This window comes from Clostridioides sp. ZZV15-6383 (assembly GCF_020657735.1).
GTDB classification, from domain to species: Bacteria; Bacillota; Clostridia; order Peptostreptococcales; family Peptostreptococcaceae; genus Clostridioides; species Clostridioides difficile_D.
Genome location: NZ_JAGWCV010000014.1, coordinates 1 through 57,671, shown reverse-complemented (window position 1 = coordinate 57,671; position 57,671 = coordinate 1). Strand labels below are relative to the sequence as shown.

The following is a 57,671-nucleotide window of genomic DNA, read 5'->3' as shown; positions in this document are numbered from 1 at the left end:
CTTTGTATGGCTCTGGTTTTCTCCAAGCTCTTATCTTAGCAGCATAGTTCCCTACTAATTGCTTGTCTATACCTTTTACTATTAACTCTGTTTGGTTTGGAGCTTCAACAGTTATTCCTTCTGGATCTTCCATCTCAACTGGATGAGAGAAACCTAAGTTCATAACTAATTTCTTTCCTTGTTTTTGAGCTCTATATCCAACACCTTTTAATTCTAATTTCTTTTCGAAACCAGTATTTACACCTACAACCATATTATCTAATAAAGTTCTAGTTAGTCCGTGTAAAGATCTATGTTTTTTATTATTAGTTGGTCTTTCAACCATTATTGTATTTTCTTCTTTTTTTATGTTTAACTCAGCACTTAATTGTTTAGTTAAAGTTCCTTTTGGACCTTTTACTGTAACTAAATTTCCTTCAGCTATAGCAACTTCAACACCTGCTGGTATTATTATTGGCTTAACACCTATTCTTGACATGGTCGCACCTCCTTACATTGTTCAAATTGATTACCAAACGTAGCAGATTACTTCTCCACCAACATTTGCTTTTCTAGCTTGCTTGTCAGTTAATATTCCTTTTGAAGTAGATATTACTGATATTCCTAATCCGTTTAATACTTTTGGTATCTCATGGTTAGCAGCGTAAACTCTCATACCAGGCTTAGATATTTTCTTAAGACCTGTTATAACTCTTTCGCCTTCTTGTCCGTACTTTAATTGTATTCTTATGATACCTTGTTTTCCATCTTCTATAACATCATAACCTCTTATGAAACCTTCTTCTAATAAGATTCTAGCTAACTCTTTCTTCATATTAGAAGCTGGAACATCTACAGTTTCATGCTTAACAACATTAGCATTTCTTATACGAGTAAGCATATCTGCAATTGGATCTGTCATTGTCATTTTGTTGCCCTCCTTCCATTCTAATCAAGCTTCTACCAGCTTGCTTTTCTAACACCAGGTATTTGACCTTTATAAGCTAATTCTCTAAAGCATATACGGCATATACCAAATTTTTTCAAAACTGAATGCGGTCTTCCGCATATAGTACATCTAGTGTATTCTCTAGTTGCGTACTTTTGCTTTCTTTGTTGTTTAACAACCATCGCTTTTCTAGCCACGGGAATCCCTCCTTTGCTTACTTAGAAAATGGCATTCCTAATAATTTTAATAATTCACGAGCTTCTTCGTCAGTTTTTGCTGTAGTAACAAATATTATATCCATTCCTCTTACTTTATCTATTTTATCATATTCTATTTCAGGGAATATTAATTGTTCTTTAACTCCTAAAGCATAGTTTCCTCTACCATCAAAAGCATTAGGGTTAACTCCTCTAAAGTCTCTAACTCTTGGTAAAGAAACTGAAACTAATTTGTCCATAAAGTAGAACATTTTGTCAGCTCTTAATGTAACTTTTGTTCCTATTGGCATTCCTTCTCTTAATTTGAAGTTAGCAACAGATTTTCTAGCTTTAGTTATAACAGGCTTTTGTCCTGATATTATTTCTAATTCTTCAACGCCTTTTTCTAATCCTTTTGGATTTTCTCTAGCATCACCTATACCCATGTTAATAACTATTTTATTTAACTTAGGTATCTCCATTACGTTTTTATATCCAAATTTCTCCATTAAAGCAGGAGCAACTTCTTTCATGTATTTTTCTTGTAATCTAGAAGCCATTTAAGGTCCCTCCTTTCAAGCAATATTTATTATAATTCTTTTCCGCTCTTTGCTGATACTCTTACTTTGTTCCCATCTTTTACTTCATATCTTACTCTAACGCCTTTTCCTGTTTCAGAATCAAATGGCATTACATTAGATATGTGTATTGGGGCTTCTTTATTTATTATTCCACCTTGTTGGTTCATAGCACTTGGTTTTTGATGTTTAGTTATTACATTTACACCTTCAACTAATACTTTATCAGCTTTAGGGTATACCTTTAAAACTGAACCTTTTTTACCTTTATCTTTACCTGCTATAACTACAACAGTGTCACCTTTTTTAACACGCATCATGTCCTATTGCACCTCCTTAATTATAGTACTTCTGGAGCAAGAGAAACTATTTTCATGAATTCATTATCTCTTAACTCTCTAGCAACAGGCCCGAATATACGAGTTCCTACTGGAGTTTTATCGTCCTTTATTATAACAGCAGCATTTTCATCAAAAGATATATAGCTTCCGTCATTACGTCTTACGCCTTGTTTGCTTCTTACTATAACAGCTTTAACAACCTTACCTTTTTTTACAACTCCACCAGGTGTTGCACTTTTAACAGTAGCAACTATAACGTCGCCTATGTTACCATATCTTCTTTTACTTCCGCCTAGAACACGTATACATAAAAGTTCTTTAGCTCCTGAGTTATCAGCAACTCTTAGACGTGATTCTTGTTGTATCATATCGTAATCCCTCCTTCTTCAAAAACTACTTAACTTTCTCAACAACTTCAACTAGTCTGAATCTCTTATCTTTAGATAATGGTCTAGTTTCCATTATTTTAACTCTATCTCCGATGTTACATATATTCTTTTCATCATGAGCCTTGAATTTCTTAGTTCTCTTAACACGTTTATTATATAGTGGATGACGTACGAATTCTTCAACAGCTACTACTATTGTTTTATCCATCTTATCACTAACAACACGGCCTATTCTAACTTTTCTTCTTCCTCTTTCCATGTTTAAAAAGCCTCCTTTCCAAATTAAGCTCTAGTTTCGTATAACTTTCTTTCAGCAAGAACAGTTTTAACTTTTGCTATATCCTTCTTAACAAACTTTATTCTAGCTGTATTTTCTAATTGACCAGTAGCTAATTGGAATCTTAAGCTAAATAATTCACTTTTGAAGTCGTTTAATTTGTTCATTAGCTCTTCGCTTGTTAAATCTCTTAATTCTTTAGCTTTCATCCTATTCACCACCCTTTACTTCTAAATCTTCTTTTTTAACAAATTTACATTTAATTGGTAATTTATGTGCAGCAAGTCTCATAGCTTCTCTTGCTTTATCTTCAGAAACACCTGCTAATTCAAACATAACTCTTCCTGGCTTAACTACAGCTACCCAATATTCTGGAGAACCTTTCCCTGCACCCATACGAGTCTCTGCTGGTTTTCTTGTTACTGGTTTATGAGGGAATATTTTTATCCAAACCTTTCCCCCTCTTTTTATATATCTAGTCATCGCGATTCTGGCAGCTTCTATTTGATTAGAAGTTATCCAAGAAGCTTCTAATGCTACTAATCCAAACTCACCATAAGTAACTTTATTACCCTTATGAGCTTGCCCAGCCATGCTTCCTCTATGAACTCTACGACGCTTTACTCTTTTTGGCATTAACATGAGTATTTTTCCTCCTTCCTTGAACCTAACTATTATTAATTTCCTTTGTTTTCAGTTCTTTGAGGTCTTGATCCACCTTGAGGTCTTTGTTGTCCTCTGTAGTTTCCTCTGTTATCATTTCCTCTTCTGTCATTTCCTCTTCTATCGTTTCTTCTATTATCTCTCTTGTTGTCTCTTCTATCGTTTTTTCTGCTTTCTTCTCTTGGATTTACACCGTCTCTAGTTGGTAAAACTTCACCATTACATACCCAAACTTTTATACCGATTTTTCCATAAGTTGTATCAGCTTCAGCGAAACCATAATCTATATCTGCTCTTAACGTTTGTAGTGGTACATTTCCTTCACTATAACCTTCAGTTCTAGCCATCTCAGCTCCACCTAATCTTCCTGAAGCAGAAACTTTTATCCCTTTAGCACCAGATTTCATTGCTCTTTGTATAGCTTGTTTCATTGCTCTTCTGAAAGCAACCCTTCTCTCTATAGCTAAAGCTATATTTTCAGCTACTAATTGAGCGTTTTTGTCTGTACTTCTTACTTCTACTATATTAACTATTATAGTTTTCTTTGTCATTTTTTCTAATTCAACTTTTAATGCTTCGATTCCTGCACCAGCTCTTCCTATAACTACACCCGGCTTAGCAACGTGTAAGTCCATTTTTATTTTGTTAGCTGATCTTTCTATTTCTATCTTAGCAACTCCAGCTGAGTATAATCTTTTCTTTAAGAATTTACGTATATTATGGTCTTCTAATAATAAGTTTCCGAACTCTTTTTTATCAGTAGCGAACCATCTTGAGTCCCAATCTTTTATAACACCGACCCTTAAGCCGTGTGGATTAACCTTTTGACCCATTACTTTCCCTCCTATCTATTAATTATTTCTTCTCTTTAACAACAACCTCTATATGAGAAGTTCTTTTTCTTATTGTAGTTGCACGACCCATAGCTCTAGGCATAAATCTCTTCATTGTTGGCCCTTGATTAGCAACTATTGATGCTATATATAATTTTTCAGTATCCATTTCGTGATTGTTTTCTGCGTTAGCTTTAGCTGATTTTACAACTTTAGCTATTATTGAAGCTGCTCCTCTTGGAGTAAACTTTAATATTGCTAATGCTTCATCAACATTCTTTCCTCTAACAAGGTCACATATTTGGCCTGCTTTTCTTGGTGATACACGTACGTATTTAGCAGTAGCTTTTGCTTCCATTGTTATTCCTCCTTTCTTAGTCATAATTTAATTATTTTCTCTTATTAGATTTTTCGTCATCCTTATGTCCTTTGAAAGTTCTAGTAGGAACGAACTCACCTAATTTATGTCCAACCATATCTTCTGTTATATATACTGGAACATGTTTTCTTCCATCATGAACAGCTATAGTATTTTCTACCATTTGTGGAAACACAGTTGAAGATCTTGACCAAGTTTTTATAACTTCTTTATTTCCACTAGCATTCATAGCTTCTATCTTCTTTAAAAGTCTTGCATGGACAAAAGGCCCTTTTTTAGTTGATCTTGACATTTATATTCCTCCTTTCCGAGCAAAAATAAATTTACTACTTAGTTCTTCTTGATACTATTAGTTTATTTGAAGCTTTATTTTTCTTTCTAGTTTTGTATCCAAGAGCTGGTTTACCCCATGGAGTAACAGGAGATGGTCTACCTATTGGAGATCTACCTTCCCCTCCACCGTGTGGATGGTCATTAGGGTTCATTACAGAACCTCTTACAGTAGGTCTTATTCCCATATGTCTTTTTCTACCTGCTTTACCAATAACTACGTTACCATGCTCTATATTTCCAACTTGTCCTATAGTAGCTTTACAGTTTATACTTACTAATCTCATCTCACCTGATGGTAATCTTAATAAAGCATTTTTTCCTTCTTTAGCCATTAATTGTGCAGAAACTCCAGCAGATCTAACTAATTGAGCTCCTTTTCCTGGCTTTAATTCTATATTATGAATGATAGTACCAACTGGCATATCTTTTAATGCTAAACAGTTTCCTGGTTTTATATCAGCACCTAATCCTGATAATATAGTATCTCCAACATTAATTCCAACTGGAGCTAATATATATCTTTTTTCTCCATCAGCATAGTTCAATAATGCGATATTTGCAGTTCTGTTTGGATCATATTCTATAGTAGCAACCTTAGCAGGTATACCATCTTTATCTCTTTTAAAATCTATTATTCTATATTTTCTTTTTTGTCCTCCACCTCTATGACGAACAGTTATTCTACCATGTACATTTCTACCAGCATTTTTCTTTAAATTAACTAAAAGAGATTTTTCTGGTTGATTACATGTTATTTCATCAGAAACTAAAACTGTCATTTGTCTTAAGGCAGGAGAAGTTGGTCTAAACTTTTTTATAGCCATCTGTTTTCCCTCCTTCGTTTGTTATAATACTACATTCCTTGGAAGAATTCTATTTCTTTACTATCAGCAGTTAATTTAACTACTGCTTTCTTAAAGCTTGCTGTTCTTCCTTGAGTTCTACCCATTCTTTTAACTTTTCCATCGTAATTTAAAGTATTTACTTTGTCAACACTAACTCCGAATACTTTTTCTACTGCTTTTTTTATTTCAGTTTTGTTCGCATCTTTAGCCACAACAAAAGTATATTTTTTTTCACCCATTTCAGCCATACTGTGCTCAGTTACAACTGGTCTTATTATTATATCATGTGGATTAGTCATTATGCGTACACCTCCTCCACTTTTTTAACAGCATCTGTAGTTATTATAAATGAATCATATTTTAATATATCATATACATTCATAGTATTAACTAATGCAGTTTGAACACCTTCTATATTTCTAGCTGATTTTATTACGTTATCATTCTTATCAGCTATAACTACTAAAGCTTTTTTAGCAGCATTTATATTATTTAATATTTGAGCAAATTCTTTAGTTTTAGGAGCATCCATGTTTAATGCATCTAATACTATAACTTCACTATTTTGAACTTTTGAAGATAAAGCACTCTTCATAGCTAATCTTCTTACCTTCTTAGGTAATGTATATTTGTAGCTTCTTGGTTTAGGTGCAAAAGCAACTCCTCCACCTACCCATTGTACAGATCTTGTAGAACCTTGTCTTGCTCTACCTGTTCCTTTTTGTTTCCAAGGTTTTCTTCCGCCACCTCTAACTTCTGCTCTAGTTTTAGCAGATTGAGTTCCTTGTCTCTTATTTGCTAATTGATTTTTTACAACTTCATATAAAACATGTCCATTAACTTCTACGCCAAATATAGAATCTGATAATTCTATTTCTCCAACGTTTTGTCCACTAACATTTAGTACATTTAATTTTGGCATTGTTATTCCTCCTTTCTTTAGGTTAGTCATTATTTAGAAACCTTTATAGCTTCTTTTATAGTTACTACTGAACCTTTAGCTCCTGGTATAGCTCCTTTAACTAATATAAGGTTCTTATCAGCATCTACTTTAACAACCTCTAAGTTTTGAACTGTTACCTTTACGCTTCCCATGTGTCCAGCTAATTTTTTATTTTTAAATACTCTACCTGGGTAAGAACAAGCTCCCATTGAACCTGGTCTTCTGTGGTATCTAGAACCGTGAGATTCAGGACCTCTACTTTGTCCATGTCTTTTTATTGGACCTTGGAATCCCTTACCTTTACTTATTCCAGTAACATCTATTTTTGTACCTGCGTCAAATACATCAGCTTTTATTTCTTGTCCTACTGTGTATCCTTCTACAGAATCTACTCTGAATTCTTTTAAATGCTTCTTTAAAACATTAGCAGCAGCTAAATGTCCTTTTTTAGGTTTGTTTAAAGCTTTTTCTTTAGCATCTTCAAAACCTATTTGTATAGCATTGTATCCATCTTTATCAACTGTTTTTATTTGAGTAACGACCATAGGTCCTGCTTCAACAGCTGTTACAGGTATAACTACACCTTTATCAGTGAATATTTGAGTCATACCAACTTTTTTGCCTAATATTCCTTTCATATTAGCACCTCCTATAATTCTTACAGCGGATTACATCTTTTAGAGTAATCATTCTAAGATAATCATCTATAGGATAATATCTTAGGGGTTCTTATAATTTTATTTCTATATCTACACCTGCTGGTAAGTCTAATCTCATTAATGAGTCAACTGTCTTAGGTGTTGGATTAGCTATGTCGATTAGTCTTTTATGAGTTCTTATTTCAAATTGTTCTCTAGAGTCTTTGTACTTATGTACAGCTCTTAATATAGTTACAACTTGTTTTTCTGTTGGTAGAGGCACAGGTCCTGAAACTTGTGATCCAGCCTTTTTAGCAGTTTCAACTATTTTCCCTGCTGAAAAATCTAATAATTTGTGATCATATGATTTTAATCTTATTCTTATTTTTTCATTCTTAGCCATTTTGTTTTCCCTCCTTTATCACGTGTTTAATTTTCAAGTTGCGTACAACCAATACCGATACACTGCTCCGGGTGTGTTGTAACTTTTAAATCGATACTAGTTCGTATTTCACTAGGACTTAATTTTCATTTTCTTAATCTCTCAAGCACACTATTATATTTTATATCATCTGTTACTTTTTTTCAAGTTTTTTTTATGTTTTTTTCAATTTTATTTTCTCTTACAACATCATAACCTTAAGCCTGATTGTTAATCTACCTCAAGGCACTAGTTTAGTATATATGCTTTAGCGCTACTTGTCAACAAAAAACAAAAAAGAGAGGTGTTACCCCCTCTTTTTTTATATTAAATCCATTAGTTTAGTAAAAGATTACTCTATTATTGTAGCAACAACTCCTGAAGCTACTGTTCTTCCACCTTCTCTTATTGAGAATCTTAATCCCTCTTCTACAACTATTGAGTTTATTAAGTCTACTTCCATTGTTACGTTATCTCCAGGCATTACCATCTCTATTCCTTCTGGTAACTTACAAGCTCCTGTTACGTCTGTTGTTCTAAAATAGAATTGTGGTCTATATCCATCAAAGAATGGTGTATGTCTTCCACCCTCTTCTTTTTTAAGTACATATACTTCTGCTGTAAACTTTGTGTGTGCCTTTACTGATCCAGTTTTTGCTAGTACTTGTCCTCTTTCTATTTCGTTTCTTTGTACTCCTCTTAATAATGCTCCTATATTATCCCCTGCTTGTGCTTGGTCTAATAATTTTCTGAACATCTCTACTCCTGTTACTACTACTTTTCTTGGAGCTTCTGTTAATCCTACTAACTCTACTTCGTCTTGTACTTTTAATACTCCTCTTTCCACTCTTCCTGTTGCAACTGTTCCTCTTCCTGTGATTGAGAATACGTCCTCTACTGGCATTAAGAATGGCTTATCTGTATCTCTCTCTGGTGCTGGTATATACTCATCTATTTGCTCGAATAATTCTACTATCTTATCTCCCCACTCACTCTTTGGATCTTCTAATGCCATTAATGCTGATCCTCTTACTATTGGAGTGTCATCTCCTGGGAAATCATATTCTGTTAATAAATCTCTTACTTCCATTTCTACTAACTCTAATAACTCTTCGTCATCTACCATGTCACATTTGTTTAAGAATACTACTATATATGGTACACCAACTTGTCTTGATAATAGTATATGCTCTCTTGTTTGTGGCATTGGTCCATCTGTTGCTGAACAAACTAATATTGCTCCGTCCATTTGTGCTGCTCCTGTTATCATGTTCTTAACGTAGTCAGCATGTCCTGGGCAGTCAACGTGTGCATAGTGTCTGTTTGGAGTTTCATACTCAACGTGTGCTGTTGATATTGTGATTCCTCTTTCTCTTTCTTCTGGAGCTTTATCTATGTTTGCAAAGTCTACTGCTTCTCCTAATTGGTATCTGTCATATAATGTTTTTGTTATTGCTGCTGTTAATGTAGTTTTACCGTGGTCAACGTGTCCTATTGTCCCTATATTAACATGAGGTTTTGTTCTTTCGTATTTAGCTTTAGCCATTTTGAATTTCCTCCCTTTATCTTGTACGAGATGAGATATATCTCATCTCGCTGATTATTTTTTATATTTATATTATTAATTATTTTTAAATTATTTTCCTTCAGCTATTTTCTTAGCAACTGAAGCTGGAACTTGCTCATAGTGATCGAATATCATAGTATAAGTTGCACGACCTTGAGTTGAAGATCTTAGGTCTGTTGAGTATCCAAACATTTCTGAAAGCGGAACGAATGCATTTATAACTTGTGCACCACTTCTAGCTTCCATACCTTGGATTAATCCTCTTCTTGAGTTTAAGTCACCCATAACATCTCCCATGTAATCTTCTGGAGTAACAACTTCAACTTTAAAGTAAGGCTCTAAAAGAACTGCATTACCTTTCTTCATAGCATCTTTAAATGCCATTGAACCAGCCATCTTGAACGCCATCTCAGAAGAGTCAACTTCATGGTAAGAACCATCATATAACTCAACAGCAACGTCTACAACTGGATATCCAGCAACTATACCAGATTGCATAGCTCCTTGTATACCCATATCAACTGGACCAACATATTCTTTTGGTACAGATCCACCAACAGTTTTGTTTGTGAACTTGTATCCTTCACCTGGCTCTTGAGGAGCAACTCTAATCTTAACGTGACCGTATTGTCCTCTACCACCTGATTGTTTAGAGTACTTGTATTCAACATCAACTGGTTGAGTTATAGTTTCTCTATATGCAACTTGTGGTGCACCAACTTTAGCTTCTACTTTAAATTCTCTCAATAATCTATCTACTATTATCTCTAAGTGTAACTCACCCATACCAGATATTATAGTTTGTCCTGTTTCTTGGTCAGTCTTAACTGTGAAAGTTGGGTCTTCTTCAGCTAGTTTTTGAAGAGCTATACCCATTTTTTCTTGGGCTGCTTTAGAGCTTGGCTCTATAGCAACAGATATAACTGGCTCTGGGAATTCCATAGATTCAAGTATTATTGGATTAGCAGGATCACATAATGTATCTCCAGTAGTAGTATCTTTTAATCCTACTGCTGCTGCTATATCTCCAGCATAAACTTTAGTTATTTCTTCTCTTGTATTGGCATGCATTTGTAATATACGACCAATTCTTTCTCTCTTATTCTTAGTTGCATTTAAAACATAAGAACCAGATTCTAATGTTCCAGAGTAAACTCTGAAGAACGCTAATTTTCCAACGAATGGGTCAGTCATTATTTTGAATGCTAATGCAGAGAATGGTTCTTCATCAGAAGAATGTCTTTCAGCTTCTTCTCCATCTGCTAATATACCTTTTATAGCTGGTATATCAGTTGGTGCTGGTAAGTAATCTAAAACTGCATCTATTACTAATTGAACACCTTTATTTCTATAAGCTGTACCACAGAAAACTGGGTTCATTTCACAAGCTATAGTAGCTTTTCTTATAGCAACTTTTAATTCATCTATAGTAAGTTCTTCACCTTCAAGGTATTTCATCATTAATTCTTCATCAGTTTCAGCTACTGATTCAACTAATTTTTCTCTCCATTCAGCAGCTAATTCTTTCATATCTTCTGGTATGTCTGTTTCTTCCATTTCAACACCTAAGTCGTCTTTGTATATAACAGCATCCATTTTTAATAAGTCTATTATACCTATAAATGAATCTTCTTTACCTATTGGTAATTGCATAGGAACTGCATTAGAATTTAATCTAGATTTCATCATGCTTACAACATTGTAGAAATCTGCACCTAATATATCCATTTTGTTTACAAAAGCTATTCTAGGTACTCCATAAGTTTCAGCTTGTCTCCATACATTCTCTGATTGAGGCTCAACCCCACCTTTTGCACAGAATACAGCAACTGAACCGTCAAGAACTCTTAAAGATCTTTCAACTTCAACTGTGAAGTCCACGTGTCCAGGAGTATCTATTATATTTATTCTATGGTCTTTCCATGAAGCAGTTGTAGCGGCAGAAGTTATTGTTATACCTCTTTCCTTTTCTTGCTCCATCCAGTCCATTTGAGAAGCTCCTTCATGAGTTTCTCCTATTTTATGAGTTTGCCCAGTATAAAACAAGATTCTTTCTGTAGTAGTAGTTTTTCCTGCATCTATATGAGCCATGATTCCTATATTCCTAGTTCTTTCCAAAGGAAACTTTCTAGCCATGGTTATCCTCCTTATGATATCCTCAATTTTATAAGATATCTATATATCCTACCATCTGTAATGAGCAAATGCTTTATTAGCTTCTGCCATTTTATGAGTATCTTCTTTTTTCTTAACTGAAGCTCCAGTGTTGTTAGCTGCATCCATTATTTCTTTAGCTAGCTTTTCAACCATTCCTTTTTCTCCACGAGCTCTAGTGTATTTCACTAGCCATCTTAAGCCTAATGTTTGTCTTCTTTCAGGTCTAACTTCGATTGGCACTTGGTAGTTTGCTCCACCAACTCTTCTTGCTTTTACTTCCAAAACAGGCATTATATTATCCATTGCTTTATTAAATACTTCTAAAGCTTCTTCTCCTGTTTTTTCAGCCACAATTGCGAAAGCATCATAAACTATTCTTTGAGACTTTCCTTTTTTTCCGTCTACCATTAAATTATTTATTAATTTAGTAACTACCTTACTCCCATACATAGGATCTGGTAAAACTTCTCTTTTTGGAACATTACCTTTTCTTGGCATTTCGCTTCCCTCCTTAATTATTTAACTTAAATCATAGGTACTCGACATAAATCATTTAATGCCGTGATGCCGTAAATATATATATATTTAAAGCACCGAACTATAATCAATCATTAATTGTTTTATTTTTTAGCTTCTTTAGGTCTCTTAGCACCGTATTTAGATCTTGATTGTCTTCTCTTATCAACACCTGCTGTATCTAGAGTACCTCTTAGTATATGGTATCTAACCCCTGGAAGGTCTTTTACTCTTCCGCCTCTTATAAGAACAACACTATGCTCTTGTAAGTTGTGTCCTTCTCCTGGTATATACGCAGAAACTTCTATACCATTAGTTAATCTAACTCTGGCAACTTTTCTTAAAGCTGAGTTAGGTTTCTTAGGAGTAACTGTTTTTACTGAAGTACAAACCCCTCTTTTTTGTGGGGCACTAGCGTCAGTTACTTTCTTATTTAAAGAGTTGTAACCTTTTTGTAATGCTGGAGCAGTAGATTTCTTCTCTATCGCTTTTCTACTTTTACGAACTAATTGGTTAATTGTTGGCATCATCTGCACCTCCTTCCAAATTTTCGATCTTATCAGTGACCGCCAACTACATCAATATGAATATTCATACTGACTGATTGTAACATTTGTTACTTACAATTTAATGTCTATAACACATAAGTATGTGATATTAGCATTTTTCTAGCTTGATGCTTTTTAGTTCTTATTTATTGCCATCTAAAAGTAACTAAGAGCTTATTCAAGCCCTTAGTGTACTTTTAAACAACACACTTTACTATTTTAACACCACAAATAATGGTTGTCAAGATTTCTTTACTCTATCTGCTATTAATCTTCAATTTTTTCAACAGCTATATTTCTATATTTCTTCATTCCTGTTCCTGCTGGTATTAACTTACCTAATATAACATTTTCTTTAAGTCCTATTAGGTGGTCTTCTTTACCTTTTATTGCTGCCTCAGTTAATACTCTTGTCGTCTCCTGGAACGAAGCTGCTGATAAGAATGAATCAGTTGCAAGAGATGCTTTAGTTATACCAAGTAAAACTCTTTTAGCAACTGCTGGTCTTAAACCTTTAGATATAGCATCTTTATTACATTCATTGAATGTTAATACATCTTCATATCCACCTGGTAATAAATCTGTATCTCCTGGGTCTTCAACTTTAACTTTAGATAGCATTTGTCTTACTATAACTTCTATATGCTTATCATTAACATCAACCCCTTGAAGCCTATACACTCTTTGAACTTCTTTAACTATATATTCCTGTACTCCCTTAACACCATTTACTCTCACTATATCATGAGGATTTATAAACCCTTGTGTTAAAGGGTCTCCAGCTTCTAACATTTGACCTTGCTTAACTTTTATTCTAGAACCATATGGTATCACATATGTTTGAGTTTCGCCTTCTTCTGGTATTACATTTACTTCTTTTCTCTTTCCAGTTTCGTCTATTTCAACTCTACCAGACACTTCAGTTATTACAGCTAATCCTTTTGGTTTTCTAGCCTCAAATAATTCTTCAACCCTTGGAAGACCTTGAGTTATATCGGCTCCTGCAACTCCTCCAGTATGGAATGTACGCATTGTAAGCTGAGTACCCGGCTCACCAATAGATTGAGCTGCTATTATACCAACTGCTTCACCTATATTAACTTCTTTTCCTGTAGCTAAGTTTCTACCATAGCACTTAGAACAAACTCCATGATTAGTTTTACAGTTAAGAACTGTTCTTATCCTAATTTTTTCAATTCCTAAAGCTACTATAGTTTCTGCTTCTTCTTCTTGTATCATAGCATCAGCTTCAACTATAACCTCACCAGTTTCAGGATTTAATATAGGGTCTATAGTATATCTTCCTACAATTCTATCATATATTTCTTCTATAACTTCATTTCCTTCTTTTATAGCATAAATTTCTGTAGTATCTTCTGTTCCACAATCTATTTCTCTTACAATAACATCTTGACTTACATCAACAAGTCTTCTTGTTAAGTATCCAGATTCAGCTGTACGTATAGCTGTATCGGCAAGACCTTTTCTGGCACCATGTGAAGATGTAAAGTATTCTAGTACTGATAAACCTTCACGGAAATTAGATTTAACTGGTATCTCAACTGTCTTACCAGATGCATTGGCCATAAGACCACGCATACCTGCTAACTGTCTAATTTGGTTTTTAGAACCTCTGGCTCCTGAATGTGCCATTATATATATATTATTTAATCTGTCTAGTCCACCCATAAGAGCATCAGTAACTTTATCAGTTGTTTCTGTCCATGTCTCTATAACTTTTTCATATCTCTCTTCATCAGATATTAGACCTCTTCTGTATGCTTTTTCATATTTATCAACTTTTGCTTCTGCCTCAGCTATAAATACTTTCTTTTCTTCTGGTACACTCATATCATCGACAGCAACTGTTATACCACCTAATGTAGAATACTTAAACCCTAGAGCTTTTATATAATCTAGTAATTCAGCTGTTTCTGTATTACCATGTTTTCTAAAGCATTTATCTATTATTTTACCAAGAGACTTTTTATCTGCTAAGAAATCAACTTCTAGTGCAAATGGGTTTTCTTTTCTATCTACAAAACCTAAATCTTGAGGTATACTTTCATTAAATATAAATCTACCAACAGTACTTTCAACTAATGAACTTCTTCCATCTTCAAGTGTTACCTTCAATTTTACTAAAGCATGTAGATGAACTGACTTATTGTAATAAGCAAGTAATAATTCATTAAAGTCTTTAAATACCATACCTGTTCCTTTAGCTCCATCTTGTGCTTCTATTGTTAGATAATAACAACCTAAAACCATATCCTGAGATGGAGTAGTTATAGGTGAACCATCTTTAGGAGCAAGTATATTATTTACAGAAAGCATTAAGAATCTTGCTTCTGCTTGTGCTTCTACTGATAAAGGTACATGAACCGCCATTTGGTCACCATCGAAGTCTGCATTGTAAGCTGTACATACAAGAGGATGTAGTTTTATAGCTTTACCTTCAACTAAGATTGGTTCAAATGCTTGTATACCTAATCTATGTAGAGTCGGTGCACGGTTAAGAAGAACTGGATGACTTTTTATAACATCCTCTAAAACATCCCAAACTTCTGGTTTAACTTTTTCTACTATAGATTTAGCACTTTTTATATTATGTGCATATCCTTCTTTAACTAACTTATCCATAACAAATGGCTTAAATAATTCTAATGCCATTTTCTTTGGAAGTCCACATTGATAGAATTTAAGTTCTGGTCCAACAACTATAACAGAACGTCCTGAGTAGTCAACACGCTTACCAAGTAAGTTTTGACGGAAACGACCTTGTTTACCTTTTAGCATATCTGATAGAGATTTAAGTGGTCTATTTCCAGGCCCTGTTACAGGTCTACCTCTTCTACCATTATCTATTAATGCATCAACAGCTTCTTGAAGCATTCTTTTTTCATTTCTTACAATTATATCTGGAGCTCCAAGCTCTAATAATCTTTTAAGTCTATTATTTCTATTTATTACTCTTCTATATAAGTCATTTAGGTCTGAAGTTGCAAATCTTCCACCATCAAGTTGTACCATTGGTCTTAAATCTGGTGGTATTACTGGTATTGCATCTAAAATCATCCATTCTGGTTTATTTCCAGACTTTTTAAATGCCTCTACAACTTCTAATCTTCTTATTGTTCTAACTTTCTTTTGTCCTGTACTATCTTTTAACTCCGCTCTTAGGTCCTTACTTTGTTGCTCTAAATCTATATTTTGTAGTAATGTCTTTACAGCTTCAGCACCCATTCCTACAGTAAAAGTATATCCATACTTTTCAAGAGCAGTTCTGTATTCTTTTTCTGTAAGTAATTGTTTTTCATTCAATCCAGTTTCACCTGGGTCAACTACTACATATGAAGCAAAGTATAATATTTTTTCTAATGATCTTGGTGACATATCAAGTAAAAGTCCCATTCTACTTGGTATACCTTTGAAATACCAGATGTGAGACATAGGAGCAGCTAGCTCTATATGTCCCATTCTCTCTCTTCTTACTTTTGATTTAGTTACTTCTACTCCACATCTATCACAAACTACACCTTTATATCTAACTCTTCTATATTTACCACAATGGCACTCCCAGTCTTTTTGTGGTCCAAATATTCTTTCACAGAAAAGACCATCTTTCTCTGGTTTTAAAGTACGGTAATTTATAGTTTCTGGCTTTTTAACTTCTCCTCTAGACCATTGTCTTATTTTTTCTGGAGAAGCCAATGCTATTTTTATCGACTCGAAATTGTTTAATTCAAACAAGGAGTTCTCTCCCTTCTATTTGAGATTTACATTAATTAAATTTAAATATCAAAGTCATCACCATCAAAATCTATTTCTTCTTCAAATAAATCCTCTTCAGTGAATTCTTCTAAATTCTCTATATCCTCATCTTCTGTGTTTTCTACAAAATCATCTTCAATTTCTTCTATTATATTACTTTCTTCAACTTCTCCCATGTGATTTACAACATCTAGCTCAAATTCACCTATTGTATCATCTTCATCCACAGATTCTCTTACTTCTATTTCTTGGTCTTCATCTGTTAATACTTTTACATCTAAGCATAAACTTTGAAGTTCTTTTATAAGAACCTTAAATGATTCTGGGATTCCTGGCTCAGGTATGTTTTCACCTTTAACTATAGCTTCATAAGTTCTAACACGACCTACAACATCATCAGACTTAACAGTAAGTATTTCTTGAAGTATATGAGCAGCTCCATATGCCTCTAGAGCCCAAACCTCCATCTCTCCAAATCTTTGTCCACCAAATTGAGCTTTACCACCTAGTGGCTGTTGAGTAACTAATGAGTATGGTCCAGTACTTCTTGCATGTAGTTTTTCATCTACTAAGTGATGTAGTTTTAAGTAATACATATATCCAACAGTTATTCTGTTATCAAAAGTCTCACCTGTTCTACCATCATATAGAGTCAATTTACCATCTCTAGGATACCCAGCTTCCTCAAGAGCATCCATTATGTCATACTCATTAGCACCATCGAATACTGATGTTGCTACATACCATCCCAATGTCTTAGCAGCAAGTCCTAAATGAACCTCTAGAACCTGACCGATGTTCATACGTGATGGTATACCTTGTGGGTTAAGTATGATATCTAAAGGAGTTCCATTTTCCATGAATGGCATATCTTCTTCTGGTAATACTCTTGAGATAACCCCTTTATTACCATGACGACCAGCCATTTTATCTCCAACTTTTATTTTTCTCTTTTTAGCTATATAACATCTTACTAACTCATTTACACCTGGAGATAAGTCATCTCCATTTTCTCTAGTAAATACTTTTACATCAACTATTATACCAGATTCACCATGAGGTACTTTAAGTGAAGTATCTCTAACTTCTCTAGCCTTTTCTCCAAATATTGCACGAAGTAATCTTTCCTCAGCAGTAAGTTCAGTTTCTCCTTTTGGAGTTACTTTACCAACTAGTATATCCCCTGAGTCCACTTCAGCACCTATTCTTATTATACCTCTGTCATCTAAGTTCTTGATTGCACTATCTCCAACATTAGGTATATCTCTAGTTATTTCCTCTGGTCCTAGTTTTGTATCTCTAGCTTCACATTCATATTCTTCTATATGAATTGTTGATAATCTATCTTCTTTAACTAATCTTTCATTTATTAGTATAGCATCCTCGTAGTTATAACCTTCCCAAGTCATGAATGCTATAAGGCAGTTTCTTCCAAGTGCAACTTCTCCTAAATCAGTTGCTGGACCATCTGCTATAACATCACCTTTCATTATCTGGTCACCTTTATTTATTATAGGTGTTTGATTTATACAAGTACCTGAGTTTGAACGTTTAAACTTAAGTAGATTATATCTATCTCTATTTCCATCTTCTCTTTTTATGATTATTTCATCTGCTGTTACTCTTTCTGCTATACCAGAATTTCTAGCAACAACAACTGCTCCAGAGTCTTTTGCAGCTCTGTATTCTATACCAGTTCCTATGATTGGTGCTTCTCTTCTAACTAGAGGCACTGCCTGACGTTGCATGTTCGCTCCCATAAGGGCACGGTTGGCATCATCATTTTCTAGGAAAGGTATCATAGCAGTGGCAACAGATACAACCTGCTTAGGAGATATATCCATATAATCTACTCTGCTTTCAGGAACCATTTCAACAGCACCATTTACAGTTCTACAAACAACTCTATGGTTTACGAATTTACCATCTTCTGTTAATGGCTCATTTGCCTGAGCTCTTACGAATAAATCTTCTTCGTCAGCAGTTAAATAATGTATCTCATCAGTAACTGTTGATGTTTCTTTGTCAAATTTTCTATATGGTGATTCTATAAATCCGAATTCATTTATCTTTGCATAAGTTCCTAAAGAGTTTATAAGACCGATATTTGGTCCTTCTGGAGTCTCTATTGGACACATTCTACCATAATGTGAATGGTGAACGTCACGCACTTCGAATCCAGCTCTTTCTCTTGAAAGACCTCCAGGCCCAAGGGCTGATAATCTTCTCTTATGTGTTAACTCAGATAGTGGATTTGTTTGATCCATGAACTGAGATAACTGAGAACTACCAAAGAATTCTTTTATTGCAGCTGAAACTGGTCTTATGTTAACTAACGCTTGAGGCGTTATAGCTTCCATATCTTGAACTGTCATTCTCTCTTTTATGACTCTTTCCATTCTTGAAAGACCAATTCTAACTTGATTTTGTAATAATTCACCTACAGATCTTATTCTTCTGTTTCCTAGGTGATCTATATCATCAATATTTCCTATATTATAGAATATATTGAACTCATAACTTATTGAAGCTATTATATCATCTAATAATATATGTTTTGGTATAAGTTCTTTAATTCTTGATTTTATAGCCTCTTTTATTTCTTCTTCATCACTATATCCATCTAAAATTTCTTTTAAAGTTGGATAATGTACTTTTTCTTTTATGTTTAAATCATCTATGTCAAAATCAATGTGAGACTTAATATCTACAAAATTATTCCCTATAACTCTAACTTTCTTATCATCATCCATTAATAGATTTACTACGTTTATACCTGCATTTTGTATGTCTTTAGCCAACTCATAACTTATTTTTTCTCCAGCTTTTACAAATACCTCACCAGTTTCTGGATTTATTATGTCTTCTGCTGAAATTTTATTCATTATTCTGTAACATAAAGCAAGTTTCTTATTAAATTTATATCTACCAACTTTTGCTAAGTCATATCTTTTTGGATCAAAGAATAAAGCATTTAGTAAAGATGATGCACTTTCTACAGTAGGAGGTTCACCTGGTCTTAATTTTTTGTATATCTCTACAAGACCTTCTTCTACTGTCTTAGTATTATCCTTTTCTAATGTAGCAGATAATCTCTCGTCTTCTCCTAAAAGGTCAATTATCTCTGCATCTGTTCCTATTCCTAAAGCTCTAAGTAAAACTGTAACTGGTTGTTTTCTTGTTCTATCAACTCTTACAGATATTACATCATTAGAATCTGTTTCATATTCTAACCATGCTCCTCTATTAGGAATTACAGTAGATGAAATCAATCTCTTACCTGTTTTATCTCTTTCTTCCGCATAGTAAACACCAGGAGATCTAACTAATTGACTTACTATAACTCTTTCTGCTCCATTTATAACGAAAGTTCCTCTTTCTGTCATTAAAGGGAAGTCACCCATAAATACTTCTTGTTCTTTTATCTCACCTGTTTCTTTATTTATAAGTCTTACCTTAACTTTTAGAGGTGCACAATATGTAGCATCTCTCTCTTTACACTCTTCTATATCGTACTTTGGTTTATCATCTAGAGAATAGTCGACAAATTCCAATATAAGATTACCAGTATAATCTTCTATTGGTGAAATATCATCAAACACTTCTTTTAAACCTTCTTTTAAAAACCACTCATAGGAATCTACTTGAATTTCTATAAGATTTGGCACATCAGCTATTTCCTTAATTTTAGAAAAGCTCATTCTAGTTCTTTTACCTATCGTGACAGGATGTGGCATTCACTTTTCACCTCTCAATAATTAAAAATAAAACAATAGTTCATTCTAACGCATCTAATAATTTTAGCATAATGTCAAGTATTTTTCAATATATTTTTTATCTTATATGTAAACTATGCATTATTTTTGATTTTTTGTAAATTATTTTAAGCATATATTATGTATTATGTACAACTTTCCAATATAAAATCCATTTTTTTCATTTATAGGTCTAATTTTCTATAGAAAATTATGTCCTAATAACATACCTATACTTAATTATAATTCCATAAGAAAATACTTGTAAACAATTAGATTTATACAAAAATCTACTAAATATACAAAATAAAGACCATAAATAAATTTAACTTGGAATTTTAAGTCTTAAACTTTTTCCAGTATAAATTATATCTATGGTCTTTATAAGATAAAATTTCTACTATAACTAATACATAAATTTTTATTACATATTAGGAATTTAATTATCTTAATATATTGTCTGCAAATTGTGGAGTAGGTAAACCAAATCCTCCTGCAACCTCAAGTAAATCTCCTGTTATAAATGATGAATCATCACTAGCATAGAATAAAACTGCTTTTGCTATATCATCTGGTTTTCCTATACGATTTAAAGGAACATGTTTTAGAAATTCTTTTATGAATTCTGGAGACATATTATCTAATGCAGCCTTAGTTGCAATAAGACCTGGAAGTACAGCATTACATCTAACATTATCTTTTGCATATTGTGTTGCTATGTTTTGAGTTAATGAATTAATTGCTGATTTTGACACACAGTAAGCTATTCTAGATAAATCAGGCAACACTGAACCTATACTCGATATATTTATTATACTTCCCTTTCCGTTCTTTATCATATGAGGAATTGCTGCTTTACATGGTAAGTACACACTCTTCAAATTAGTATTTACTGTGTCAAAAAAATTATCTGTATCACCAGTCAAAAGGTCTCTATCAAGAGAAGGGTTTGTTGAACCAAAATTGTTTACAAGTATATCTATCTTACCTTCTTTTTTAACTACCTCTTCTATCATTGAAGTAAAAGTTTCTTCTTCACGAGCATTAAAGTATACAAACTTAGCACAGCCACCTTCTGTACTTATTTTATTTATAACTTCATTAGCCAGTTCTTCTGAACGAGCTGCTAAATATACAATTGCTCCATTTTTTGCTAATATCTCTGCTGATGCTAATCCAATACCTTTTGTTGCTGCAGTAACTACTGCAATTTTTCCCTGTAATTTTTCCATTATTAATTCCTCCTTAAATATGTCCTTTAAAGTCTACAAATTTCGATTTTTCTAAATATCTAACTTATTTTAAAATTTATATTTGTTAATTAATTATTTATTACATTTTATTTTTAAAATACTCATGTAATTTTTTAAAACAATATGTAATTTTTTACAGTTCCACTTAATTATATACCTTATATACATACATTACAATAATTGTTTATATTTTAATTTAATAATAATATTAAATTAAAATATCATTACATACTATATGATACCCTTAATTTAATACTATTATAGAAATTTTTTTTATTTTATAAAAATATTTTCTTTATAACTCTAGATGTACTCTATAATTTGTTACAAATAAAAAAGATACCCATTGGGTATCTTTTTAAAGAAACTACTTAACTTCTACTTTAGCTCCAGCAGCTTCTAATTTTTCTTTTATTTGATCAGCTTCTTCTTTAGAAGCTCCTTCTTTAACTGTCTTAGGAGCATTGTCAACTACTTCTTTAGCTTCTTTTAATCCTAATCCTGTTATTTCTCTAACTGCTTTTATAACTCCAACTTTTGAAGAACCAACTTCAGCTAATACTACATCAAATTCAGTTTTTTCTTCAGCAGCTGGTCCACCAGCAGCTGCACCAGCTACCATTACTGGAGCTGAAGCTGATACACCGAATTTTTCTTCAGCAGCTTTAACTAATTCATTTAATTCTAAAACTTTCATATTTTCTATAGCTTCTAATATTTGTTCTATTGTCATTTTTAGCACCTCCGAATTTTATTTCAAATTAATATTTATAATTTTTTAGTTAAGCAATTAAGCTTCTTCTTGACCTTCTGCCTTTTTCGCTATTGCATCTATTAAATATGCGAAGTTTGATACTGGAGCTTTTAAGCTACCAAGTAATTTAGCGATAAGAACTTCTCTTGATGGTATGTTAGCCATTTCAACAATTTTAGATTCATCATAGAATGTACCTTCCACAATACCCATCTTTAATTTCATTTTTGGATGAGAATCCATGAATCCTTTTAATATTCTAGCTGGAGCAACTGGATCATCATATCCAAATGCTATAGCATTAGTTCCAACTAATAATTCATCATTGAATTGCTCTATACCAACTTCTTTAGCTGCTCTTCTAACCAAAGTATTTTTGTATACTTTGTAATCTACACCAGCTTCTCTCATTTGTTTTCTTAACTCAGTTACTTCTTCAACTGTTAATCCTTTGTAATCTACAACAACAGCAGCAGCAGATTTTTGTAACTTTTCAACTATCTCAGAAACAACTTCTGATTTAATTTCTATAGCTTTTCTCATATAGATGTGCACCTCCTTCACCAAATAGGCTTAGTATTTACCGCAACATTATAAAAAGCTTTTGTTGCCAAAAGTAGACATCAAAAGCTTTAGTAATATCAATTTATCTAAAACCTCGGTGGGATATTAAGCTTTCGCACCCACTATCTACGGCAAATCTATTCTTTTTTACATTGACAAATGATATGATAACATTTTTGTCAACCTGTGTCAACAGTTTTATTATTCAGCTGTTCTTGCTGGGTTTATTTTAACTCCAGGTCCCATTGAAGAAGCTACTGTTATACTTCTTAAATATTGCCCTTTAGCAGCAGCTGGCTTAGCTTTTATTATAGCATCCATTAATGCAGTAAAGTTTTCAGTTAATTTTTCTCCACCAAATGATACTTTTCCTACTGGAACGTGTATTATGTTAGTTTTGTCTAATCTATATTCAACTTTACCAGCTTTTATTTCATCTATAGCTTTAGCTACATCAAATGTAACTGTTCCTGATTTAGGGTTTGGCATTAAACCTTTAGGTCCTAATACTCTACCTAATCTACCTACTACACCCATCATGTCTGGAGTAGCAACTACTATATCAAAGTCAAACCAGTTCTCACCTTGTATTTTTTGAACTAATTCTTCAGCTCCTACAAAGTCAGCACCAGCTTGTTCAGCTTCTTTAGCTTTTTCACCTTTAGCAAAAACTAAAACTCTTTTAGTTTTACCAGTTCCATGAGGTAACACAACTGCACCTCTTACTTGTTGGTCAGCATGTCTTGAGTCAACACCTAATTTAATATGTGCTTCTACTGTCTCATCAAATTTAGCTCCAGCTATATCTGAAACTAATGTTAACGCTTCTGATGCATCATAGAATTTAGTTCTATCTACTTTTTGTAATGCACCTGCATATCTTTTACCTTTTTTAGCCATTTTATTTTCCTCCTCGTGGTTAATTTCGGCTTTTCGCCTCCCACTTTATAAAAAAAAGTGTATCTTTTAATTAGTCTTCTATTACAACACCCATGCTTCTAGCAGTACCAGCTATCATACTCATAGCAGCTTCTACTGATGCAGCATTTAAGTCAGGCATTTTTAATTCAGCTATTTCTCTCACTTGAGCTGAAGTCATTTTAGCAACTTTCTTTTTGTTTGGTTCTCCAGAACCTGATTTTAAGTTTAATGCTTTTTTAATTAAAACTGCAGCTGGTGGAGTTTTTGTTATGAAACTGAATGATCTATCTTGATATACAGTTATAACAACTGGTATTATCATTCCAGCTTGATCTGCAGTTTTAGCATTAAATTCTTTTGTGAATCCCATTATATTAACACCATGTTGTCCTAATGCTGGTCCAACTGGTGGCGCTGGAGTAGCCTTTCCTGCAGGTATTTGTAATTTTATTTGACCTATAACTTTTTTAGCCATTTTGAGCGCACCTCCTCAGATTTTTCTATAAAATAGTATTAGATTTTTTCTATACCTTCAAGCTCTATTACAAATAGAGTCCTTTTACCAAATGCATTTATGCATACTTTGACTTCTCTATTTTCTAAGTCAATTTCTTCTATGTTTCCTATTTGTCCACTAAATGGTCCTTGGGATACTTTTACTGTATCTCCTATTTCAAAATCAATATCACCATTTACTACTTTAGGGTCTTCTGTATCTATCCCCATAGCTTTGACTTCATCTTCACTTAATGGCACTGGTTTTGAACCAGGTCCAACGAAACCTGTAACTCCCTTAGTATTTCTTACTACATACCAAGATTCATCAGTTATTATCATTTTAACCAAGACATAACTTGGATAAACTTTACGTTGTCTAGTTTTTTCTTTTCCAGTTTTAGTAGTTTCCACTACTTCTTCTGTTGGAACAACTACTTGTCTTATGCAGTTTTCCATACCTCTTGTTTTAACTGCTTTCTCAATTGTAGCTTTAACTTTATTTTCATGTCCTGAATAGGTATGAACTACATACCAACTTGCTTCTTGTAATTCTGACATTTAACTTACCTCTTTTCGTCTATTTTAGTAATAACGCTAGTGCACCAGATAATATAGTGTCTATGCCCCATACTAATATAGTGCATGAAATAACTACAGTTAAAACTATACTTGTGTTTTTAAACAGTTCCTTTTTTGTCGGCCATGTAACTCTTTTTAATTCTTGTTTAGTTTCTTTTAAGTATCCAAATAAACTAAACCTTTTTTTAGTTTTTGCACCGTCATTTTTTTGGGCAGCCATTCCATACTCACATCCTTATAAAAAACTATTTTGTTTCTTTATGAGTTGTATGCTTTTTACAGAATCTACAATATTTTTGTAATTCTATTCTGTCTGGATTATTTTTCTTATTCTTAGTAGTGTTGTAGTTTCTTTGCTTACACTCTGTACATGCTAAAGTTACTTTAACTCTCATCTGATACACCTCCAACTTTGTAATACAATAATATATATTGCTAATATATGTGAATATAATATCTTTAAAATATGTATTTATTAAAAATCTACAGTATTCAAGATATTATTAACTTCCTATAATCATTACCTTGTATAAGTTATCACAAAATCCTATGCTGTGTCAATGTTTTTGTATTTCTATGTTAAAAAAAGAGGAGCCTAACCCCTCTTTTTGTTATTCTTTTTAATCCATCAGTTTAGTAATAAGAATTACTCTATTATTGTAGCAACAACTCCTGAAGCTACTGTTCTTCCACCTTCTCTTATTGAGAATCTTAATCCCTCTTCTACAACTATTGAGTTTATTAAGTCTACTTCCATTGTTACGTTATCTCCAGGCATTACCATCTCTATTCCTTCTGGTAACTTACAAGCTCCTGTTACGTCTGTTGTTCTAAAATAGAATTGTGGTCTATATCCATCAAAGAATGGTGTATGTCTTCCACCCTCTTCTTTTTTAAGTACATATACTTCTGCTGTAAACTTTGTGTGTGCCTTTACTGATCCAGTTTTTGCTAGTACTTGTCCTCTTTCTATTTCGTTTCTTTGTACTCCTCTTAATAATGCTCCTATATTATCCCCTGCTTGTGCTTGGTCTAATAATTTTCTGAACATCTCTACTCCTGTTACTACTACTTTTCTTGGAGCTTCTGTTAATCCTACTAACTCTACTTCGTCTTGTACTTTTAATACTCCTCTTTCCACTCTTCCTGTTGCAACTGTTCCTCTTCCTGTGATTGAGAATACGTCCTCTACTGGCATTAAGAATGGCTTATCTGTATCTCTCTCTGGTGCTGGTATATACTCATCTATTTGCTCGAATAATTCTACTATCTTATCTCCCCACTCACTCTTTGGATCTTCTAATGCCATTAATGCTGATCCTCTTACTATTGGAGTGTCATCTCCTGGGAAATCATATTCTGTTAATAAATCTCTTACTTCCATTTCTACTAACTCTAATAACTCTTCGTCATCTACCATGTCACATTTGTTTAAGAATACTACTATATATGGTACACCAACTTGTCTTGATAATAGTATATGCTCTCTTGTTTGTGGCATTGGTCCATCTGTTGCTGAACAAACTAATATTGCTCCGTCCATTTGTGCTGCTCCTGTTATCATGTTCTTAACGTAGTCAGCATGTCCTGGGCAGTCAACGTGTGCATAGTGTCTGTTTGGAGTTTCATACTCAACGTGTGCTGTTGATATTGTGATTCCTCTTTCTCTTTCTTCTGGAGCTTTATCTATGTTTGCAAAGTCTACTGCTTCTCCTAATTGGTATCTGTCATATAATGTTTTTGTTATTGCTGCTGTTAATGTAGTTTTACCGTGGTCAACGTGTCCTATTGTCCCTATATTAACATGAGGTTTTGTTCTTTCGTATTTAGCTTTAGCCATTTTGAATTTCCTCCCTTATCTTTCGATATAAATTAATTTTGCTCACAATAAGCTTATGGTAAGTATTTTACTATTAATCATTTCTGTTTTCAAGATGTTTTTCTAATTTTCTCTTAACCCTTTGTAAAGCGTTATCTATTGACTTTACATCTCTTTTAAGCTTGTCCGCTATAAACTGGTATGACTTTCCATTTAAATATAATTCTAGCACTTCTAATTCCAAGTCACTTAATAATTCGTTCATCTTGGATTCTATATTCCTTAACTCTTCTTTACTAATTATAAGCTCTTCTGGATCTGTTACTATACTTGTAGCTATAATATCTAAAAGTGTTCTGTCTGATTCTTCATCATATATTGGTTTATTCAAAGAAACATATGAATTTAAAGGTATATGTTTTTGTCTTGTTGCAGTTTTTATAGCAGTTATTATTTGTCTTGTTATACATATCTCCGCAAAACATTTAAATGAATTTGTCTTGCTTCCATCAAAATCTCTAACTGCCTTATAAAGGCCTATCATTCCTTCTTGTATTATGTCTTCTTTATCTGCTCCAATCAAAAAATATGACTTTGCCTTTGCTTTTACAAAATTTCTGTATTTGGTAATAATGTACTCTAGTGCTATTTTATCCCCTTCACTTGCTCTTAATACAATGTTATACTCATCCTGCTGACAATTGTCTATTAACTCATAACTTTTTTCTTTTGCTACCAACATGTAAATCTCCCCCATATATAAAACAAATTTATAGGTATATTATAGTCTAAAGAAGCTAGTAATTTCAACGCTTTCTACGAATGTTCTCAAGTTTCGACAATGTTTCCTTATCTAACCTTTCCTCCAACCAATTTCGCTGAATTTTTTTCCTCAAACCGATATTTTTTTCCTTCATTTTATTCTTGGAGCGATCTAACTCTAACTTTAATTCTCTTGCAGACATTCTAGTAGCACCTTTTCCTAAAATCATTTGTTGTTCTGCATAGTCATTAGTAGCTACTTTTACATCATCATATTTTGATAAAGAAGTTATAAATTTTTCTATATAACTATCCGCTGTTTGATGTTCTCTTGTATAAACTATTGTTATATGTTTTCTTTTCTCAACTTTTTCTCTTGAATTCTTAACATTATAAGCATCAAAAACTATTATAGTCTTATAACCCATAAACTCAGAAAATTCTATAATATCATCAATAAGCTTTTCTCGAGAATCTTCTAAGTCCTCTTTAGCCAGTTCTTTTAAATTATCCCACGCATTTATAATATTGTAGCCATCTATTATTAAGTAATGATTTATTTTTTTTTTCATAGTTATTTACTTTTATCCAGTCTTTGTCTGAATATCTCATATAAAAGTATACCACCTGCTACAGATGCATTTAAAGATGTAACATTACCTATCATTGGCATTTTTACTATAAAGTCACAGTTTTGTTTAACCAATCTAGATATTCCAAAACCTTCACTTCCAATTACTACACCAAGAGGGCCAGTAAGATTTTGTTTATAAAAAGTTTCTCCATCCATATCAGCAGCAGCAATCCACAGCCCTTCATCCTTGAGTCTTTTTATTGTATTAACTATATTAGTTACCTTGCAAACTGGCATATACTCCACTGCTCCAGCAGATGCTTTAGCAACTACAGGAGTTATTTGTACAGACCTTCTTTTGGGAATAATAACTCCATGTGCCCCTACTGCATCCGCTGTCCTTATTATTGAACCTAAATTATGTGGATCTGTTATTTCATCTAGTATAATGAAAAATGGGTCTTCATCTTTATTCTTTGCTAAATCTATTAACTCGTCTAATTCGTAATACTTATATTCACTTGCATAGGCTATTACACCTTGATGTGAATGACTTGTACTTACTTCATCTAGCTTATGTTTATCAACGTACTGGATAATTATGTTCTTCTCTTTAGCCATTCCGATTATTTTTTTAATTGACCCTTCTTTAGCTGAATTTGCAATTAATATTTTGTCTATTTCTCTATCACTTTTTATTGCCTCTATTACCGGATTTCTTCCTTCTATACTTGCCAAACTATTCACCTCCTACAAGGCCTTAAATTTTTCTCTAACTTGAACTATATCTCCACAAGTCATAGTTCCTTCTGGACAACTACCATTTACACAGCTTGGACCAGTTTTTTTGAATAATATAGGAGCAACCTTTTTAACCTCTCTTAACATCTCTACAGCTAAATTTCTTATTTCCCATTGTGCTCTTTCACAGCATCTATGTTCAAAGAAATTAAATAAACTTCTAGCATTTATAGTAAATACCATCTTTGTTTCACATGCATTTGGAAACACATATCTAGCATCTTCTATTGCTTTCTTTTCAGCCTGTCTTTTTGCTGTTTTCTCATTTTTACCATCTTTTATTAGGTCATTATAATGATTTTCAAACAATATCTCAACTAACTTATCATAATTCTCTTGGTCTTTTTTCATTGAGTTTATAAATAACTCTTTTGCATTTTCTATTTTTTCTATTTCTGGAGGAATTATGTACTCAAATTGTTCTAATTTAACATATCTTTGACTTTGTTGTGAAAAACTAGCTATACGATGTCTAACAATTTGATGTGAACAAGCTCTTGAAATACCCTCTATTGAAAATGTAAATGAAGCATGTTCTAATATTGACCCATGACCTATACTTAATAACATATTTAAAAATTTCTCTATACTTTCATCTGTTAAGTCTTTTTCTATTTCGTCTGTTCCAACTGGTGAATAACATAGCTTAGCTGCCATAGCTATTACTTTTTCTGGTTCAGGTGTATGTGATATTAATTTTACTTTCATAAATTCTTATCCTTTCTCAATGCTAATTTCTATATATTTATTATACATTAGTTATAAAAAAAGTGTTGCCTTATTACTTATTATTAAGACAACACTCTTTAATATTTACATATCTCTTTCAATAATTTTGATTCCTTTATTGATAATATATTGAAGTCTCTCTATTTCATTATTTAAATACAAATATCCAACTAATGCCTCAAACCCAGTTGCATGTTTATAGTCTATAATATCTGCGTTTTTAGGAGAAGTATTTGATTTTTGATTTCTTCCCCTTTTATAAATTTTACTCTCTTCCTCAGTTAATTCAATTTCAATTTCATGAATTATGGTTGCTTGAGCTTTAGCTTTTACATACTTTATAGCTAGTTTATGCAAATCATTAACTTTTTTTTGTGTATTTTGTCTAATCAAATGTTCTCTTATATATGTTTCATACACTGTATCACCTAAGTATGCTAAAACTAGTGGTGACATAGTAACTAATTCAGTTTTTTCCATTTTTATATCCTTTTCCACTTAACACCTTGTCTTGTGTCTTCTAATACAATTCCCATATCTAATAATTGTTGTCTTATATCATCTGCTAATTGGAATTCTTTATTTTTCTTTGCATCAGTTCTTTTTTGTATCAATTCTTCAATGTCCTTATCTAATACAGTATCTTTTTTCTTATTTACAATATTTAATACTCCTGTAAGTTCATTAAATTCGTCTAAACATTTTTTAGCAAACTCTAAAGAAGAGTTTTCATCTACATTAGAATTTATTAACTTAGCTAATTCAAATATTACACTTACTGCATCTGCTGTATTAACATCATCATCCATAGCATCTATAAACTTTTGTCTAAAGTTATCTAATTCTTTAACAAGTTCTACTTCTTTTTCTGTTAAATAAGAGGCTTTTAAATTACTTAGTATAAATTCTAATTTTTCTTTAGTATTATATAGCCTTTCAAGACCAGCTTTAGCTTGATTTAACATCTCATCACTAAAGTTTACTGGATTTCTATAATGTGCTGATAACATGAAAAATCTTACTATCTCTAAATCATATAGTTTTGATATATCTCTTACTGTAAAGAAATTACCTTTTGATTTACTCATCTTTTCATCATTTATATTTATATATCCATTATGCATCCAATATTTTGAGAATATTTTTCCACTTCTAGCTTCACTTTGAGCTATTTCGTTTTCATGGTGTGGGAATGTTAAATCTTGACCACCTGCATGTATGTCAATTGTTTCACCTAAGTATCTCTTAGACATAACAGAACATTCTATATGCCATCCTGGTCTTCCTTCTCCCCAAGGACTATCCCATCCTGGCTCACCTTCTTTTTTTGCTTTCCAAAGAACAAAGTCCATAGGATGTCTTTTTTGGTCATTAACTTCAATTCTTGCTCCTGCTTCTAAATCTTCTTGTTTTTGACCTGAAAGCTTTCCATACCCTTCAAACTTATTTGTATCAAAGTATACATCGCCATTTACTGCATATGCATATCCCTTATCTTCTAACTCTTTTATAAAATCTATAATCTGTTGTATGTTATCTGTAACCTGAGGATGAACAGTAGCTCTTTTTATTCCTAATCCATCACAATCTACAAAATATTCTTTTATATACTTAGTAGCAACTTCTTCTGGAGATATCCCTTCTTCGTGGCTTCTATTTATAATCTTATCATCAACATCTGTAAAATTTTGTACATAAGTTACATCATATCCTCTATACTCTAAATACCTTCTTAGAGTATCAAATATTATAAATGGTCTTGCATTACCTATATGTATATAGTTATACACTGTTGGACCACACACATACATTTTTACCTTTCCTTCTTCTAATGGAACAAATTCTTCTTTTGTTCTAGTCAATGTATTATAAACTTTCACACTCATCACCTCACTATATTTTTATAAATTATTTTCTTAACATTATATATTATATTATAGTTGAAAATTGCAATAAATAATAGTATTACTATCATTTTTCATACTATCTTTCAAACTACATAATAATACTATTCTCTATTGCTCTTCTAAAAATATCTTTTTTTGAGAAGAACATTTTTCAAAAGTTTCTTCTGTAATCATTTTTTCATCTTTTAATTTTTCTAAAATTGTAACATATTCTAAGCATAGCTCCTTTAATTCCTTTTTAACATCATCCATATTACTATACATAGTAATTACCCCCTTAATAATTAAATCAAACTAAAATAATAGATTCCCTTTTTCTATGCTTAATATTTTATTAGTTTATTATTCATATTTTATTTATATTTTTGCTTTGCTTTTTATATATTAAATTTATTACCTTAAATACCTTCATTTTCTTAAGCAGATATTTTCATCAAATACTAACACAAAAAAAGTCCGCTTCTAAATTAGCGGACTTTTATGACTATAATATATTATTTTTTACATAAGCTATTCTATTTAAGCAAGTTTCTTTTCCCAAAACCTCCATTACTTTTGGTAAATCTGGACCATGCATTTGCCCTGTCAAAATTATTCTTGAACCCATAAATAAATTTTTCCCTTTTATTTTGTACTCTTTTTGTATTTCTTTAAGCATAGCTTGAACAAACTCAGCATCTAATACATCTGCTTTTTCTATTTTTTCTTGCAAAGCATCTATTAAAGTAGGTATATGTTCTAATTTTAAGAACTCACTTCCTTCTTCAGTTTCTACATCTATTTTATCTCCAAAAAATATACATGCATGTTCAGTAACTTCTTTTACATATTGTAATTTCTCTTTAAGCACTGATATCATACTCTTTAAAAAATCATACTTACTAGTAACTTCTTCTTCTGTTATAAATCCATCTTCTATTAAAAATGGTATTGCTAAATCTGTTAGATAAGCATCATCACCATCTTTTATATAGTGCTGATTAACCCAGTTTAACTTTTCAGTATCGAATACTCCACCACTTTTAGATACTCTTTCTACAGAGAAGGCTTTTTCTAATTCTTCCATTGTAAACAACTCTTGATTATCTTCTGGAGACCAACCAACTAATGCTACATAGTTTACCAAACCTTCTGGTAAATATCCTTTTTTCTTGAAGTCTTCAACTGCTACATCACCTTGTCTTTTACTTAATTTTTTCTTTTCTTTATTAAGTATATTTGGTAAATGCACAAAGACAGGTGCTTCCCATCCAAAAGCTTCGTATAAATAAACATGTTTTGGAGTAGATGATACCCACTCTTCTCCTCTTATAACATGTGTGATTTTCATTAAATAGTCATCAACAACTACTGCAAAATGATAAGTTGGAAATCCATCTGTTTTCATTAATACTTGGTCATCTAAGTCATTAGTATTGAATTCCATATCTCCTCTAACTAAATCTGTAAACTTAATTGTATGATTCTCTGGCAACCTTAATCTTATAACATATGGTATTCCTGCTTTTATATTTGCTTCTACTTCTTCTTTAGAAAGATTCTTACAATGACCATCATATTTAGCTGTTTCTCCTGCTGCTCTTTGAGCATCTCTTACTTTGTCTAGTCTTTCTTTTGTACAGAAACAGTAATAAGCCTTTCCACTGTCTAAAAGTTGCTTTATATATTCTTGGTATATATCTAATCTCTGTGATTGAATATATGGACCATATTCTCCTTTTTGCACTACTTTTCGACTATCATCTAATATAACACCTTCATCATGATTGACACCAGCCCATTTCATAGCATTAAGCATATTCTCTATAGCACCTTCTACTAATCTACTTTGGTCTGTATCTTCTACTCTTAATATATATTCTCCGCCCATTTTTTTTGCAAATAAATAGTTGTATAAAGCAGTTCTTAAACTACCTATATGTACAAATCCCGTTGGACTTGGTGCAAACCTTACTCTTACATTCATTTTTACTTCCTCCTGATATTTTATTCAATATAACTATAATATTAAACTAGTACATTGTTTTGCAAGTTTATTTTTAATCAAATCTAATAATAATATCCTTTTTATTTAAAAATACACATGTTTATTATATCAGAAAATCCTAGTTTTAATTTCATAAATCTTTCTTTTAATCCATTTATTTTCTAAAAATTAAAAGTACTCTTTATTACTATTCATTTATATTTATTATTTACTTTATTGTATATCTATATAACAAATATATTTTTCTTTCATTATATATAATTATTAAAAATAGTTCTCTACTATATTCTTTTTATATAAGCATCTATAAGTTATTTTATAAGACATCTGCAAATACGATTTTTTTGCTCATAAAAATAAAAACTGGGATAAAGTGTTAAATACTTTCTATCCCAGTTTTTATTTAAATGTCTTATTTTAGTAAGCTTTTGCCATTACAACCATACTATCTGCTTCTTTTCCACAGTACACACACTTATGACCTAAGTTTTCTTGTTCAAAAGGTAAGCATCTTATAGTTGCTCCTGTTTCTTCCTTAATCTTAGCTTCACATTCTGCATCTCCACACCACATAGTCTTGATGAATCCTGGTTTTTCTTCTAAAGCTTTTCTAAACTCATCCATATTTTCAACTACAGATGTATTGTCTTCTCTATGTTTTCTTGCTTTTTCAAACATATCATTGTGTATAACATCAAATAAATCACATACAGCATCAGCTAATCCTTCTAAAGGCATAGGAGTCTTTTCTAAAGTATCTCTTCTGAATATCATAGCTTGATTGTTTTCTATATCTTTTGGTCCAATTTCAATTCTTACTGGAACACCTTTCATCTCCCACTCATTAAATTTCCATCCAGTTGTATAATTATCTCTATCATCAACTTCTACAGCTACTCCCTTAGCTTTTAAATCAGCATATATCTTATCAACAGTCTCCATTACATTTCCTTTTTTAGCAGCTATAGGAACTATAACAACTTGAATTGGAGCTACTCTTGGTGGTAATACTAGACCTCTGTTATCACTATGAGTCATTATAAGTCCACCTATAAGTCTTGTAGATGCACCCCAAGATGTATGATATGGATTAGCTAAATTTCCTTCTCTATCAGCAAAAGTAATATCAAAAGCTTTTGTAAAGTGTTGACCTAAGAAGTGACTTGTACCTGATTGTAATGCTTTACCATCATGCATCATAGCTTCTATAGTATATGTTCTTTCACCACCTGCAAACTTCTCACTTTCACTTTTTTGACCAGCTACAACTGGCATTGCAAGTAATTCTTCACATAATGCTTTATATACTTCTAATTGTTGTATTGTTTCTTCTTGTGCTTCTTCTGCTGTTTCATGTAATGTATGACCTTCTTGCCATAAAAACTCTGATGTTCTTAAGAAAGGTCTAGTTGATTTTTCCCATCTAACAACTGAGCACCATTGATTATAAAGATATGGTAATTCTCTATATGATTTTAACCATTTCGCATACATTGTACATATTATAGTCTCTGAAGTAGGTCTTACACACAATCTTTCTTCTAATTTTTTATTTCCTCCATGTGTTACCCATGCAACTTCTGGAGCAAAACCTTCAACGTGCTCTGCTTCTTTGTTTAATAAACTTTCTGGTATTAATAGTGGGAAATAACAGTTTTTATGTCCAGTTTCTTTAAATTTTTTATCCATAAAGTCTTGCATTTTTTCCCATAAAGCATATCCATATGGCTTTACAACCATAAATCCTTTTACTGGTGCATAATCAACTAAGTCAGTCTTAGTTATTACATCTGTATACCATTGAGGGAAATCATCTTCCATTTTTGTTATTTCTTCAACAAATTGTTTTTCATTTTTTGCCATTTCAATTACCTCCTCATTTATTATATTTTATAAAAAAACACCATTTTATCTTTTTATATAGATAAAATGGTGTTTATAAAGTACAACTCTGATTATCTATATAATAGCCTTCTTTAAGTTACTATCCTAATCTAACATTATTTCTGATAAACTCTGCCTTTACTTTTGCATTTATTTCTTCTATGTCAATTATTTCTTTATCTTCTTTATGTCTAAATTTAAATTCTACTTTACCTTCATTAATATTTTTACCTACTGTAATTCTCATAGGTATTCCTATTAATTCTGAATCATTGAATTTAACACCTATTCTTTCATCTCTGTCATCTAATAAAACTTCTACACCCATAGCTTGTAAATCATTATATATCTTTTCAGCTATTGATATTTGTTCCTCATTTTTCATATTTGCTGGAACTATCACAACATGGTATGGAGCTACTGACAAAGGCCATATTATACCTTTCTCATCATTATGTTGTTCAATTATAGCTGCTGCTGCTCTTTCAACACCTATTCCATAACATCCCATTACTATAGGTTTTGATTTTCCATCTTTATCTATGAAGTTTGCATTCATAGATTCTGAGTATTTAGTTCCTAGTTTAAATATATGTCCTACTTCAACACCTCTAGCTATTTCAAGAGGATTCCCACATACTATGCACTTGTCACCTTCTTGAACATTTCTAAAATCTCCAACTATTCCTTCAAAATCTCTTCCATAGTTGGCATTCTTTATATGATACTCAGTTTTATTAGCCCCAACAACAATATTTCTTTGTTCAACAATTTCTTTATCTATAAATACATAATCAGCATTTATACCTATTGGGCCTGCAAATCCTACTTCTGCATTAGTTACTTTTCTCACTACATCATCTGTAGCAAGAGCAAATTCTACAACAGAACCTATAGCATTAGATACTTTAACTTCATTAACTTCTCTATCTCCTCTTACAACAACTACAACTGTTTTTCCATCTGCCTCATATACTAAAGTCTTAGCAAACTTATCTGGAGAAGTCTTTAAAAACTCTACTAACTCTTTTATTGTGCATGCTCCTGGTGTATGAGCTTCTTCCAATTCCTTCATATCTTCTTTTTCTGATACTACATTACAAGATTCTGCTCTCTCTACATTTGCTGCATAATCACATCCACTACAAAATACAACTTCATCTTCACCAACTTCTGACTTAACCATAAATTCAGCTGAAGTAGAACCTCCTATAGCTCCTGAATCTGCCTGTACAGGGCTATTCTCTAATCCACATCTATCAAATATGCTTACATATGCATCAAACATATCTTGATATGATTTATCTAGACCTTTATCATCTACATCAAAACTGTAGGCATCCTTCATTGTAAAAGTCTTAGTTCTCATAACACCAAATCTTGGTCTTCTTTCATCCCTATATTTTACTTGTATTTGATACAAATTCAATGGCAATTGTTTATATGAAGTAATTTCTTGTCTTATTATATCAGTGAAGGCTTCTTCATGTGTTGGTCCAAGACAGTACTCTCTTTCTGTTCTATCTTTTAGTCTAAACATTTCTTCACCCATAGCAGTCCACCTTCCAGACTCTTTCCATAATTCAGAAGGAAGTAAAGCTGCACAAAGTATTTCTTGACAATCTTTTTTATTTAATTCTTCTCTAATTATTTGTTCAATTTTTTTGAACACTCTTAGCCCTATTGGCAATTGGTTATAAATCCCTGAAGTCATTTTTTTAATCATTCCTGACCTAACCATTAATTGATGGCTTGTAATCTCAGCATCTGCTGGGATTTCTTTTAATGTCGGCATAAACATCTTTGACATTTTCATTAATAGATTCCTCCTGAATATTAACTTCCTGAAAATATAAAAAACCTCTCATCTCTATACAAGTATAGAGACGAAAGGTTTGATTTCCGCGGTACCACTCTAGTTAGCTATATAAATAGCTCTCTTTTGGGAATATAACGGTTCCTACCGTAAAGATTTTTATACCTTTAAGCTAAAAGACAGGTTCAAAGACTTCCTCTTGAAAACTCTCACCACCGTTTTCTCTCTGTGAAGATTTCATCATTTTACTATTTCTTTATCATAGCTAGTCTTATATTTATATTAATTTCATTTAAATTCACACATTATAGATATTCCATATAGGCCTATTACTCAATATCCATTAAACTTATTACTAATAATATATTAATTATTCTGACTTGTCAACAATAATAAACAAATACTTTGTGAAGCTATACCCTGTTTTGCTCCTGTAAAACCAAGACCTTCTTCTGTAGTTGCCTTTATGTTTATATTTTCAATATCTGTATTTAAAACTTTTGATATATTATTTCTCATAATCTCAATATACGGAGCCATCTTAGGACTTTGAGCAATTATAGTACTATCTATATTCCCAATTTTATATCCTTTGCTTGTTATTAGATTATATACATGTTCTAATAATTTCATACTATCTGCTCCCTTATATTCTTCATCTGTATCTGGGAAATGCTTCCCTATATCTCCTAAAGCTAAAGCTCCTAAAATAGAATCCATTATTGCATGTATCAATACATCAGCATCAGAGTGGCCTAATAAACCTTTATCATATGGTATATCTACTCCACCTATTATAAGTTTTCTATCTTCTGTTAATTTGTGTACATCATATCCTAATCCTATTCTCATATAATTCTCCTTCTACTGTTAACTTCATCTCTTTTTTCCATATTTAATATTTGTTCTGCTATATTTAAATCTTCTGGACTAGTTATTTTTATGTTTTCATAAGAGCCCATTACCATAGTAACATTTTGACCTATATTTTCCACCAACATTGAGTCATCAGTACCATAATAATTGTTCTTATATGCTTGTTCATAAGCATCTATTATGAGATTATATTCAAAAGTTTGAGGGGTTTGCGCTGCCCACAACAAACTTCTTTCTGGAGTTTCTTGTACCGTACCATCTGACACTATTTTTATAGTATCACTTACTGGAACACCTACAACTACAGCCTTTTTTTCTTTAGCCACCTTTATAGATTCGTTAATTATTCTATGGTCTACAAATGGTCTTGCTCCATCATGAATAAGTACTATATCACAATTTTTATCTAATTTTTTTAAGCCATTATATATAGAATCTTGTCTTTCTTTTCCTCCATATGCGATTTTTATATTCTTAAAGTTATACTTATTTATTATATTTTCTTTAAAAAAATCTTCTTCTTCTTTTTTTATACATACCACTATTTCATCTATATTTATATTTTCATAAAAAACTTGAATTGTATGAGCAATAATTTCTTTTTCTCTTAATTTTATGAACTGTTTGTTTATATCTAAGTTCATTCTCCTTCCGCTTCCCGCCGCAACAATTATAACACTATACATGGTATCACCTCGTATTTTATTTTTAACCATCATTTATTAAAACTTTTAATATTTTTTATTTTAACCATATGATTAATTATATATTAAATTTTCAGTTGTATAAATAGTTAATGTCTATTTGCTAATGAAAAACTTGTATATTTATTACAATATATATTGATTTTTCAATAGTCTTGTTTTTAATTTTACAACTTTGTAATGGTTTATTAATATGCAAAAATATTAAAAACCTCCAGTTTGATATAAGATAATTTTATCAAATTAGAGGTTTTATATTAAAATATTAAATTAATTAAATTTATGTAATGTGGATAATTTTTTAAAATACTATTTTTTATTTCTTCTTTAGAGAAATTCACTTCTAACAACTTATCCATATTAATTATGTTATCCTCATAAGAAATAAAAAATTTTGATATCTTCCATTTGTTAACATGTATATTGATTTTACTCTCATCATGAAATGGTAGTACTACTTGAAATTTAGGTGTTTTACCATATGTCCACTCTATCTTTTTATATTTGTCTTCTTCTAGATTGTATACGCTTTTAACATCTTCTTCATCTAATTCAAGTTCTTTTATATTTTTTATATTGGATTTTAAATATTCAACACAATAATCTAAAAAGTAATTTATATCTTTTTCAAGCAAAAAATTAATATTTGTCACTTTACTTGAAACAGATTTAGTTGCATTCGATTCAGTTGATTTATTTGAATTTAGATATTTAGTCAGCTTATTTAAGTCTGAATCGTAAAGAAGAGTTCCATGATAAAGAGAATTTTTTCTTTTTATAGACTGTGCAGAGCCTGAAATTTTTTTCCCATTTAAAAATAAATCTTTTCTTTCAGTTATAGACACATCTAGCCCTAAGGTTAAGAGCATATTTTGCATAAACTTAGTATGCTCCAGAAAATCTATCTCATGAAGCTGTCTATCTTTTTGTATGAATGACATATTAATATTACCTAAATCATGATAAACAGTACCTCCTCCAGATATTCTTCTTAAAATAGGAATTTCTCCCTTTTCAATAATATCATGATATACTTCTTGATATGGATTTTGATTCTTACCCATAAAAATAGATTCCTCATTTCTCCATATAATTATAATATCATCATTATATTTATCATTCAAAAATAGATATTCTTCTAAGGCTAAATTAAAGTAAGGATTTGTGCTTTTGTTTAATAAGTAATACATAGAAATGTAGACTCCTTTTTTATTTTATCTTATTGCTTATTTTAGACTCAAATAAATTTATATACTATTAGATTTCATATTTTATTTCTTAGCTATTAAACTTATTATATCATTATAAACTCTCTTAATATCACTGAATATCTATATTTTCACATTACTTTTAAAATTTTATCTAGTTTATTTATCCTGACCATATACATTAAAAAATACATCTCTAGCTCTTTGAATTTCTTCATCTGGTAATAACACTGGTGTACCAATTGATTTTGCTAAGTAATATACTTTAGCTGAATCTTCTAACATTACAGCTGATGTAAGAGCATGACCTACAGATGGACCAACTGCAATTACGCCATGATTTGCTAAAAGACATGCTCTTTTGTCACCAATTGCTTCAATAACACATTTTCCCATCTTGTTGGATGTTGGTGGTGAAAATTTTGCAACTGGTACTGAACCTCCTACTTCATTTGCAAGAGTTGTACTTGCACATGCTATAGGTTCATTTAAAATAGCAAAACAACTTGAGTATGTAGAATGTGTATGAATTATACTATTTATGTCTTTTCTATGCTTATATATATACAAGTGGTCTGGTAAATCTACTGATGCTTTCCATTTCCCATCTATAGTATTTCCATCTGCATCCACTATAACAATATCACTTGGTATAAGATTTCTATAATCCATTCCACTTGGGGTAATTGCTATATATCCAGTTTCTTCATCTCTTCCGCTTACATTTCCTCCTGTTAATGTCACTAAATTATAATTTAAAAGGTCTAAAGATGCCTGTAATACTTCTTTTCTTAATTTTTCTAATAACATTAGTTAAATCCTCCCATTCATTATAGATATAGCCTTATACATCCTAATTGTGTTTTAATCACTTAGATATTTTGTTTCAATTTTAATTGAAAATTCCAAAAATTTAATATAAAACTTAAATTTACTCCTTATTAATAGAGATTACGTCTATTTTCATTTTTAATTTTTTATACCCTCTTATTCTTGAGTGCTTTATTTCTAAACTTTAATGATTCTGGATATAAGTACTCTTCTAACTCAACAAAATAATCATATAATTCTATACTATTATTAAACATATTTGTTCTTATCCAATATCTACCTTTAAAAAGGCTTCCATCATTAATTTTTAGATAAATTTTTTTATTATAAAATTCTCTTATTCTTATCTTTTCTATATCTTTAATTTCATACTTATGTGTAGTCATAAATGAGATAAAATGTATACATTTGCTATCAATAATAATTTCTTTAGGAGTACTTGATGATATAAAAGTATTGAATATACCATAAGTACAAACAATTATTAACAAACTATATATATTCACACTGAAATTTATATAATTATTAAACAGTGCATAAATCAATATTAAAATCATAAAAAATCCTGGTATTGTAACACTAAGTAAGTACCTTTTAGAATCATATTTATACTTTTCCATAATTCATACACTCCTTAATGAAGTTGTTTTTAGATTTCTTCTTCTAAAGATAATTTTTTATTTTCATTTATTATTCTATTTCTATTATAAATAGCCATTCCTAAAGCTATAACTCCAAAAACTACTCCTCCAATAACTTTATAATTCATAATTTTTACGAATATCCAGCTCAATGGATTCGCACCATCACAAATACTTGAAATCATAGTTGCTCCTTCAGGCATTTTAAAGCTAGCATTTAGAGCCATTTGGGTAAATAATGGAGCTAAATTAGTCGCGATTAATAACCCAGAAGTAATTATAATTATTCCTATTATTAATGTTCTAAATACATTTCCTTTTGTAATTGGAACAATTAATACAAGTGCAAATGGAATTACTGCTAAATCTGCAAATGGCAAAACTTTATTCCCTGGCAATATAGCTGCTATAAGTATAGTCAAAGGAACCAACACTAATGCAACTGACAATGTAACAGGATGACCTATTCCTACTGCTGAATCTAAACCTATATAAATCTTACCTCTATTTTTAAATCTCTTCTCAATAAATTCCTGTGCAGCTTCTGATACTGGTAATAATCCTTCCATTAATAATGCCGCCATCTTTGGAATTAATATTAATACAGCTCCCATAGTTACACCCAATTGTAATATGCCTTTTACATCATATTTCGCAGCAATACCAATTATTACACCTATTACAGACCCCATTATTAGAGGTTCTCCAAATAATCCAAACTTTTTCTGTAATGTATCAGCATTTATCTCAATCTTATTTATACCTGGTATTAAGTCCAATAATTTATTTACTACTATAGCAATTGGAACAAATGCCTGTGTAAATCCATGAGGAAGAGATATACCGGGCATCCCCAAATATTCCTCTATACCTGGAGCAGTTAAGTCTGCCATTACCAATACAATTACCATATTTGCTACTGCTGCAAATACTCCCCATGCTATACTTTGAGTAGCACCTGCTACTAAAGCTCCTGTAAAAGCAAAATGCCAATAGTCCCATATATCTACATCAACAGTTTGAGTAGTATTAGTAATTAGCATAACTATATTTACCACAAGACCTATTGGAATAATTAAGGCTCCTACTGTTGATGCAAATGCTATAGCCGATGCTGCTGGCCAACCTACATCTATTATTGATAAACTTAACCCTAAATTCTTTACCATTTGTTGTGTAGCTGGACCTAAGTTATCTGTCAACAAAGCTATAATAGTATTAAGACCTATAAACCCAACTCCCACAGTTAAACCAGCTCTTAAAGATTTTCCAAGTTTCGTACCTAATATCAAACCAAAAATACATATTATTATTGGCATCATTACTTGCGCGCCTAGACCAACAATGAAATTTAATATCTTCATATAAATTCCCTCCACTATTTGATTTTCAGTCTCTAAAACTGAAAATTTTAGAGACCATGTTCCTTAAAAGTTCAAATTATAATTCTAATTTTTCCAATACATCTCTGATTAATTTATCCATTCCAATACCAGTTAAAAAAGGTAATCCATTTATCACAGGTGTTTTTATACTGCTAGACACTTGTGTAGTACAAATTATTAAATCATAGTCAGGTGCTTTTGATGCAACTTCTACTACTTTACATTGTGTAATATTAACCATATCCAATTTACCAATGTCTTGAAGTGCTTTCTTTAATTTGTTTATAGCAATTGTTGAAGTACATACTCCTGTTCCACATGCAACTAATATCTTTTTAGTCACATTATTCACCTCCATTAAAATTATTTTATTTTAAAGATACCTAATAGTTAGAAATCTTCAATGACCTTTTTATATTTTTTAATATACTTTACATGTTTAATTTTTAAGTTTAGAATTTAATAAGTCACTCACACTTTCTTCACTTAAGTCAACAATATTATTTAGAATATCCTCATCCTGAAATATAGTCATAAGTTTTTCTAATAATTGCAATTGTTCTTGTGGCTCTTTTACTGCTAACATAAATATAACTTTTACATCAATTTCAGTATCTTCTGTACCCATCATTATAAATTTTACAGGTTTATTCAGTATCCCAATTGCTATCCCTGGCTCATTTACATGTACTATATCTGTATGGGGTATTGCCACTCCATATATTTCTGTTGGTAACCCTGTAGCATACTTTTTTTCTCTTGCTACAACAGCTTGTATGTAGCTTTCTTTTACATACTGTTTATCAAACAAACGTTGTCCCAAAAACTTTAATGCATCTTCATTGTTAGATACTTCAATATCTTTAAAAATTAAATTACTACTAATTATTTGCATTGACTCCATCTAATATCATCTCCCTAATAAAATCTCTATCTTTAATGTTTTTTATCTGCTTAAATTCATCTGTTTCTATAAATGAGAGTAGAGTGCTTAATGGATTAAAACACTTTTGGTCCACAGCTAATAAAAGTATTATTTTCACTTTATTTTTACTCCATATAATAGTATTTTTCAAAATAGCTATACTTATAGCTGGTCTAATCACATCAATTCCGTCTGTATGAGGTATTGCTATTCCATCTGATAATTCAGTCGGAAATAGGTTATCTCTTTCCACTACTTTTTTATAGAAGTTTTTTGTCACATAACCTTTCTCTCTAAGTTTTTTGCTCATATACTTTAGAACTTCTTCTTTTGATTTAGCTTGTAAATCTACAAATATATCTTCTTTATGTATTAAATCCGATAATTCATACTTTTTATTTGTTTCAACAGTTTTGTTTATATCAATTAAGTTGTTTATCTGATTTAATTTTGCTTTATCATCTATGTCTACTAGACTAAAAAAAGGAATATTTGCTATCTGAGGGTCAATTGTTCCAACTATAGCAATTACATTTTTATCATTACTTATTTGTTTTATCTCTAAATCAATACTTGGATATTCAATCATACCTATAGGTTCTATATCAACCTTTTCATTTATACCTTTAATATTTTCCTCTAATATTTTTTTTATTTTACAAGCTCCCCCTAATCCAGTAATACATAATGTTAAAATTATAGGTCTTCTAGAATCTACTTTTGTATTATTATATTTACTGACTTTTTCTTTTACTTGTGGTTCTATACTTTTAACTTCATCAACTATTTCGTCTATTGTTAAATCTGGCAGAACTGCTCTTCGTATAACTTCTATAGAAAGCAATGTGTCAAATCTAGATATTGTCCTTATATTAATTCCAGTTTTTCCAGAGATAATATCTCCAAAATATGAAAGTGAACCCATATCGACTAGTATAATTACACCTCTGCCTTCATCAATATTTTTTATTACTGTAGTAGCTTCTTCAATCATTTCTTCTGGTTTCTTCTCAAATGGCATATCTAAATACCTTGCATGATTAATTCCTAATAGTTTATTTGTAACCTCACATACAGATGATGCTACTCTTCCGTGAGCCATAAGAAGTACACCTATCTTTTTTTGTTCTGATATATCTCTTCTGCTACTCATTTTAAAATATATTGCTATTATACCTATTTCTTCTTTTGGTAAATTTATGTTATATCTTTCTCTTAGGTGTTGTGCTACCTTTTCTGCTACAGAATACTCTAATGGATAATTTCCTATTATTTCTTTCAAATGGGCATTTGATATTACTTTACCTTCTTTTAATCTCTCAAAAGCTGCTTTTAAGTGAACTGCTAAACATAAATGTAGATTTGCTTCTAATGAATCAAGGTATTGTGATGCTATTTTGATTACTTCATAAGTCAGCTCTACGATATATTTTCCAACAATTGGGCTTATATCTGGAAGATTATTACTAATTGAAACTTTTTTAACTTGTTTTATATATTTTTGAATACAACTTTCTAATTCTCCTCCAACGATTCTATTTATAACATCAAAATCTAAACCTTGCTCTAACAAATCAATATGTCTTCTTTCAGTAAGTTTGTATATTTCATCTGGAAAAGTATATATGTCTTCATTTTTCTTTTCTATTTCACCCTGAAGATTTGAGTCTATAATTAAGTCCCCATCTACATAATTTTCTATTTTACCCCTACAGTTTCTGATTTTTATAAGACCTTGCTTAACATATCCAGGCACATCTGATATGCTTATATTTACTTCTTTCTGTTTGTTTGTAAGTTGGTTTAATAATCCCCTAGCACAAGCTACTTGAATATCACTTCTAAGTTGACCAACATTACCTATACAATCGTAAAGCATAAGGGCTTTTAGTACATCTGATTTTATATGTATGTTTGCTCCCATTCTTTGAGCTTCTATTAAGAAGAAGTTGTTTATAATGTCAAACCTTTCATTTAATGGTCTTGCAACTAATTCTGGTATTTCAATTGTTACAGGTATACGTCTTTTAAATGTGTTAAGTAAATGAGAATCTATTGGCTCAGAAGTCGCTGAAATAATCATTACATCTATTTTATTTGTTAGCTTTGTTTCGCCTAACTTTCTGACCATCCCTTTATCAATCAATTGAAATAGTATTTCTTGACCTTCATGAGGTAATCTATGTATTTCATCTATAAACAATATTCCTCCATCTGCTTTTGATACTAATCCTTCTTTGGTCTCATCAGAGCCTGTAAAAGCACCCTTAACATGCCCAAATAATTGTGATAACAAAAGCTGTGGATTTTCTGAATAGTCTGCTGCATTAAAAACTATAAATGGTGCATTCTTAGGAAATCTAGATGATTCTATTGCAAATTTATACATACACTCTGCTAACTCACTCTTTCCAACACCAGTTGGTCCCATAATGATAGTATGAAGACCATGAGGTGGATAGAGTATGGCTGCTTTAGCTAGTTTTATAATTGTACTTAAGCTACCATTACTGCCTATTAATTTATCAAATGATATATCTGTATTTTCTCCAGTATTGTTTAATTTTTCTTTTTTATCACTACTTTCTTTATCATGTTTCAAATCCTCAGAATCTTGAATCTCTTTTAGATACTGTATGACTGTAAATCTTGATACTGTAAACCCAATGCTGTTTAATCTTCTTGTTATATCATTTTTATTTATAGTTTTTTCTTCTTTTAAAATATCTTTTATAGCTTTAATTAAAACAACTTTTCTTCTTTGCCTTGAATCTTCTATTTTTAACTCATTTCTCAAAAAGGTAACATCTTCTCTTCGAATATTCAACATACTTGAAATCGCTTCATCTGTTAAAGGATTTTTCTTATCTTCATTTTTGATTAAATTTTTTATTCTTTGCCTCATTTATAATTGTTCCCTCCTTACTCTTTATATAGCAACTTATATGCCATATATTGTTTTTTTTGTGCTTATTATTATTGCATAAAGTCATAACATTTAAATCAAGCTCTTCTTTTATTGAAATATTAAGAAAATTTTTTTTAATATTTTACAAATAATACTTTTTTAAAAACAAAAAAATCTTTTTTTCTAATTACAATTAAAATCACTCTAAATTGATGCTATTATTTTATATTACTATCTTTTTTGTACAACAAAAACTACAAACACTCTATATCTATATTTTCCCATAAGAAATACCCATTGTTGTACAAATATATTATTTATACAACAATGGGTATGGCTAAGTAATTGTTTTAAATTTTATGGTGTAAATTTATATTAATAATAAACTTACATTAATAATTTATTTTTTAGGTAAATGTAAACACTTGTTGTTTACATCTGCTAAAGCTTCCATCAAAGCTTCTGAAGTACATGGATGACCAAATATCAACTCACTAGCTTCGTCAGCTGGTATCTCTAAAGCTTTAAATGATGCTGCATGATTTATAAGCTCTGCTACACCACATCCAAACATATGTATACCTAAAATTTCTCCATATTTAGCATCTGCTACTACTTTCACATATCCTTGCTCTTGACCAGAAGCTAAAGCTCTTCCATTTCCAACAAAGTTAAACTTACCAACTTTTACATTACATTTTTTTCTAGCATCCTCTTCTGTAAGCCCAACTGATGCTACTTCTGGAATTGTATAAACACAACTAGGCAATGCACTTAAATCAACTTCTTCATTCATACCTAGAGCATTTGAAGCTGCTACCTCTCCCATTTTAAAAGCTGCATGAGCTAACATTACACCTCCAGTAACATCACCTACTGCATATATACTTGGTATACTTGTTTCCATTTTGCTGTTCACAACTATTGAACCTTTATCTACTTTAATATCTAAGTCCTCTATACCAGAAAGATTAGCTTCTCTTCCTATAGCATATAGACATAAATCTGCTTTTATTGAATCTTCATCTTCAATACACACTAATATTTTATTTCCTTCTTCTTTAAATTCAGAAACTTTCTTTTTAGTTAGTACATTTATACCTTTTTTGCTAAGAGAATATTTTAAAGATTCACTTAATTCTTTGTCCATTCTTGGGATTATTCTATCTTCCATTTCTACTATAGTTACTTTAGACCCTCTTGAATTGAATATCTCTGCAAATTCACAACCAATTACTCCACCACCAATTATTACTAATTCTTCTGGTACTGCTTCTAAGTCTAAAGCTTCTGTACTAGTTATTATTAAATTTGATTCTATTCCTTTTATAGGTAATACCCTTACCTTAGAACCTGTGGCAATTATTATATTTTCTGTATCTAAAACTTTTCCATCAGATAAGATTACTTTATGCTCTTCTTTAACACTGGCTTTAAGATTAAATACCTCTACATCTCTGCTTTTTAATAGCCCACCAACACCAGCTGTAAGCTTTTTAACTACTCTATTTTTATACTTTATAGCCTTCTTGATGTCCTGTTCTTTATCTACAGTTACTTTTACACCCCTCTTTGATAACTGGTCAATTTCTTCTAATATTTCTGCTGTTTTTATATAAGTTTTTGTAGGAATACAACCTCTATTTAAGCAAGTTCCTCCTAATACATTTTCTTCAACCAATGCAACTTTTCCACCTAACAGAGCTGCTTTTAACGCTGACAAATAGCCTCCAGGTCCTCCACCTATTACCACTACATCATAATCATGATTACACTCTTTTTTGTTTATTTTTTCTTCTTTAGCTTCTATGTTTTGACTCTCTTCAACTATATCTTCTTTTGACACATTTCCAGATAAATATTTAGCTTTTATTTCTTCTTGATTTTCCCCTTTTTCTGCTATTACACCTATTACTGTAAATACTGGTAATACTTCACCTTCTTCTTTATGTATAATTACAGCAAGTGTACCTTCTCCTTCTGATTCTATCTCCATGTTAACTTTATCTGTCGTTATTTCTAATATAGGTTCTCCAATCTTTACTTCTTCGCCTTCTTGCTTTAGCCAAGATACTATAGTACCTTCTTCCATGGCTACTCCTGCTTTTGGCATTATGACTTCTACTGACATAGGCTCTCCTCCTATTTATTTTTCATATATTTTAATTAAACAAATTACATTCACATATAGTTACATTTAAAAGTAATCCTTAATATATAAAATCTTTAAATTTACTTAAATAATTATAACTATGTAATCTGTTTAAACTATTGTATCAGTAACGAAATATCAAAAACTATACAAGCATTGATAAAGGATTTTCTAATAGTTCTTTTAAGTCTTTTAAGAATTTTGCAGCTACTGTCCCATCTATTACTCTATGGTCTGATGTCAATGATAAGTTCATTATAGGTTTTATTTTAGCCTCTCCATTTACTGGAACAAACTTATCTTGTGTTGCGCCTACTCCTAGTATCGCACTTGAAGGCATATTTATTATAGGTGTAAATGTAGTTATACCATACATTCCGACGTTACTTATCGTAAATGTATTACCTTCTTGGTCTGCTGGCATAAGTTTTCCTGTCTTTACTTTTTCGGCAAGTTCTTTACTCTCTTTAGCTATTTCTTTTAAAGATTTTTTATCTACCTTTTTTACTACTGGGACATATAAACCTTCATCTAGACCAACTGCAATAGCTATATTTATATCTTTATATCTAAATATCCCATCATCTGTCCATGCTGAATTTAAAGCTTGATGATTTGGAAGTATTCTAGATACTGCCATTACTATTAAATCTGTAATAGTTAATTTCACTCCAGTTGATTCTTTTACTGTGTCTATTAACTTTGCTCTAAGTGACTTCAATTCAGTGGCATCTACCTCTATATTGAATGTAAATACAGGAGCACTGAAATAGCTTTCTGACATTCGTTTTGCTACAGTAGCTCTCATTGGATTTGGTTTTTCAAACGTTCCTTCTACTGTATTAAACACACTTGAATTTTCATTTTTAGTCTTTGTCTCTTTTTGCTCACTAGCTTTAGATGTATTAGTTGATACAATAGTTTCTTTTGCAGTTAATTTTTCTACATCGCATTTTCTTATTTTTCCGTTATATCCAGTACCTACAATAGTTTCTAAATCTATGTTTAAATCTTCTGCTATTCTTTTAGCTAAAGGAGTAGTATTTGCTTTATTGTCTTTTAAATAATTTAATACATCAACTAAATGAATTCTTCCATTTTCTCCACTTCCAATCAGCTTATCTAATTTTATATTATCTTTTCTTGCTTGATTTCTAGCTGCTGGTGTGGCTTTTACTTTATTTGCCACCATATCTATCCCTCCTTATCTAACAATTAAAGATTTTATTGCTTCTTCTATTTCATCAACTCTTGGGACAACTGCTTTTTCTAACTCTGGATTATATGGTATTGGCACATCTTTTCCACAGATTCTTTTTACAGGTGCATCTAAATAATCAAATGATTCACTTTCTGTTATTAAGGCTGATATTTCTCCACCTAGTCCACCAGTCTTAGCTGCTTCATGACAAATTAGAACTCTTCCAGTTTTGCATACACTTTTCACTATAGTTTCTTTATCCAATGGATATAAAGTTCTTAAGTCTATAATTTCTACATTTATATTTTCTTTTGATAGTTTCTCTGCTGCTTCCTCAACACTTTGTAACATTCTTCCATAAGTAATTACTGTAACATCTGTACCTTCTCTTTTAATATCTGCCTTACCAATCTCAATTACATAATCATCTTCTGGCACAACCCCTTTTTTTCTATATAACAATTTATTCTCAACAAATATGACTGGATTATTGTCTCTTATAGCTGCTTTTAATAACCCTTTAGCATCTTCTGGTGTAGAGGGTGCAACTACTTTTACTCCTGGAACATGACAGAACCAAGCTTCTAAACTTTGTGAATGTTGTTCTGCTGAACCAGTTCCAGAACCACCTGGGCATCTAACAACCATTGGAACCTGTGCTTTTCCTCCAAACATATATCTCATTTTGGCCGCTTGATTTACAATTGCGTCCATAGAAATTGTTACAAAGTCCATAAACATTACTTCCATAATAGGTCTTAAACCAGTTGCTGCTGCTCCTGCTGCTGCTCCTGCTATAGCTGCTTCTGATATAGGAGTATCTCTTACTCTTTCTGGTCCGAATTCATCTATCATACCTACTGATACGCCAAATGCTCCTCCATATATTCCTATATCTTCTCCCATAAATATTACATTTTCATCTCTTCTCATTTCTTCTGACATTGCTTCTTTTATCGCTTGTGCATATGTTAATTCTCTTGTACTCATTTTTATTTTCCTCCTTTACCATTCTTAGTCTGCATATACATCCTCTAATAAAGACTCTATTTTTGGATTTGGACTATTTTGAGCAAACTCTACTGCATCTTCTATTGATTGCTTTGCAAACTCTTGAATTTTATCTAATTCATTTTCATTAGATATATTATTTTCTATAAGATAATTTCTTAAGAATTCAATAGGGTCTTTTGCTTTCCATGATTCTATTTCTTCTTTTGTTCTATATACATTTGCATCTGACTTTGAGTGACCTAACCATCTATAAGTTCTACTTTCAATCAATACAGGTCCTTCTCCTCTTCTGCATTTCTCAGCCGCTTTTTGTACTGTTTCATATACTTCTATTGGATTATATCCATCTATTGATATACCTTCTATACCATAAGAAGCTGCTCTAGTAGCAATACTTTCTATATTCATATGACGTTTTATACTTGTTGACATACCATATAAATTATTCTCACAGTAAAATATTATTGGCAACTTCCATATTGATGATAAATTTATTCCTTCATGAAAAGTACCTTCATTTGATGCTCCATCACCAAAACTACATAAAACTATTTTTCCTGTTTTTTTATATTGTTGTGTAAGTGCAGCTCCTGGAGCTATTGTAAGACCTCCACCTACAACGCCATTTGCTCCTAAGTTACCTGACTCAATATCTGCTATATGCATTGAGCCTCCTTTTCCCTTACAAAAACCAGTTTCTTTACCCATAAGTTCAGCCATCATTTTATTTAGGTCTATTCCCATTCCTATAAATTGACTATGCCCTCTATGAGTTAGTGATACTAAATCTCCTTTTTCTAAAGCCATTACAGCTGCCACACTTGATGCTTCTTGACCTACAGATAAGTGAGTTGTTCCATGTACCATACCTCTTGCAAAAAACCAACTAACTTTCTCTTCAAATTTTCTAGCCTGATTCATTCTCTTATACATTTCAAGCAATGTTTCTTTTGATATTGACATATACATTCCCTCCTATTAACTTTTATCTATCTTTTTATTAGTCACAATCTTCTAATAATTCAATTGCTAAACTGTGATTAATTGCTAAACTATTTATAAATTTCGCTTTTAATGATGCCTTTATTGCCTCTATTTTTTCATCTCCTGAAGCTACACCGATTGTTCTTTTTATCTTTTTTAAATCTTCTAGCTTTACGCCTAATACTCTTTGATTAAATTCAAGTATAGAAGTTTTCCCTTCTTTATCAAAAGCTTGCAAACAAATTGCACCTATTGAGTTGTATTTTTTTAAATCCTCTATATCTGCTTCATGCATATATCCAGAAGCCATTATTGTTGAGTTTAAGCTCATAGGATTTCCTATACCTACAATTGCTATGGTTGTTTTATCTATTAAATCTAGTACTTCTTTAATTTTTTCATCTTTGCAAAGTTTTTCTTTTGTAGACAAGTCAGACATAACAGCTGGAGCATGTAATAATTTAAAATCACCTCCAAAAGCCCTTGCTAAACTTACTGCTATTTGATTTGCATGAATATCTATTTCATTGTCTCCAATCCCACCTAATAGAGGTATGAATGTAACATTTTTACAGTTATTTTTTTCTACATATCTAGGTATTTCTTTTAGTGTTGTTCCTATTGAAACGCCTATTATATCATTTTCCTTTACTACTCTAGTTAAATATTCAGATACAGCTCTTGCTAGTTCTTGTTTTTGTGTTAGTGAATCCTGTTTATCATCTACTACTATTACTTCTTTTAATTTATATTTTCTTTCTAGACTTCTCTCTATTTTTTGATAGTCATTTTTCAAAACATCAACTATCTGTATTTTTACTATTCCTTGCTCAAAAGCTTCTTTTAATATTCTTGATATTGTTGGTCTTGATATTCCCAATTGATTTGCTATTTCCTGTTGATTCAAATTATCTTCATAATAAAGTGAACAACACTTCATCATTAATCTTAAGTCTCCAATTTTTTTCATTTGCTTTCCTCCAAAATCAAGCTTTTCCAATTATCTTTACATTTGTTCAATTATTTTACTTAATTTCAGTAACATTATAGAAGGGGGTCATATAAAAAGTCAACTGTTTTTTTTGCATAACAAAAAAACGGTGATACTTTTCTTGTACCACCGTGTCCTTAAACAGTTGAAACATTACCACTTAATTCGTATTATGTATTATTTCTAATTGCTAAATGTCATCTTCATTATTTATCATTTAATTCATTAAGTATAGTATCATATTCTTCGTCAAGCTTATAAAAAGACATTATTATAATTTGTAATATTGTTATAAGTATAGGTAAGTATATAAAACATACTTTTATTGATACTATAGCTAAATCACTTTGAGTATCTGATGTTCCTACATAACCACCAATTGATAATACTGCACCTAATATCGCTGAACCTAACCCATTTCCGACTTTAAACCCAAAGCTAGATGCACTATTTATAAGCCCCTCAGTTCTATATCCAGTCTTCCATTCTCCATATTCAATAGTATCTGAAACAATAGCAAACATTGTTGCTGCTATTCCAGCACTCCCTATTCCCTTTATAACACTTGCAGATATTATTCCAATATAGTTTTGCCCAGATATTATGAACATAACATTTGACGATATTAATATTATTGAACCGACTATTAATACATTTCTTTTTCCAAATTTCTTTATAAAAGGAGCAACCATAAACATAGCTATAATTTGAGATATATTGGAAACCATATTTATGGGACCAAATAATTTTTCATCTCCTAAAATAAACTTTGCATAATATACAGATGAACCACCATTTATCGCAAACACAATAAATATGCAAACTAAGCATAATGTTATTTGTATCCAGTACTTATTTCTAAATAAAGATTTAATACCTATTTTAAATGGTATTACTTCATTCTTATCTTGCTTAACTGCTTTTACTCTTTCCTTGGTTCCAGTAAATGTTATAAAAAATACCATTATAGATGCTATTCCAAATACAAAAAATGTTTTAGTCCATGCTGATAAATTATTTCCAAAATATTCAACTAGAGGTAATGTAAGTCCATTTATTATTAAAGTACCACAAGTTGCTAATATCATTCTAAATATACTTAATACTCCTCTTTCATACTGGTCTTGAGTTATAAGTGAATTTAGTGTTGCATAAGGTACATTGATTGCTGTATAAATAACAGTAGAAACTAAGTTATATGTAATAAAAATATAAATTAATTTAGAAGTGGCTCCAAGACTTGATGGAACAGAAAATAATAATACTGCTGCTATGGCAAAAGGAATCGCCATTCTTAAAATCCAAGGCCTAGCCTTACCATGTTTAGATTTAGTCCTATCTACTATAATCCCCATTGTTAAGTCACTAAAACCATCCAATATTCTAGATATAAGCATAATACTACCTACAGCAGCTGCACTAACATCTGCGTAATTAGTATAATAAAACAATAAAAATGCTGACATCGCTGAGTATATGATATTGCACCCTAAATCCCCACATCCATAAGAGACTCTTTCAAAAAATGAAGTCTTTTCATATTTAATAGTAGTTGCTTTAACATTAACTTCAGTATTCATAATCCCATACTCCTTCTTGTAAGATTTACCTTCTAATGTTTCTTATTTCAGAGCATAAGTCTTACCTTTGCTCTGAAAATTTTAGTAATGATTTTATTAATCTACATCTTTTGATTCATCTGCTATATATTCAAAGAAATCAAAATCAGCATAGTGCTTATGCTTTACACGGTCTGCACAAGTTAACCCTATAAATGTACCTGTAAATTCTCCATATTTACAGTACTCATCTGAAAACTTAGTTGTATCAAATATCTTCCCTATTCTTTGGTAGTTTTTTTCATCATAGCTCCATTCGAAATATGACTTACGACCTTGTATATGCAAACGAAGATATATTGGTATATCTTTTATTGGTATCCTAGTATTTAAAAACTCTGTTTTCTCCCCATTTTCAAGATGTATTATTGATAGTGCACTTTGACCCAATGTTTCACTATAGTACTTTCTTAGATTGATATAATTCATATTATCGTAATACATTATCAAGCCTGCACTATGCTGATGTACTTCTGGGTAAAACTCCATCTTAGTAGTTATTCTTGCATATACTGAAGTTAACTTCCTTGCCAATATGCTCACTCTATTTAATGATGTTCTTGATTCTTGTCCTCTAATCCTTACATATCCTGGCCTAGACGTAACATCTGCAAATGATAATGGTGAAATCCTAGGAGCATAGTATTGTAAACCTAATTCATTTGAATCAAAGTCATCAAAACTTGGTATAGATGAAACTAAATGTTCTTCTAGTTTACTTTCTGATACATATTCTTTTGCCAAATTACTACCTTCTTCCATTCGAAGCCAGTTATCATCTGTCCATTTCATTTTTTGAATAGCTGTTTCTCTACCTAAAGTACACCTTAACTCTGGTACAAATGGTCTAGATGTAAGATGAACTAAATATACTTCACCTGTTGGTGTTTCTATATAGCTTCCATGACCAGATTTTTGAAGTTTTGATTCTGGATTGTAGTATTTAGGCTTTAGATGAGCAGGGTCATGCCTCTCATAAAAATCTCCTGGCATTGAGGTTACAATTGGATTCATTGAATCTTTTTCATAAGGCCCCCATATGTTTTTAGCTCTTCCCATGGTTACACTATGACCATATCCAGTTCCACCTTCTGCACACATTATATAATAATAATCTCCACGCTTAGTTATATGTGGTGCCTCAATACAACCTCTATCAGTTCCTCCTGACCATATTCTCTTTGGATACCCTACTATTTCTTTTTTTTCTGTACAGTATTCCACTAAACATATAACACCAGGTTTTTCATATCCTTCTCTAGTTTCCCAGTCTAATGATGAAATCCACTTTTTACCATCATCATCATGAAAAATAGATGCATCAAATCCTGATGAGTGTAGGTATACTGGTTCACTCCACTCTCCCTTTATATCTTTTGATGTAATTAAATAATTATCAACATCAAAATATCTTGCATTCATAGAATTCATAATTCCATAAACTATGTAAAATAAATCTTCTTCTTCACAATAAGTCAAACAGGGTGCCCAAATTCCCTTAGATGAAGGAAGCTTCTTTAAATCTATTTTTGTTTCATCTGTTAAAATATGAGTATATAGCTCCCAATTTTTTAAATCTTTAGAGTGATAAACAGGTATACCTGGAAACCATTCAAAAGATGAAACCACAAGATAATAGTCATCTCCCTTCCTACAAATACAAGGGTCTGGATTAAAACCTGGAAGTATAGGGTTTTTAATCATATCTTTTCCTCCAATTTTAGTTTAATATTCTATAGGATACCATCCTTGAGCTACACATTTGCCTAGGTCCCAACTATCCCAGCCTATCCAGCCTTCTTCGTTAACTGTATCTAGTAATAACTTATAGTTCCAATAGTAGTGACCACTTCCATTTCTCCACGCATCAAGCTGTGCTTTTGCTATCTTCCTATATAATTCTCTTTTTTCGTCTTTTGATAATTTATCCATATTTGATTCAATCCCATTCAAAGGCGATTGACCTCCAGCTGTATCTGTACCACAAGCATATGAATTAAATAAGCTCCACTCTCCACATATAATAGGAAAATATTTTTGCATTTGTAAAATATCCTTAGCATAATTTTCTTTAATATATTTAACATAGCTATCAATATTCTGCTCACATCCATCTGCTTCAGCTAACATCAGATATTGGTGTGTATCTAGAACAACATTTTTAAACTCTTTCTCTCTCATAAAGTCTTTCCATGCTTTTAATTCAAATGCATCATGAAATACTATAACGTTTTCCTCGCTCATATAAGGACGCATTACTTTATATGCTTTTATATAAAAATCACGTAAAAATTCTAATGAATTAGGTTTACTTCTTCTTGCCATCTCTTTATCTACAGCCTTAAATCGGTTTGGAACATTCATTATATTCCACATTCTTTCTGTTATTGGTTCATTTAAAATTTGAATTCCATACAATTCATTTCTCATTCCATAACGTTTTGCAAGCCTTTCTAATACATTTAAAGTAAACTCTACATATTCTGGATTTTGTGACCAGTTACATACTCCTGATATTCCTCCATTATCAAATCCATTTTGGCTTCCTGGAACTGTATGTAAATCTATCAATATACTAAGTCCATACTTATCTGCCCAAGCAAATGCTTTATCAAGTTCTTTAACACACCCTATAAATGGTTCACAATCACCAAAAATAAAATATGGTACTGGTATACGAACTGAATTAAATCCCATAGATTTAATCGTTGCAAAATCTCTCTCTGTGATGTACTCACTACGATGAATCTTAATTCTAGATTCATATGCCTCCCTTGAAAGTTGTCTTGGTAAATAGTATTCATCTTCAGCTTCTGTACCTTCAAATAAACTTGGGGTCATCCATTTTTCTAGAACTAACCAACTTCCTAAGTTTACACCTTTTATATACACATAAAATCCTCCCATCTTATCTTATTTAAATAGGTATATTTTGCACTTATACTAAAATAATTTTTTTAAGTTATTTTAATATACAGTTATTATATTTGATTTTATTTGTTTTCTTAAGTATGTTTATTGTCTAATTTATTAGTCGATATTATCTTTTTATTATTGAATATTATAAATTGACTAGTTATAATTTAAAATTATAGGAAGGAGGTTATTATGGACAGAAATAATTTTTCACATGAAGTAGTTGAACCTATTGATAATTTAGATGTTAATTTTAAACTATTTGATTAAAAAATAGCTACACACACTCGTGACTTTAGTCATGAGTTAGTAGCTAAAATAGTCAGCATATAGGGAAACCTATATGTAGAGATAGGATAGAACCTATCCAATACTACTTGAATTGC

The 57,671-nt window shown here is 31.3% G+C and carries 59 protein-coding genes and 2 other annotated features (1 of these 61 running past the window's edge); all 59 genes read right to left on the bottom strand.

The genetic code is table 11. The annotated features are described in order from the left end of the window. Positions 1-478: the 5' portion of a 50S ribosomal protein L6 gene (rplF, locus tag KGF42_RS07510; protein ID WP_227823033.1), read on the bottom strand. 65 nt of this gene lie to the left of the window's left edge; the window shows 478 of its 543 coding nt (coding positions 1-478); the start codon lies at positions 476-478; the stop codon falls past the left edge of the window. A gap of 30 nt (positions 479-508) precedes the next feature. Next, positions 509-907 (bottom strand): 30S ribosomal protein S8, encoded by a 399-nt coding sequence (gene rpsH / locus KGF42_RS07505; protein ID WP_054274703.1) that lies wholly within the window; start codon positions 905-907, stop codon positions 509-511. A gap of 32 nt (positions 908-939) precedes the next feature. After that, positions 940-1,125 (bottom strand): type Z 30S ribosomal protein S14, encoded by a 186-nt coding sequence (locus KGF42_RS07500; RefSeq protein WP_003421149.1) that lies wholly within the window; start codon positions 1,123-1,125, stop codon positions 940-942. A 17-nt stretch (positions 1,126-1,142) separates the two neighbouring features. Further along, positions 1,143-1,685 (bottom strand): 50S ribosomal protein L5, encoded by a 543-nt coding sequence (gene rplE, locus KGF42_RS07495; protein WP_003421151.1) that lies wholly within the window; start codon positions 1,683-1,685, stop codon positions 1,143-1,145. A gap of 29 nt (positions 1,686-1,714) precedes the next feature. Next, positions 1,715-2,020, bottom strand: a complete 306-nt coding sequence (gene rplX / locus KGF42_RS07490) for a 50S ribosomal protein L24 (RefSeq protein ID WP_227823036.1) — start codon at positions 2,018-2,020, stop codon at positions 1,715-1,717. A gap of 23 nt (positions 2,021-2,043) precedes the next feature. Then, positions 2,044-2,412, bottom strand: coding sequence for a 50S ribosomal protein L14 (gene rplN, locus KGF42_RS07485; RefSeq protein ID WP_003421155.1), 369 nt, complete (start codon positions 2,410-2,412; stop codon positions 2,044-2,046). 25 nt (positions 2,413-2,437) lie between these two features. After that, the gene (gene rpsQ / locus KGF42_RS07480; RefSeq protein ID WP_003421156.1) at positions 2,438-2,692 is read right to left on the bottom strand and encodes a 30S ribosomal protein S17; all 255 of its coding nucleotides are present in this window, start codon (positions 2,690-2,692) and stop codon (positions 2,438-2,440) included. A gap of 23 nt (positions 2,693-2,715) precedes the next feature. Continuing rightward, positions 2,716-2,919, bottom strand: coding sequence for a 50S ribosomal protein L29 (rpmC, locus tag KGF42_RS07475; protein ID WP_003421158.1), 204 nt, complete (start codon positions 2,917-2,919; stop codon positions 2,716-2,718). Position 2,920: 1 nt separating this feature from the next. Then, on the bottom strand, positions 2,921-3,352 hold the full coding sequence (rplP, locus tag KGF42_RS07470) for a 50S ribosomal protein L16 (protein WP_003421160.1): 432 nt from the start codon (positions 3,350-3,352) through the stop codon (positions 2,921-2,923). Positions 3,353-3,387: 35 nt separating this feature from the next. Beyond that, a complete protein-coding gene (gene rpsC / locus KGF42_RS07465) occupies positions 3,388-4,206 on the bottom strand; it encodes a 30S ribosomal protein S3 (protein WP_227823034.1) in 819 nt (272 codons plus the stop codon). Between the two features lie 22 nt (positions 4,207-4,228). Further along, positions 4,229-4,564 (bottom strand): 50S ribosomal protein L22, encoded by a 336-nt coding sequence (gene rplV, locus KGF42_RS07460; protein WP_009887891.1) that lies wholly within the window; start codon positions 4,562-4,564, stop codon positions 4,229-4,231. 31 nt (positions 4,565-4,595) lie between these two features. Then, positions 4,596-4,877, bottom strand: coding sequence for a 30S ribosomal protein S19 (gene rpsS, locus KGF42_RS07455; RefSeq protein WP_003421166.1), 282 nt, complete (start codon positions 4,875-4,877; stop codon positions 4,596-4,598). 34 nt (positions 4,878-4,911) lie between these two features. Then, positions 4,912-5,742: a 50S ribosomal protein L2 gene (gene rplB / locus KGF42_RS07450; RefSeq protein WP_003421168.1), complete on the bottom strand. Its 831-nt coding sequence runs from the start codon at positions 5,740-5,742 to the stop codon at positions 4,912-4,914. A gap of 29 nt (positions 5,743-5,771) precedes the next feature. After that, complete coding sequence (rplW, locus tag KGF42_RS07445) at positions 5,772-6,062, bottom strand: 50S ribosomal protein L23 (RefSeq protein ID WP_054274701.1); 291 nt, start codon at positions 6,060-6,062, stop codon at positions 5,772-5,774. Beyond that, positions 6,062-6,685, bottom strand: coding sequence for a 50S ribosomal protein L4 (rplD, locus tag KGF42_RS07440; protein ID WP_009887887.1), 624 nt, complete (start codon positions 6,683-6,685; stop codon positions 6,062-6,064). Before rplD ends, rplW begins: the two co-directional genes overlap by 1 nt. 29 nt (positions 6,686-6,714) lie before the next feature. Beyond that, entirely contained in the window at positions 6,715-7,344 is a 630-nt protein-coding gene (gene rplC, locus KGF42_RS07435; RefSeq protein WP_227823035.1) for a 50S ribosomal protein L3, read from the bottom strand. 91 nt (positions 7,345-7,435) lie between these two features. Further along, positions 7,436-7,747, bottom strand: a complete 312-nt coding sequence (gene rpsJ, locus KGF42_RS07430) for a 30S ribosomal protein S10 (protein ID WP_003421175.1) — start codon at positions 7,745-7,747, stop codon at positions 7,436-7,438. Between the two features lie 370 nt (positions 7,748-8,117). Beyond that, positions 8,118-9,311 carry an elongation factor Tu gene (gene tuf, locus KGF42_RS07425; RefSeq protein ID WP_009887863.1) on the bottom strand — a complete coding sequence of 398 codons (1,194 nt, stop codon included), beginning with the start codon at positions 9,309-9,311 and terminating at the stop codon, positions 8,118-8,120. Between the two features lie 90 nt (positions 9,312-9,401). Continuing rightward, positions 9,402-11,468, bottom strand: a complete 2,067-nt coding sequence (gene fusA, locus KGF42_RS07420) for an elongation factor G (protein ID WP_003436178.1) — start codon at positions 11,466-11,468, stop codon at positions 9,402-9,404. Positions 11,469-11,516: 48 nt separating this feature from the next. Beyond that, entirely contained in the window at positions 11,517-11,987 is a 471-nt protein-coding gene (gene rpsG, locus KGF42_RS07415) for a 30S ribosomal protein S7 (protein WP_054274278.1), read from the bottom strand. A gap of 122 nt (positions 11,988-12,109) precedes the next feature. Next, complete coding sequence (gene rpsL, locus KGF42_RS07410; RefSeq protein ID WP_227823193.1) at positions 12,110-12,532, bottom strand: 30S ribosomal protein S12; 423 nt, start codon at positions 12,530-12,532, stop codon at positions 12,110-12,112. 288 nt (positions 12,533-12,820) lie between these two features. Then, positions 12,821-16,306, bottom strand: coding sequence for a DNA-directed RNA polymerase subunit beta' (gene rpoC / locus KGF42_RS07405; protein ID WP_227826053.1), 3,486 nt, complete (start codon positions 16,304-16,306; stop codon positions 12,821-12,823). Positions 16,307-16,347: 41 nt separating this feature from the next. Then, positions 16,348-20,064, bottom strand: a complete 3,717-nt coding sequence (locus KGF42_RS07400) for a DNA-directed RNA polymerase subunit beta (protein ID WP_107595223.1) — start codon at positions 20,062-20,064, stop codon at positions 16,348-16,350. Between the two features lie 461 nt (positions 20,065-20,525). Further along, on the bottom strand, positions 20,526-21,314 hold the full coding sequence (locus KGF42_RS07395; protein ID WP_107595222.1) for an SDR family oxidoreductase: 789 nt from the start codon (positions 21,312-21,314) through the stop codon (positions 20,526-20,528). A gap of 388 nt (positions 21,315-21,702) precedes the next feature. Beyond that, positions 21,703-22,068, bottom strand: a complete 366-nt coding sequence (rplL, locus tag KGF42_RS07390; RefSeq protein ID WP_021382505.1) for a 50S ribosomal protein L7/L12 — start codon at positions 22,066-22,068, stop codon at positions 21,703-21,705. Between the two features lie 57 nt (positions 22,069-22,125). After that, positions 22,126-22,632 (bottom strand): 50S ribosomal protein L10, encoded by a 507-nt coding sequence (gene rplJ / locus KGF42_RS07385; protein ID WP_227826052.1) that lies wholly within the window; start codon positions 22,630-22,632, stop codon positions 22,126-22,128. 42 nt (positions 22,633-22,674) lie between these two features. After that, positions 22,675-22,803: a sequence feature (ribosomal protein L10 leader region), on the bottom strand. Positions 22,804-22,854: 51 nt separating this feature from the next. Next, positions 22,855-23,553, bottom strand: coding sequence for a 50S ribosomal protein L1 (gene rplA, locus KGF42_RS07380; protein ID WP_003421188.1), 699 nt, complete (start codon positions 23,551-23,553; stop codon positions 22,855-22,857). A 70-nt stretch (positions 23,554-23,623) separates the two neighbouring features. After that, complete coding sequence (gene rplK / locus KGF42_RS07375) at positions 23,624-24,049, bottom strand: 50S ribosomal protein L11 (protein ID WP_003421189.1); 426 nt, start codon at positions 24,047-24,049, stop codon at positions 23,624-23,626. Positions 24,050-24,087: 38 nt separating this feature from the next. Continuing rightward, on the bottom strand, positions 24,088-24,630 hold the full coding sequence (gene nusG, locus KGF42_RS07370) for a transcription termination/antitermination protein NusG (RefSeq protein WP_054274272.1): 543 nt from the start codon (positions 24,628-24,630) through the stop codon (positions 24,088-24,090). A 19-nt stretch (positions 24,631-24,649) separates the two neighbouring features. Continuing rightward, on the bottom strand, positions 24,650-24,871 hold the full coding sequence (gene secE, locus KGF42_RS07365; protein WP_003429494.1) for a preprotein translocase subunit SecE: 222 nt from the start codon (positions 24,869-24,871) through the stop codon (positions 24,650-24,652). A 25-nt stretch (positions 24,872-24,896) separates the two neighbouring features. Then, on the bottom strand, positions 24,897-25,046 hold the full coding sequence (gene rpmG / locus KGF42_RS07360) for a 50S ribosomal protein L33 (RefSeq protein ID WP_003421192.1): 150 nt from the start codon (positions 25,044-25,046) through the stop codon (positions 24,897-24,899). A gap of 251 nt (positions 25,047-25,297) precedes the next feature. Then, on the bottom strand, positions 25,298-26,491 hold the full coding sequence (tuf, locus tag KGF42_RS07355) for an elongation factor Tu (RefSeq protein ID WP_009887863.1): 1,194 nt from the start codon (positions 26,489-26,491) through the stop codon (positions 25,298-25,300). 73 nt (positions 26,492-26,564) lie between these two features. Continuing rightward, a complete protein-coding gene (sigH, locus tag KGF42_RS07350; RefSeq protein WP_054273052.1) occupies positions 26,565-27,212 on the bottom strand; it encodes an RNA polymerase sporulation sigma factor SigH in 648 nt (215 codons plus the stop codon). Positions 27,213-27,276: 64 nt separating this feature from the next. Further along, positions 27,277-27,804: an NYN domain-containing protein gene (locus KGF42_RS07345; RefSeq protein ID WP_054273051.1), complete on the bottom strand. Its 528-nt coding sequence runs from the start codon at positions 27,802-27,804 to the stop codon at positions 27,277-27,279. Between the two features lie 2 nt (positions 27,805-27,806). Beyond that, positions 27,807-28,544: a 23S rRNA (guanosine(2251)-2'-O)-methyltransferase RlmB gene (rlmB, locus tag KGF42_RS07340; RefSeq protein ID WP_054273050.1), complete on the bottom strand. Its 738-nt coding sequence runs from the start codon at positions 28,542-28,544 to the stop codon at positions 27,807-27,809. A 12-nt stretch (positions 28,545-28,556) separates the two neighbouring features. Next, a complete protein-coding gene (thyX, locus tag KGF42_RS07335) occupies positions 28,557-29,315 on the bottom strand; it encodes an FAD-dependent thymidylate synthase (RefSeq protein ID WP_227822312.1) in 759 nt (252 codons plus the stop codon). A gap of 105 nt (positions 29,316-29,420) precedes the next feature. Then, entirely contained in the window at positions 29,421-29,816 is a 396-nt protein-coding gene (locus tag KGF42_RS07330; RefSeq protein WP_022615139.1) for a Mini-ribonuclease 3, read from the bottom strand. A 2-nt stretch (positions 29,817-29,818) separates the two neighbouring features. Further along, positions 29,819-31,216, bottom strand: a complete 1,398-nt coding sequence (gene cysS, locus KGF42_RS07325) for a cysteine--tRNA ligase (protein ID WP_227822313.1) — start codon at positions 31,214-31,216, stop codon at positions 29,819-29,821. Positions 31,217-31,351: 135 nt separating this feature from the next. After that, positions 31,352-31,507 (bottom strand): hypothetical protein, encoded by a 156-nt coding sequence (locus KGF42_RS07320; RefSeq protein ID WP_021382499.1) that lies wholly within the window; start codon positions 31,505-31,507, stop codon positions 31,352-31,354. A 220-nt stretch (positions 31,508-31,727) separates the two neighbouring features. Further along, positions 31,728-33,209, bottom strand: a complete 1,482-nt coding sequence (gltX, locus tag KGF42_RS07315) for a glutamate--tRNA ligase (RefSeq protein WP_227822314.1) — start codon at positions 33,207-33,209, stop codon at positions 31,728-31,730. A 438-nt stretch (positions 33,210-33,647) separates the two neighbouring features. After that, positions 33,648-35,093 carry a proline--tRNA ligase gene (gene proS / locus KGF42_RS07310; protein WP_227822315.1) on the bottom strand — a complete coding sequence of 482 codons (1,446 nt, stop codon included), beginning with the start codon at positions 35,091-35,093 and terminating at the stop codon, positions 33,648-33,650. 121 nt (positions 35,094-35,214) lie between these two features. Next, a complete protein-coding gene (locus KGF42_RS07305; protein ID WP_227826051.1) occupies positions 35,215-36,930 on the bottom strand; it encodes a proline--tRNA ligase in 1,716 nt (571 codons plus the stop codon). A gap of 63 nt (positions 36,931-36,993) precedes the next feature. Next, positions 36,994-37,202, bottom strand: a binding site (T-box leader). A 94-nt stretch (positions 37,203-37,296) separates the two neighbouring features. After that, positions 37,297-37,782, bottom strand: a complete 486-nt coding sequence (gene ispF, locus KGF42_RS07300) for a 2-C-methyl-D-erythritol 2,4-cyclodiphosphate synthase (RefSeq protein ID WP_227822317.1) — start codon at positions 37,780-37,782, stop codon at positions 37,297-37,299. Continuing rightward, a complete protein-coding gene (gene ispD, locus KGF42_RS07295) occupies positions 37,779-38,492 on the bottom strand; it encodes a 2-C-methyl-D-erythritol 4-phosphate cytidylyltransferase (protein ID WP_054273040.1) in 714 nt (237 codons plus the stop codon). The genes ispF and ispD overlap by 4 nt, the downstream gene beginning before the upstream one ends. A 275-nt stretch (positions 38,493-38,767) precedes the next feature. Further along, positions 38,768-39,700, bottom strand: a complete 933-nt coding sequence (locus KGF42_RS07290; RefSeq protein ID WP_227826050.1) for a lipoate--protein ligase family protein — start codon at positions 39,698-39,700, stop codon at positions 38,768-38,770. Between the two features lie 177 nt (positions 39,701-39,877). Next, entirely contained in the window at positions 39,878-40,528 is a 651-nt protein-coding gene (locus tag KGF42_RS07285; protein ID WP_107595733.1) for a class II aldolase/adducin family protein, read from the bottom strand. 167 nt (positions 40,529-40,695) lie between these two features. After that, positions 40,696-41,169: a hypothetical protein gene (locus KGF42_RS07280; RefSeq protein WP_054273037.1), complete on the bottom strand. Its 474-nt coding sequence runs from the start codon at positions 41,167-41,169 to the stop codon at positions 40,696-40,698. Between the two features lie 29 nt (positions 41,170-41,198). After that, positions 41,199-42,554: a PTS transporter subunit IIC gene (locus KGF42_RS07275; RefSeq protein WP_227826049.1), complete on the bottom strand. Its 1,356-nt coding sequence runs from the start codon at positions 42,552-42,554 to the stop codon at positions 41,199-41,201. A 76-nt stretch (positions 42,555-42,630) separates the two neighbouring features. Continuing rightward, positions 42,631-42,933, bottom strand: coding sequence for a PTS sugar transporter subunit IIB (locus KGF42_RS07270; protein WP_054273035.1), 303 nt, complete (start codon positions 42,931-42,933; stop codon positions 42,631-42,633). Between the two features lie 81 nt (positions 42,934-43,014). Beyond that, the gene (locus KGF42_RS07265; RefSeq protein WP_227826047.1) at positions 43,015-43,479 is read right to left on the bottom strand and encodes a PTS sugar transporter subunit IIA; all 465 of its coding nucleotides are present in this window, start codon (positions 43,477-43,479) and stop codon (positions 43,015-43,017) included. Next, positions 43,457-46,405 (bottom strand): sigma 54-interacting transcriptional regulator, encoded by a 2,949-nt coding sequence (locus tag KGF42_RS07260; RefSeq protein WP_227826046.1) that lies wholly within the window; start codon positions 46,403-46,405, stop codon positions 43,457-43,459. Before KGF42_RS07260 ends, KGF42_RS07265 begins: the two co-directional genes overlap by 23 nt. A gap of 403 nt (positions 46,406-46,808) precedes the next feature. After that, a complete protein-coding gene (lpdA, locus tag KGF42_RS07255) occupies positions 46,809-48,539 on the bottom strand; it encodes a dihydrolipoyl dehydrogenase (RefSeq protein ID WP_227826045.1) in 1,731 nt (576 codons plus the stop codon). Positions 48,540-48,705: 166 nt separating this feature from the next. Further along, positions 48,706-49,752, bottom strand: a complete 1,047-nt coding sequence (locus KGF42_RS07250; RefSeq protein ID WP_227826044.1) for a 2-oxo acid dehydrogenase subunit E2 — start codon at positions 49,750-49,752, stop codon at positions 48,706-48,708. A 12-nt stretch (positions 49,753-49,764) separates the two neighbouring features. Further along, complete coding sequence (locus KGF42_RS07245; RefSeq protein WP_227826043.1) at positions 49,765-50,751, bottom strand: alpha-ketoacid dehydrogenase subunit beta; 987 nt, start codon at positions 50,749-50,751, stop codon at positions 49,765-49,767. 24 nt (positions 50,752-50,775) lie between these two features. After that, on the bottom strand, positions 50,776-51,738 hold the full coding sequence (locus KGF42_RS07240; RefSeq protein ID WP_054273029.1) for a thiamine pyrophosphate-dependent dehydrogenase E1 component subunit alpha: 963 nt from the start codon (positions 51,736-51,738) through the stop codon (positions 50,776-50,778). A gap of 37 nt (positions 51,739-51,775) precedes the next feature. Beyond that, positions 51,776-52,729, bottom strand: a complete 954-nt coding sequence (locus KGF42_RS07235; RefSeq protein ID WP_227826042.1) for a sugar-binding transcriptional regulator — start codon at positions 52,727-52,729, stop codon at positions 51,776-51,778. 227 nt (positions 52,730-52,956) lie between these two features. Next, entirely contained in the window at positions 52,957-54,330 is a 1,374-nt protein-coding gene (locus KGF42_RS07230) for an MFS transporter (RefSeq protein WP_227826041.1), read from the bottom strand. Between the two features lie 96 nt (positions 54,331-54,426). Beyond that, positions 54,427-56,073: a glycoside hydrolase family 43 protein gene (locus KGF42_RS07225; protein WP_227822323.1), complete on the bottom strand. Its 1,647-nt coding sequence runs from the start codon at positions 56,071-56,073 to the stop codon at positions 54,427-54,429. A gap of 21 nt (positions 56,074-56,094) precedes the next feature. Further along, positions 56,095-57,261, bottom strand: coding sequence for a cellulase family glycosylhydrolase (locus tag KGF42_RS07220; protein ID WP_227826040.1), 1,167 nt, complete (start codon positions 57,259-57,261; stop codon positions 56,095-56,097). Between the last annotated feature and the right edge of the window lie 410 nt (positions 57,262-57,671).

Bases quoted from the DNA above. Each gene is read 5' to 3' on its own strand.
- rpsH (WP_054274703.1), bottom strand. From the start codon at position 907: ATGACAATGACAGATCCAATTGCAGATATGCTTACTCGTATAAGAAAT.
- rplE (WP_003421151.1), bottom strand. From the start codon at position 1,685: ATGGCTTCTAGATTACAAGAAAAATACATGAAAGAAGTTGCTCCTGCT.
- rplX (WP_227823036.1), bottom strand. From the start codon at position 2,020: ATGCGTGTTAAAAAAGGTGACACTGTTGTAGTTATAGCAGGTAAAGAT.
- rplN (WP_003421155.1), bottom strand. From the start codon at position 2,412: ATGATACAACAAGAATCACGTCTAAGAGTTGCTGATAACTCAGGAGCT.
- rpsQ (WP_003421156.1), bottom strand. From the start codon at position 2,692: ATGGAAAGAGGAAGAAGAAAAGTTAGAATAGGCCGTGTTGTTAGTGAT.
- rpmC (WP_003421158.1), bottom strand. From the start codon at position 2,919: ATGAAAGCTAAAGAATTAAGAGATTTAACAAGCGAAGAGCTAATGAAC.
- rplP (WP_003421160.1), bottom strand. From the start codon at position 3,352: ATGTTAATGCCAAAAAGAGTAAAGCGTCGTAGAGTTCATAGAGGAAGC.
- rpsC (WP_227823034.1), bottom strand. From the start codon at position 4,206: ATGGGTCAAAAGGTTAATCCACACGGCTTAAGGGTCGGTGTTATAAAA.
- rplV (WP_009887891.1), bottom strand. From the start codon at position 4,564: ATGGAAGCAAAAGCTACTGCTAAATACGTACGTGTATCACCAAGAAAA.
- rpsS (WP_003421166.1), bottom strand. From the start codon at position 4,877: ATGTCAAGATCAACTAAAAAAGGGCCTTTTGTCCATGCAAGACTTTTA.
- rplB (WP_003421168.1), bottom strand. From the start codon at position 5,742: ATGGCTATAAAAAAGTTTAGACCAACTTCTCCTGCCTTAAGACAAATG.
- rplW (WP_054274701.1), bottom strand. From the start codon at position 6,062: ATGACTAATCCACATGATATAATAATAAGACCAGTTGTAACTGAGCAC.
- rplD (WP_009887887.1), bottom strand. From the start codon at position 6,685: ATGCCAAAATTAAATGTACTAAATGTTAGTGGACAAAACGTTGGAGAA.
- rplC (WP_227823035.1), bottom strand. From the start codon at position 7,344: ATGAAAGGAATATTAGGCAAAAAAGTTGGTATGACTCAAATATTCACT.
- rpsJ (WP_003421175.1), bottom strand. From the start codon at position 7,747: ATGGCTAAGAATGAAAAAATAAGAATAAGATTAAAATCATATGATCAC.
- tuf (WP_009887863.1), bottom strand. From the start codon at position 9,311: ATGGCTAAAGCTAAATACGAAAGAACAAAACCTCATGTTAATATAGGG.
- fusA (WP_003436178.1), bottom strand. From the start codon at position 11,468: ATGGCTAGAAAGTTTCCTTTGGAAAGAACTAGGAATATAGGAATCATG.
- rpsG (WP_054274278.1), bottom strand. From the start codon at position 11,987: ATGCCAAGAAAAGGTAATGTTCCAAAAAGAGAAGTTTTACCAGATCCT.
- rpsL (WP_227823193.1), bottom strand. From the start codon at position 12,532: ATGCCAACAATTAACCAATTAGTTCGTAAAAGTAGAAAAGCGATAGAG.
- KGF42_RS07400 (WP_107595223.1), bottom strand. From the start codon at position 20,064: ATGCCACATCCTGTCACGATAGGTAAAAGAACTAGAATGAGCTTTTCT.
- KGF42_RS07395 (WP_107595222.1), bottom strand. From the start codon at position 21,314: ATGGAAAAATTACAGGGAAAAATTGCAGTAGTTACTGCAGCAACAAAA.
- rplL (WP_021382505.1), bottom strand. From the start codon at position 22,068: ATGACAATAGAACAAATATTAGAAGCTATAGAAAATATGAAAGTTTTA.
- rplJ (WP_227826052.1), bottom strand. From the start codon at position 22,632: ATGAGAAAAGCTATAGAAATTAAATCAGAAGTTGTTTCTGAGATAGTT.
- rplA (WP_003421188.1), bottom strand. From the start codon at position 23,553: ATGGCTAAAAAAGGTAAAAGATATGCAGGTGCATTACAAAAAGTAGAT.
- rplK (WP_003421189.1), bottom strand. From the start codon at position 24,049: ATGGCTAAAAAAGTTATAGGTCAAATAAAATTACAAATACCTGCAGGA.
- nusG (WP_054274272.1), bottom strand. From the start codon at position 24,630: ATGTCAGAATTACAAGAAGCAAGTTGGTATGTAGTTCATACCTATTCA.
- secE (WP_003429494.1), bottom strand. From the start codon at position 24,871: ATGGCTGCCCAAAAAAATGACGGTGCAAAAACTAAAAAAAGGTTTAGT.
- rpmG (WP_003421192.1), bottom strand. From the start codon at position 25,046: ATGAGAGTTAAAGTAACTTTAGCATGTACAGAGTGTAAGCAAAGAAAC.
- tuf (WP_009887863.1), bottom strand. From the start codon at position 26,491: ATGGCTAAAGCTAAATACGAAAGAACAAAACCTCATGTTAATATAGGG.
- sigH (WP_054273052.1), bottom strand. From the start codon at position 27,212: ATGTTGGTAGCAAAAGAAAAAAGTTATGAGTTAATAGACAATTGTCAG.
- KGF42_RS07345 (WP_054273051.1), bottom strand. From the start codon at position 27,804: ATGAAAAAAAAAATAAATCATTACTTAATAATAGATGGCTACAATATT.
- thyX (WP_227822312.1), bottom strand. From the start codon at position 29,315: ATGAAAGTAAAATTAATATCACATACACCTGAACCAGAAAAAGTAATA.
- KGF42_RS07330 (WP_022615139.1), bottom strand. From the start codon at position 29,816: ATGGAAAAAACTGAATTAGTTACTATGTCACCACTAGTTTTAGCATAC.
- KGF42_RS07320 (WP_021382499.1), bottom strand. From the start codon at position 31,507: ATGTATAGTAATATGGATGATGTTAAAAAGGAATTAAAGGAGCTATGC.
- gltX (WP_227822314.1), bottom strand. From the start codon at position 33,209: ATGAATGTAAGAGTAAGGTTTGCACCAAGTCCAACGGGATTTGTACAT.
- proS (WP_227822315.1), bottom strand. From the start codon at position 35,093: ATGGCAAAAAATGAAAAACAATTTGTTGAAGAAATAACAAAAATGGAA.
- KGF42_RS07305 (WP_227826051.1), bottom strand. From the start codon at position 36,930: ATGAAAATGTCAAAGATGTTTATGCCGACATTAAAAGAAATCCCAGCA.
- ispF (WP_227822317.1), bottom strand. From the start codon at position 37,782: ATGAGAATAGGATTAGGATATGATGTACACAAATTAACAGAAGATAGA.
- ispD (WP_054273040.1), bottom strand. From the start codon at position 38,492: ATGTATAGTGTTATAATTGTTGCGGCGGGAAGCGGAAGGAGAATGAAC.
- KGF42_RS07290 (WP_227826050.1), bottom strand. From the start codon at position 39,700: ATGTATTACTTATTAAACAAAAGCACAAATCCTTACTTTAATTTAGCC.
- KGF42_RS07285 (WP_107595733.1), bottom strand. From the start codon at position 40,528: ATGTTATTAGAAAAATTAAGAAAAGAAGTATTACAGGCATCTTTAGAC.
- KGF42_RS07280 (WP_054273037.1), bottom strand. From the start codon at position 41,169: ATGGAAAAGTATAAATATGATTCTAAAAGGTACTTACTTAGTGTTACA.
- KGF42_RS07275 (WP_227826049.1), bottom strand. From the start codon at position 42,554: ATGAAGATATTAAATTTCATTGTTGGTCTAGGCGCGCAAGTAATGATG.
- KGF42_RS07270 (WP_054273035.1), bottom strand. From the start codon at position 42,933: ATGGAGGTGAATAATGTGACTAAAAAGATATTAGTTGCATGTGGAACA.
- KGF42_RS07265 (WP_227826047.1), bottom strand. From the start codon at position 43,479: ATGGAGTCAATGCAAATAATTAGTAGTAATTTAATTTTTAAAGATATT.
- KGF42_RS07260 (WP_227826046.1), bottom strand. From the start codon at position 46,405: ATGAGGCAAAGAATAAAAAATTTAATCAAAAATGAAGATAAGAAAAAT.
- lpdA (WP_227826045.1), bottom strand. From the start codon at position 48,539: ATGTCAGTAGAAGTCATAATGCCAAAAGCAGGAGTAGCCATGGAAGAA.
- KGF42_RS07250 (WP_227826044.1), bottom strand. From the start codon at position 49,752: ATGGTGGCAAATAAAGTAAAAGCCACACCAGCAGCTAGAAATCAAGCA.
- KGF42_RS07245 (WP_227826043.1), bottom strand. From the start codon at position 50,751: ATGAGTACAAGAGAATTAACATATGCACAAGCGATAAAAGAAGCAATG.
- KGF42_RS07240 (WP_054273029.1), bottom strand. From the start codon at position 51,738: ATGTCAATATCAAAAGAAACATTGCTTGAAATGTATAAGAGAATGAAT.
- KGF42_RS07235 (WP_227826042.1), bottom strand. From the start codon at position 52,729: ATGAAAAAAATTGGAGACTTAAGATTAATGATGAAGTGTTGTTCACTT.
- KGF42_RS07230 (WP_227826041.1), bottom strand. From the start codon at position 54,330: ATGAATACTGAAGTTAATGTTAAAGCAACTACTATTAAATATGAAAAG.
- KGF42_RS07225 (WP_227822323.1), bottom strand. From the start codon at position 56,073: ATGATTAAAAACCCTATACTTCCAGGTTTTAATCCAGACCCTTGTATT.